Raw genomic sequence first — 56,128 nt, forward strand, 5'->3', positions numbered from 1 at the left:
GATCGCCTGCACCTTGGCGTCGCCCTTGACGATGGCCTCGGCCGGGATCTTCAGCACCGGCCTCGGTCGCCCTCGGCGGCCCCGCGCGGCCGCGCGCCGCGGCGCCTGCAAGGCCGCAGCCCGCTGCGGCGTCCGCGGCGGTCGCCGTGCCGGTCGGCCCCCGCCTCAAGCCCGCACCGAGCCTGCTGTGGCGGTACCGGCTGATCCAGGGCGAGGAGAGCGGCGCGGCGCGTCTGCACTGGCAGGCCGAGACCGCGCAATACCAGGCGCGGCTGGAGCGCGAACTGCCCGGCCGCGCCCTGCCAGCGTGGCTCAGCCGCGGCGGCCTGGACGCGCAGGGCCTCGCGCCCGAGCGCTTCGCCGAGCAGCGCCGCGGCCGCGACCACCGCGCCACCAACTTCCGCCGCGAGCAGGGCCTGATCAGCTTCTCGGCCAGCGCCGGGCAGATCGCCCTGCCGCCCGGCGCGCAGGACCGGCTCAGCTGGATGCTGCAATTGGCCGCGCTGCTGGACGCCGACCCGGCGCTGCGCCAACCGGGTGCGCAGATCGTCCTGCCGGTGGCCGGTCTGCGCGGGGAGCTGAACGACTGGCGCTTCGAGGTGCTGGCACGCGAGGATCTGCTGCTGCCGGTCGGGCCGGTGAATGCCACGCTGCATCTGCGGCGCGCGGCGCTGGGGCCTTATGACGCGCGCACCGAGGTCTGGCTCGATCCGGCGCGCCACCACCTGCCGGTGCGGCTGCGCCAGAGCCAGGGCGATGCGCAGCGCTGGGAACTGGAGTTGCAGGAAGAGATCTTGCAACCGTGACCTTGTGACGCTTCCACCACATTGCCTGCACGGCAGATCCCCCGAGTCGCGGGGCTTTCTGCCAGTATTTGTGCACGGCCAGGCTTGAAAGCACGTAGCCTGACCACAGCTACAGGGCACAGGAGTCATTCATGCACATGCTTTACAACTCCCCGAGCTTCATCGTCGTGCAGTTTGACGTGCCGGTGCCCGGCCTGCAGGCTGTTGACCAGGTCGAGCCCGAGTTCCAGCTCAGCCGCGGCGGTTTCGAGATCGTCGACAAGTTCGCGCGCCGCGAGATCTTCATCGAGGGCGCGCTGGCCGAGCAGTTCCAGCAGGGCGTCGAAACCCTGATGGGCCAGGACCCCTCGGAAGAGGATCTGGACGACTTCATCGAACAATATGCCAACCTCGGCCAGCAGCCGGTGGTGATGCACTGAGCAACGGCCCTCCCCCTAAGGCCTGCGGCCCTGGCAGCCCGTAGGAGCGGCAACACCGGATCCACGGCCCTCGCAGGGCCGGCGCGGCGGCGCCCGGCGCGCGGCAAATAATCCTCATCCTAGGCCCCGCCATAGGCCGTCCGGGCCTTGACAGCGCGCGTTGCTGAGCCAAGATGGGCTCAAGCCCGTCCCCGCGACGGGTCCGCGAGGAGTCCCCCATGGTCAAGCGTCTGGCTGACACGCGCGTGCTGGCATCCCCCGGCCTCTCCAAGGCACCGGTGCTGGATCGCATGTGTTCGCACTTCGTGCTGACCTTGACGGTCAAGCATGCCGGCCGCTTCAATCTGCGCCGCGACTTCAACGGCCTGCTCTCCTTCACCGGCCGCCATCTGGTGTGGCCGCTGCGCGTGCTGAGCCGGCTGCGCGCCTACCTCGCGCAGCGCTGCCAGGGCAACGAACTCTGGAGCGGCCACGAGGCCTTGAGCGACGAAGCCTTTCTCGAGCGCCACGGCGTCTGGCACGGCCCCTTCGCCGAGGCCACGCTGTTCTTCTACCTGGACGAGTACATCAAGGACGCGCCCAAGGACATGCTGGCCCTGCTGGCCACCACCTGCGAGTTCCTCGACCGCCAGCTCAAGCGCGAGTCCACCCTGGTCGAGAAGAATATCGCGGCGCTGGGCCATCTGCTGCAGCTGAATCCGGCCGAGCGCGCCATCCTGCTCTACGGCACGCTGGCACGCTACCAGCGCGAACTGCGCGGCGCCCTGGTCGAGTTCAAGGTCAACACCGCGCAGGAGGCCTTCGCCGCCATCGCCGCGGTGGCCGATGTCAATGCGCAGGAAGTGGCCGAGGCGCTGCGCGCGGGCTCGCGCCTGGAGCGCATCGGCATGGTGGAGAACCTGATCTCCGAACACAACATCACCGACCTGGCCGACCTGATGAAGGTCAGCGAGCAGCTGCCGCCGGTGTTGATGCGCGAATACCCGGGTCCGGGCGACCTGATGGCGGTGTTCACCCGCCCCGCCAGCAAGAGCGAACTGAAACCCGAGGATTTCCAGTTCGTCGCCGAGGACCTGTCGCTGCTGGGCGGCTTGCTGCGCAATGCGGTGACGCGCCAGCTGCCCGGGATCAATGTGCTGCTCTATGGCCCGCCCGGCACCGGCAAGACCGAGCTGGCCAAGGTGGCGGCCCAGGCCGCCAGCCTGGATCTCTACGAGGTCGAATACGCCGACCGCGACGGCAACTCCCTGTCGGGCCGCGACCGCTACCGCTCGCTGCAGATCAGCCAGCAGTTCCTCAAGGCCAGCCCCGACGTGGCCCTGCTGTTCGACGAGGTGGAGGACGTGTTCCCGCCGCTGTCCACCGACACGGTGCAACTGATGGCGCGGCTCGATGCCGCGCTCGATGCGCCGGCCTCCGGCTCGGTCAGCGGCAAGGCCTGGGTCAACCAGATCCTCGAGACCAATCCGGTGCCGGTGATCTGGATCACCAACCGCATCGAGCAGATCGACCCGGCCTTCCGGCGCCGCTTCCAGTACCACCTGGAGCTGAAGTCGCCGCCGCCCGGCGCCCGCCTGGGCCTGGTGCAGCGTGCCCTGGGCGAGGTGCAGGTCGGCGCCGCATTCGCCGAGCGTCTGGCCGAACGCCGCGGCCTGACGCCGGCGCAGATACGCACGGCGGTGCGCTTTGCGCAGCTGGCCGGGGGGCGCGACACGCACGAGGCCTTGATCGAGCGCCAGCTGGCCAATGCCGACAAGGCCCTGGGCCATGCGGCCCACGAGCATGGTCGGCGGCCGGTGGTGACGCAGTACGCGCTGGAGCTGCTGAACGTCGAGTCGCGCTTCGAGATCCCCCGCATCATCGAGGCGCTGCGCCGCCGCCAGCCCGACAGCCCGGGCGGCCATCTGTGCTTCTACGGCCCGCCCGGCAGCGGCAAGACCGCCCTGGCCGAGCATATCGCCCAGGCCCTCGGCCGGCCGCTGATGATCCGCCTGGCCAGCGACCTGGCCAGCAAGTTCGTCGGCGAGACCGAGCAGAACATGGCCCGCATGTTCGACGCGGCCCAGACCGAGGGTGCGGTGCTGCTGCTTGACGAGGCCGACAGCTTCCTGCGCAGCCGACGCATGGCCGAACGGCACTACGAGGTCAGCGAGGTCAACGAGATGCTGGCCGGCATGGAGCGCTTTGCCGGCGTCTTCATCTGCACCACCAATCTGTTCGAAGACCTGGACGAGGCGGCGCTGCGCCGCTTCGCCTTCAAGATCCATTTCAAGGCCCTGACCCGCGAGCAGCGCGAGCTGATGTTCCGGCGCGAGGCCGCGGTCGAGCGGCTCGACGCGATGCAGGGCGACCGCCTGGCCGCGCTGGACCAGCTGACCCCGGGAGACTTCGCCGCGGTGCGCCAGCAGATCGAGATCCTCGGCGAGCCCTTCACGCCGGACGAATTCCTGACCCAGCTCGAGGCCGAGCACCGGGTCAAGCCCGAGGTGCGGCAGCGCCGCGGCATCGGCTTTCGCGCGAACTGAAGCTCAGTGTGCGTAGATCGCTTCCTCCGAGGCGAAGCCCTTGACCTCGATCGGATTGCCGAAGGGGTCCTCGAAGAACATCGTCCACTGCTCGCCCGGCTGGCCCGGGAAACGCTGCTGGGGCCTGAGCACGAAGTCCATCCCCGCGGCCTCCAGCCGTGCCGCCAGGGCCTGCCAGTCCGGCAGCAGCAGGATCAGGCCGAAGTGCGGCATCGGCACCAGATGCTCGCCGACCTTGCCGGTGCGGCTGGTCGCGAAGGGCTCGCCCAGATGCAGCGAGATCTGGTGGCCAAAAAAATCGAAGTCGACCCAGGTCTCGGTACTGCGGCCCTCGGTGCAGCCCAGCAGGCCGCCGTAGAAGGCACGCGCCCGCTCCAGGTCACGCACATGGAAGGCCAGATGGAAAACGCTGCGCATTGCCGGTCTCGATAAGTCGATGGGATTCCATGGCATCGTAGCGGCATGCACAAGGAAATGCCGCACAGCCTCAAGCTCGTCACCATCTGGCTGCTGGTCACCCTGGCGGTGTTCCTGGGCTTCAAGGCCTGGGAGCATCACCAGGCCCAAAGCCAGGTCGAGCTGCACAAGGGTCGCATCCTGCTGCAGCGCGGCCCGGACGGCCATTTCCACTGGCGCGGCCAGATCAACGGCGTGACCGCGGATTTCCTGGTCGACACCGGCGCCAGCTCCACCGCCCTGCCGCAAAGCCTGGCCGAGCGCGCCGGACTCAAGCCCGAGGGCGAGATCCGCTCGCACACCGCCGGCGGCGTGACCCGCGGCTACCTGGCGCGCGCCGACATCGTGCTGCAGGGCGGCCTGCGCGCCGAGCGCCTGCAGGTCGCCGTGCTGCCCGATCTGGGGGCGCCCCTGCTGGGCATGGATCTGCTGTCCAAGCTGCGCTTCAGCCAGGGCGATGGCGTGCTCACGATCGAGGCGCCCTGAACCGGCTGACGGCGGTGCGCCGCTGGGCTTACCATCGAGTCACAACGAGGAGACCCCATGGCCGACAACAGCTTCACCAAGTTCGTCCCCGGCTTCGACTTCCTGCAGGGCCTGGTCAAGAACGCCGGCGCCGCGCTGCCGGGCATCGGCCAGTGGGTCGCGCCCACGCTGAATCCCGAGGAGCTGGAAAAGCGCATCGAGGAGCTGCGCACCGTGCAGTTCTGGCTGGAGCAGAACGCCCGCATGCTGGGCGCGACGATCCAGGCGCTGGAAGTGCAGCGCATGACCCTGTCGACCCTGAAGTCGATGAACGTGCCGCTGGCCGAGCTGAGCAACACGCTGAAGCTGCCCACGTCGCCCATCGCCGCGCCGGCCCCCGAACCCGCGCCGGCCGAGCCGCGCGCCAAAGCGGACAAGGCTGACAAGGCGCCCGCAAGCCCGGCCGCGCTGCCGGTGGATCCGATGCAGTGGTGGTCGGCGCTAAGCCAGCAGTTCACCCAGCTGGCCGCCAATGCGATGAAGGACACGGCCACCGATGCCGCGAAGAACCTGGCCGGCGCCATCGTCAAGCAGAGCTTCGATGCCGCGGGCGAGACCCTGAAGAAGGCGGCCGCCATGCCCGGCGCGGCGGTCAAGAAGGCCGCGTCCGCCCGCAGCGCCTCCGCCGGCGGTTCGCCCGCCGCCGCCAAGTCCCGCCCGAGGCCGGCCGCGCGCACCCGCAAGACCCCCTGAGCCCATGAGCAGTACCAAGCCCTTCGTCCACGCCCACGCCACCCATCCCGACGCCCATATGGCGCTGGCGCTGGCGGCAGCGCAGATCGAGGCGCAGCGCCAGGCGCTGGGCCTGCGGCCGACGCTGGGCTGGATCTACCTGTGCGAGCCCTACGCGGCCCGGGCCGAGGCCCTGCTGGACGAGGCGCGCCAGCGCTGGCCCGGCGTGGCCTGGGTGGGCGCGTCGGGGCCGGGCATCTGCGCCAGCGGCGTCGAGTATTTCGACGAGCCGGCGCTGGCCCTGATGCTGGCCGAGCTGCCGCCCGCGCAGTTCCGGGTCTTCTCGGGCCGCCGGCCGCTGGGCGACTGGAGGCCCGAGCTGGCCCTGGTGCATGCCGATGCCGCCACGCCCGATCTGCAGGAGCTGCTGCGGGAGCTGGCCGACGAGACCCATGGCGGCTATCTGTTCGGCGGGCTGGCGGTGGGGCGCGAGGATGCGCTGCAGATCGCCGACGGCGTCTGGCGCGGCGGACTCTCGGGCGTGGGCTTCGGGCCGGAGGTGAAGCTGCTGTCCCGCGTCAGCCAGGGCTGCCAAGCGCTGGGGCCGGAACGCCGCATCACGGCCTGCGAGAGCCATCTGCTGCTGGAGCTGGACGGCCAGCCGGCGCTGGACTGCCTGCTGCAAGACCTGACCCTGCCGGTGACCGCCGGCCCGGCCGAGCTGCGCGAGGCCCTGCCGCGCCTGCGCCGCACGCTGGTGGGCCTGTCCGCCGCCGGCCAGCGCCGCGACCGGCGCGAGTACGGCCCCGAGGTGCTGGTGCGCCATCTGGTCGGCCTGGATCCGGCGCGGCGCGGCCTGGCGATCGCCGAGAAGCTGGTGACGGGCCAAAGCCTGAGCTTCTGCGAACGCCACCCGGAGGCCGCGCGGCGCGACCTGCTGCGCATCTGCACCGAGCTGCGCGCCGAGATCGAGGAGGCCGGGCAGACCATGGCCGGCGCGCTCTACATCAGCTGCAACGGCCGCGGCGGCCCGCATTTCGGCGCGCCCTCGGCCGAGCTGCAATGGGTGCGCCACGGCCTGGGCGAGCTGCCGCTGGTGGGCTTCTTCGCCGGCGGCGAGATCGCGCACCGCGGCAATCTCTATGGCTACACCGGCGTGCTGACGGTCTTCCTGAACCCATGAGGCGCCGCGCGCTCCTGCTGGCTGCGGCGCTGGGAAGGCCGGCGCTGGCGCAGGAGCCCGACTGGGTGGGCTACCCGCGCCACCTGCCGCAGCAGGACGCCCAGGTCAATTATTTCGTCGAACTGATGCGCCTGGCACTGGCGCGCAGCGGCCGGCGCTACGAGCTGCGCCCCACGCCCAGCACCATGGTGCAGGGCCGCGCGCTGATCGAGCTGGCCAAGCCCGGTTCGGCGATCGACGTGTTCTGGACCATGAGCAATGCCCAGCGCGAGCAGCAGCTGCTGCCGGTGCGCGTGCCGCTGGAGCGCGGCCTGATCGGCTGGCGCCTGGCCCTGGTGCGCCGCAGCGACCGCGAGCGCTGGAAGGATCTGCGCCGCCTCGACGAGCTGGCGCGCTACAGTGCCGGCCAGATGCCCGACTGGCCCGACACCGACATCCTGCGCGCCAACGGCCTGCCGGTGGTGACCAGCAGCCATTACCAGGGCCTGTTCCAGATGCTGGCGGCCGGCCGTTTCGACTATTTCCCGCGCTCGATCTTCGAGATCGACGCCGAACTGGAGGCCTACCGCCATCTGGAACTGGAGATCGAGCCCCACCTGCTGCTGCATTACCCCGCCGCGCTCTACCTCTTCGTCAACCCGCAGCGCCCCCGGCTGGCCGCCGAGCTGCGCCGCGGCATGGAGGCGCTGGTGGCCGACGGCACGTTCGAGCGCCTGGCCCAGCAGCAGTTCGGCGCGCTGCTGAGCCACCACCGGGTCCAGCAACGCCGCGTGCTGCATCTCGCCAATCCGCTGCTGAGCCCCGAGACGCCGCTGCAGCGCAAGGCCCTGTGGTTTCAGCCGCCCGGCTGAGGCCCGTGGCGCGTCGGCCGCTCCGGGCAAGCGCCCGGCCCCGCAGACGCGGGATTCGGTATGCCGCGGTGCCGACTGCTGCCCGCTCCGCGTTGCAGCTGCGCTGCCGCCAAGGGGGTACAGTCATGCCGCTGCTGGAGCCCGCCCCACGTGAACGCCATCCCTGCCCTGGCCGCCGATCCGGCGCCATCCGCCCTTGCCGAACGCCGCCAGGCCCAGGCCCGCGTGATCGACGCGCTGGGCCGCCATCTGCCGGCCCACGCCCTGCTGTGGCAGGCCGAGGACACCACGCCCTACGAGTGCGACGGCCTCTCCGCCTACCGCGAGCGCCCGCTGGCCGTGGCGCTGCCCGAGACCGAGGCCCAGGTGGCCGCGGTGCTGAAGGTCTGCCATGCGCTGCGGGTGCCGGTGGTGGCGCGCGGCGCCGGCACCGGTCTGTCGGGCGGCGCCCTGCCGCATGCGCAGGGCGTGACCCTGGCCCTCGCCAAGTTCAACCGCATCCTCGATCTGAGCCCCATCGCGCGCACCGCACGCGTGCAATGCGGGGTGCGCAATCTGGCGATCTCCGAGGCGGCGGCGCCGCATGGTCTCTATTACGCCCCCGACCCCAGCAGCCAGATCGCCTGCACGATCGGCGGCAACGTGGCCGAGAACTCGGGCGGCGTGCACTGCCTGAAATATGGCCTGACCCTGCACAACGTGCTGCGCGTGCGCGGCTTCACGGTGGAGGGGGAGGCGGTGGAGTTCGGCTCGGAGGCGCTGGACGCGGCCGGGCTGGACCTGCTGTCGCTCATCGTCGGCAGCGAGGGCATGCTGGCCGTGATCACCGAAGTGACGGTCAAGCTGGTGCCCAAGCCCAGGCTGGCGCGCTGCATCATGGCCAGCTTCGACGATCTCGGGAAGGCCGGCGACGCGGTGGCCAGCATCATCGCCGCCGGCATCATCCCGGCCGGCCTGGAGATGATGGACAAGCCGATGACCGCCGCGGTGGAGGACTTCGTGCATGCCGGCTACGACCTGAGCGCCGCGGCCATCCTGCTGTGCGAGAGCGACGGCACGCCGGACGAGGTCGAGGAGGAGGTGGCGCGCATGGCGGCGGTGCTGCAGGCCAGCGGCGCGACGCGCTGCGAGGTCAGTGCCGACGAGGCCCAGCGCCTGAAGTTCTGGAGCGGGCGCAAGAATGCCTTCCCCGCCTCGGGCCGCATCAGCCCCGACTACATGTGCATGGACTCAACCATCCCGCGCAAGAAGCTGGCCGCCATCCTGGAGGCCATTCAGCAGATGGAGAAGAAGTACGGCCTGCGCTGCGCCAATGTCTTCCATGCCGGCGACGGCAATCTGCACCCCCTGATCCTGTTCGATGCCAACGACCCCGACCAGCTGCATCGCTGCGAGCAGTTCGGCGCCGAGATCCTGGAGACCAGCGTGGCCCTGGGCGGCACGGTCACCGGCGAGCATGGCGTGGGCATCGAAAAGCTGAACTCCATGTGCGTGCAGTTCTCGGCCGAGGAACGCGAGCAGATGCTCGCGCTGAAGCGCGCCTTCGACCCCCTGGGCCTGCTGAACCCCGGCAAGGTGATCCCGACCCTGCAGCGCTGCGCCGAGTACGGCCGCATGCATGTCCGGAAGGGCCTGCTGGCCTTCCCCGAGCTGGAAAGGTTCTGAGGACGCGATGCTGCTAGAACAACTTCAGGAACAGATCAGGGATGCCGCCGCGCGCGGCGCCGGGCTGGACATCCGCGGCCAGGGCAGCAAGGCCTTCTACGGACAGCCGCCCGCGGGCGAGCCGCTGGAGATGGCGGGCTTCGCCGGCATCACGAGTTACGAGCCCAGCGAGCTGGTCGTCACCGTCAGGGCCGGCACGCCGATTGCCGAGCTGGAGGCCGTGCTGGCCGAACAGGGCCAGCACCTGGCCTTCGAGCCGCCGCGCTTCGGTGGCCAGGGCAAGGCGGGGAACGGTGCCGCGGGCGGCACCGTCGGTGGCATGGTCGCGGCCGGCCTGTCGGGCCCGGCACGTGCGGCGGCCGGCTCGGTACGCGACCATCTGCTCGGGCTGACGATGCTGAACGGCCGCGCCGAGGCCCTGAGCTTCGGCGGCACGGTGATGAAGAATGTGGCCGGCTATGACGTCTCGCGCCTGATGGCCGGGTCCATGGGCGTGCTGGGCCCGATCCTGGAGGTGTCGCTGAAGGTGCTGCCGCGCCCGGTGGCCAGCAGCACGCTGCGCTTCGAGATGGACCAGGCTGCGGCCTTGCGCGCCCTGAATCAATGGGGCGGCCAGCCCCTGCCGATCCAGGCCAGCGCCTGGTGGGAAGGGGCCCTGGTGCTGCGCCTGGCCGGCGCCCAGGCCGCGGTGGCCGCGGCGCTGCAGACCCTGGGCGGCGAGGCCATCCCGCCCGACCTGGCCCGGCCCTTCTGGGACGACCTGCGCGATCAGGCCGACGAGTTCTTCCAGGGCGCCGAGCGCGCGGTACAGGGCGGCGCAAGGCTGTGGCGCCTCTCGGTGCCGCAGACCGCGCCCGAACTGAATCTGCAGGGCGAGCAGCTGGTCGAATGGGGCGGCGCCCAGCGTTGGCTCACCACCGCCCAGCCCGACGCCCAGGTGCGCGAGGCCGCCGCCGCGGTGGGCGGCCATGCCACGCTGTTCCGCGCCAAGGACAAAAGCATCGGCGCCTTTGCGCCGCTCTCGGCGCCGCTCATGCGCATCCACCGCGAACTGAAGAAATCCTTCGACCCGCAGGGCCTCTTCAACCCCGGCCGCCTCTACGCTGAACTCTGACATGCACAGCCCCTACGCTCACTCCGTTCACTGCCCCCCAAGGGGGCGCTCAGCGCCCTTCGGGCGGCCGGGCGGGCGCTGAGATGCAGACCCATCTCGCTCCCGAATTCCAGGGCACGCCGGAGGGCCGGAAGGCCGAGGAGATCCTGCGTCGCTGCGTGCATTGCGGCTTCTGCACCGCCACCTGCCCGACCTACCAGCTGCTGGGCGACGAGCTCGACGGACCGCGCGGCCGCATCTATCTGATCAAGCAGGTGCTGGAGGGCGCCACGCCGACCGCCGCGACGCAGTTGCACCTGGATCGCTGCCTGACCTGCCGCAACTGCGAGAGCACCTGTCCGTCCGGCGTGCAATACGGCCAGTTGGTCGAGATCGGCCGCCACATCATCGAGGCCAAGGTCGAACGCCCGCGCCCGGAGCGCGCCGTGCGCTGGCTGCTCAAGGAGGGGCTGACCTCACCGCTGTTCAAGCCGGCCATGCGGCTGGGCCAGGCGCTGCGCCCGCTGGTACCGGCCGCCCTGAAGGACAAGGTGCCGGCCAAGGCCCCGCCGCGGGCCCACCAATGGCCGACCCGCAGCCATCCGCGCAAGGTGCTGATGCTCTTGGGCTGCGTGCAGCCGGCGATGATGCCCAATATCAACTCGGCCACCGCCCGGGTGCTGGACGCCGCCGGCATCCAGACCCTGGTGGCCGAGGAAGCGGGCTGCTGCGGTGCGATCCGCAGCCATCTGAACGACCATGAGGGCGGCCTCGCCGACATGCGCCGCAATATCGACGCCTGGTGGCCCCTGGTCGAAGGCCTGACCGAGGCCGGCCGGGTCGAGGCCCTGGTGATGAATGCGTCGGGCTGCGGCGTCACGGTCAAGGAATATGGCCAGGCCCTGGCCCACGACCCCGACTACCGCGACAAGGCTGCGCGCATCGGCGCCCTGACCCGCGACCTCAGCGAGCTGCTGCCGGACCTGCTGCCGGACCTGAAGAGCCGGCTGGCGCAGCAGGCGGCCCGCCCCCGGCTGGCCTACCACCCGCCCTGCACCCTGCAGCATGGCCAGCGCTTGAGTGGCGGGGTCGAGGGCGTGATGCGCGAGCTGGGCTTCGAGATCGCGCTGGCGCCCTGCGACAGCCATCTGTGCTGCGGCTCGGCCGGCACCTACTCGGTGCTGCAGCCCGAGCTCTCCAAGCAGTTGCGCGACCGCAAGCTGCAGGCCCTCGCCCCGCTGCAGGCCGAGACCATCGTCTCCGCCAACATCGGCTGCATCCAGCAGCTGCAGTCCGGCACCACCCAAGCGGTGCGGCACTGGATCGAGGTGCTGGACGAGGCCCTGGCGTGAAATAGTGCCGCCCAATTGGTGCGGCAATCGCCCACCAAGGGCAAATCAGTAGCAAAGTCGCAAACGTTTTTTTACAGAATGGCGCGGCACGGAACCTGAGGAGGGGAAGGGCATCGCGGCCCGACGCCGGCCGGCGCGCAGCACATGCGCGCCAGCCGGCCACCCCAGGGCCGCCACAGCAAGAGCAGAGAAGCCGGTTCTCCCCACGGAGGCCGGCTTTTCTATTTATTGCTGCCGGCTCGCGGGCCTGCGGCACACCGCGCCAGCGGCATCGCGCTCGTAGAGCTGGTTGAGCCGCTCGAAGCGTGCCAGGCGCTCGGCCTCGATGAAATCGCGCAGGGTTTGCAGCTGCGCCGGGCGCAGTTCGGCATCATGGTGCAGCACGATTTCGGCCTGCAGGCCCCAGTCGAGCTCCAACTCGGTCAACCACAAGGGCGCCGCCGCGGGCAGCAGGGTCAGCAGCCGCTCGGCCACCGCCCCGTCTTCCAATTCCCGCAGCAGCAGTTGCTGGGGCCAGCGCGACAGCAGGGGCTGATCCAGCCCCTGCGGCGGCCACAGGGCCAGCAGCCATTGCGGCGCATGGCTCTCCAGCAGCGGCCCGCCCGGGCCCTGGATCAGCTCGGTACTGGCTCCGGTGACGCGCCGGCAGGCGCCGATCCAGGCCCCCGGCTGCCATTGCTTCAAGAGGCGCGGATCGGCCATGCGGCGCGACGGCGGCGGCAGCACCAGCTCGGGCAGGGTCGGCTCCAGCACGGTGTCGCCGCCCAGTCGAGCCGCGGCGCGCAGCGCCTCGTCCAGGTCCGCCGCGTCGACCGGTGCGGCCGGCGCCGGCGGCGGCAGCTGGATCTCGGGCGGCTCGATGTCCTCGACATCCCGCATCTCATAGCCGCGCTCGCGCAGGCGCCGGATCCGCTCGGCCTCGGGAGGCCGCCGGCCCGGCGGCAATAGCGCGTCCAGGTTCAGGTCGGGCAGGCCCTCGGGGGCTCGCGGCGACGCCGCGCGCCAGCCGTCCAGCAGGCGGGTTGGATCGAAGTCGTCGTCCATGCCGCGCATTGTGCGGCTGGCGGGCGCCGGAAGCACTCCCGCGAGGTCACGCCCCGCCCGCTCCCCCGCAACGCCGTTTGCGCGCTTAAGCTCCGAGCTCGCCCACCACAACAGCGTTCTCACCATGATCGGAACCACCGTTTCGCGCCGCCGCCTGTTGCTGCTGAGCAGCCTGGCCGCCGCCATGCTGGCCGGCTGCGCCAGCGGCCCGCCCTCCGCCACCGGCGCCGCCGCCGTCAAACCCAAGCTGATCGTCTTCCTGGTGGTCGACGGCCTGCCGATGCGCCAGGTGACGGGCTATCGCGACCAGCTGGCACCCGACGGCTTCAAGCGCTTCCTGGACCGCGGCGCCTGGTTCGCCGACGCGCACTACGCCCATGGACACACGGTGACGGCCGCCGGCCATGCGGTGATGCTGTCGGGCGCCTACCCGCAGCGCAGCGGCATCATCGGCAACGAATGGCGCGACCGCGAGACGGGCGAGACCATCTACTGCACCCAGGACAGCGCCCACCGGTACATCGGCAACCAGACCGCGCCGCTGGCCGGCACCAGCCCGAAGAACTACAAGGTCGAGACCGTCGGCGACGTGCTGCGCACGCTGCAGCCCGCGTCCAAGGTAATCGCCGTCTCGGGCAAGGACCGCGGCGCCATCCTGCCGGCCGGCCGCTTGGGGCAGGCCTACATGTACATGAGCGAGAGCGGCCAGTTCGCCTCCAGCACCTACTACATGAAGGAGCATCCGGCCTGGGTCGATGCCTTCAATGCGGCGAGGCCGGCCGACGCCTTCTTCAAGAAGAGCTGGACGCCACTGCTTCCGGAGGCCGCGTATGCACGCTCGTCCCCGGACGGCCAGCCCTGGCAGAGCAGCGGCGGCAACGGCAACCAGCTGCCGGCCGTCGTCGGCGACCAGATGGACAGGCCGGGCCCGCTGTTCTACGGCAATATCCTGCCCTCGCCCTTCGGCGACGAGCTGACCTTGGCTTTCGCGCGCGCCGCGATCGAGGGCGAGCGGCTGGGCACGGACGAGCTGACCGACATCCTTTCGGTCAGCCTGTCCAGCCATGACTATGTGAACCACGCCTTCGGCCCCGAGTCGCGCCTGTCGCACGACCATTTCCTGCACCTGGACCGCTATCTGCAGGGCTTCTTCCGGTACCTGGACGCCAGGGTGGGCGCCGGCAACTATGTGGCGCTGCTGACCGCCGACCATGGCTTCGCCGACACGCCGGAATACGCTGCCAGCCGCGGCCTGAACGCCGAGCGCATCAACCCCGGACTGACCCTGGCCTGGCTCAACACCGAGCTGTCCAAGCGCTTCGGCGAGGGCAAATTGGCACGCGGCTACTCGGCCGCCGGCATCCTGTTCGACGAGAAGCTGATCGCGGCCAAGGGCCTGAGGTCGGCCGCGGTCTACGCCGCTGCCAAGCAGCTGCTGCTGCAGGTGGACGGCATCGCCGATGTGTTCACGCTCGAGCAGATGCAGGGCAAGGACACCAAGACGCCCTACTTGGAGGCGATGCGCAAGTCCTGGCATCCGGACGTGGCCGCGCCGCTGCAGATCGTCGTCAAGCCCAACTGGCTCTACAGTTCGCGCGCAATCGGCAGCTCGCACGGCACGCCCTACCGCTACGACACCCATGTGCCGATCCTGGCCTGGGGCCCGGCCTGGGTGGGCCAGGGCGAGGTGCCGCAGCCGGTCGAGGTGGCCGACATCGCGCCCACCTTGGCGCAGATCCTCCAGGTGCGCGCGCCGGCGCAGGCACAGGGCAGGCCGCTGCCGCTGCCGCGCTGAGGCGGCCGCCGCCCGGTTCGGGCAAGGCCGCGCCCAGCCAGGCCATCATGGCCATGTAGCGGCCCAGGGCGGAGCGGCACCGGCCGGCGCGGATGTCACGCACGCAGGCCTGCACGATCCCGAAGATGGCATCCAGGACATCCGCGCGCCGCGCGCTGGCCTGGATGCGCCGCACCAGCGCAGGCGCGGTGGCGTAGTAGCGGCGGATCAGCGCCGCGCCGCCGGGCTGCCGTGCCAGGTAATGGTCGCGGAACCGGCGCAGCGTCCGGAGCTGATCGCAGTCGTCGGGCAGACCCATCCACTCGCAGCAGGCGCTTGTGAGGAAGCAGCCGCAGCAGTTGCCCCCGCCACCACCACCGCCGCCACCGCCGCCGCCCATCCCGTGCCCCGGCAGCACCGGCGGAAGGATGGGCGCATTGATCAGCCGGACGAGATCGAAGACCGCCAGCGCGACCGGCGTCAGCTGGGCCGGCAGCACATCATTACCAAGCTTGCGCAACTCCATCACGGCACCATTGCGCGCCGGCTCGTTGTCGGACGGACCGATATCGCTCGCATGCGCCATGCCCAGACCGCCCGGCGCGAGCGCGTACTCCCCATAGCCGACGATATGTTCGATGTCCTGGATGTCCTGGCCCTGCCCCAGGGCCGTCAGGATGGCCTGGATCGTCGGCGGATTCAGGCCCACCCCCTCGGCCTGCACCGGCAGGAACTCCGTGGCCAGCACGAGCGGGTCCATATGCCCCAGCACCGCGATATCCGCGCCATTGAGGCTGCCGTAATGCGGCAGCAGGCCCAGCCGGAGCATGAAGGGCATGAAGTACTTCGCATAGCCGTTGTCAATGGGGACGATGCCTTGCGTCGTGACCTCGGCGAAGCCGTACAGGATCGAGGCGAAGCCGATCGCGCTCTCCGAGGCGCCATGCGGGCCTAGATCGGCCCGGGCCCGGGCCAGCCCGTTGGCCCAGGCCTGCCGGAACGGCTGCTGATCGAGCTTGCCGCTCCAGCCGAAGACCTGGGCATGCCCCTCCTTGGCGTCGGCGGGCGGGCCGAGGGGGCCGTTGACGGGATTTCCGCCGGTGAGCTCGGGCGCGCGCGTGGCGTAGTCGATCAGTTCGGCGATCCGCTCGAACTTCACCCCCACGGTGGACTGCGGGTGGAAGTGGACATGACCGTTCACGTGGAAGTCGAAGCCGGCGATGTTGGCGTTCCAGGCCACGCCGCCTGCCGCCAGGGCATTGACCGGCTGACCGTGCACGATGCCAGCGGCCAGGGCCTGCACGTCCGCCATCTGGTTGACCAGCGTCGCGCGCCCTCCCGCCGTCTCGTCCACGGCTACGGTCACGATCTCCATCTCGTTGTTGGTCAGTCCGTGGTCCTCCTCGACATCGAACATCCCCGCATTCGAGCCCACCACCGGCCCGCCGGCGATGGGCGTGATGTGGACACCGCCGGTTCGATAGGTCACGCTGTCAAAGGCCTGGAACTCGAACCCCACCATGCGCTGCACCGGGGCGCCGGCGGGGTCGGGCCGACGCTGCGCCGGCGCTGCCGCCTCGCTGCCGGGGGCGAGCGAGGCGCCGAGGCGCAGGGCCTGCGAACCCATGAGGTCAGCCTCCGCTTCCAGGCCGGGATCGTCATTCAGCGCCGCCCCGGCCAGTTGCCGGGTGGCGGCCACGCGCCCCTGGCGCTGCTGCACGACATGCCAGGCCTCGTGCGGCAGGTGCCTGGCCTGCCCCGGCCCGAGGTGGATGTCGCGGCCCTGGGCAAAGGCCTGGGCCTGGAGCTGGGCGGGCCGGTCCGAATCGGCGTGCACCCGAACATCCGACAGATCCACACCCGACAATGCCTCGATGCCCGTCCGCAGCGCCGCAGGCAGGCCGCCGTCCGCGGGCCGCTCGCCCGGGGGCCGCTGTGGTGCCCCTTCCTGCAGCGACTGCATCCTCTGTCGCTGGGCCACCATGCGCGGGCTGTCGCTCAAGCGTTCGCTCGCCAGACCGCCAAGCCCCGCGTCCGTGACGGACCGGCTGTCCGTGGCCGGCGTGACGCTCTTGTGCACCGGCACGGTGACTGGCTGCTGCTGCCCCATCGAACAAGGCCCTCGTGCATGAAGCCTGGACGATAGTCGGCCGCACCCGGGCCGCCTATCGGCAAATTGCTGATTTGCCGCTCCCCGGCCGTCGGACCGAATGCCATCCGGACCGGCCGGCACCCGCAAACCCCGGCTCGCACCGGGCCTGGCCCCGCGCCGCCATTCATACGGCCCATCCCCCCATTCGCCGCTTGCTGCCATCCCTTGGCAGCAGCGCTGCGCTACGCTTTGCGGCCGATCCCTTTCCGCAGGTGCGCCCTTGTTCAGCTGGTTCGAAAAACTCGTCGCTCCCTATCCCGACACGCCGCCGCCGCAGCCGCCGGCCGGGCTGCTGCGCTTCATCTGGGCCGCCACGGCCGGCATGCGGCCGCTGATCCTGGGCCTGACCCTGCTGACCGCCGGCATCGGCGCCTTCGAGGCCCTGCTGTTCTCGATGCTGGGCACGGTGGTGGACTGGCTCTCGGCCGTGCCGGCCGAGCAGCTGTGGGCCAAGGAGAAGGGCAATCTGGCCCTGCTGGTCGGCATCCTGGTGGCCAGCCCGCTGCTGATCGCGCTGCAGGCGATGAGCAAGTACCAGGGCCTGTCCAGCAACTTCCCGATGCGGCTGCGCTGGAACTTCCACCGCCACCTGCTCGGCCAGAGCATGAGCTTCTATTCGGACGAGTTCGCCGGCCGCGTCTCGGCCAAGCTGATGCAGACCGCGCTGGCGGTGCGCGACTGCGTGCTGATCGTCACCGACATCCTGGTCTTCGTGACCATCTACTTCGTCACGATGCTGGGCGTGGTGGGTGGCTTCGACCTGAGCCTGCTGCTGCCCTTCCTGGGCTGGCTGGCCTGTTACATCGCGGCGCTGTGCTTCTTCGTGCCGCGGCTGGGCAAGGCGGCGGCGGCCCAGGCCGACGCGCGCAGCCTGATGACCGGCCGCGTCACCGACGCCTACACCAATATCAGCACGGTCAAGCTGTTCTCGCACAGCCAGCGCGAGGCCCAGTTCGCGCGCGGTGCGATGCAGGAATTCCTAGCCACCGCCTACCGCCAGATGCGCCTGATCAGCGGCTTCGAGGTGATCAACCACCTGCTGTCGGTGGGCCTGATCGCCTGCACCGCCGGCGTCACCCTGTGGCTGTGGACCCAGGGCCAGGTGGGCATCGGCGCGGTTGCCGCGGCCACCGCGATGGCGCTGCGCCTGAACGGCATCTCGCACTGGATCATGTGGGAGATGGCCAGCCTGTTCGAGAACATCGGCACCGTGCAGGACGGCATCAACACCCTGTCCAAGGCGGTCGCCGTGAAGGACGCGCCGGACGCCCAGGCGCTCAGGGTGACGCGCGGCGAAATCCGCTTCGAGGGCGTGGGCTTCTCGTATGGTGAGGGCGGCAGCGGCAGGAAGCCGGTGCTGAAGGCCCTGGACCTGCGCATCCGCCCCGGCGAGAAGATCGGCCTGGTGGGCCGCTCGGGCGCCGGCAAGTCCACGCTGGTGAACCTGCTGCTGCGCTTCTACGACATCGAGCAGGGCCGCATCCTGATCGACGGCCAGGACATCGCCCGCGTCACCCAGGACAGCCTGCGCGCCCAGGTCGGCATGGTGACCCAGGACACCAGCCTGCTGCACCGCTCGGTGCGCGACAACCTGCTGTATGGCCGCCCCGACGCGACGGACGCGCAGATGAGCGCCGCCGCCGAGCGTGCCGAGGCGCAGGAGTTCATCCAGGGCCTGACCGACCCGAAGGGCCGCAAGGGTTTCGAGGCCCATGTCGGCGAGCGCGGCGTCAAGCTCAGCGGCGGCCAGCGCCAGCGCATCGCGATCGCCCGCGTGATGCTGAAGGATGCGCCGATCCTGCTGCTGGACGAGGCCACCAGCGCGCTCGACTCCGAGGTCGAGGCCGCGATCCAGCGCAGCCTCTACCGCCTGATGGAGGGCAAGACCGTGGTGGCGATCGCCCACCGCCTGTCCACCATCGCGGCGATGGACCGCCTGATCGTGATGGACGGCGGCGAGATCGTCGAGGAGGGCAGCCATGCCGAGCTGCTGGCACGCGGCGGCCTGTACGCACGGCTGTGGGCGCACCAGAGCGGCGGCTTCCTGGGCGAAGAGCTCGAAGAGCCCGCGGCGGCCTGAAACAAGCGGGCCGCTCCGCTAGGATATCGGCATGCAACGCGATGCCGGCAGTCCGATTCGCAACATCGAAACCTATGCCCATGGCTCATTCCGCCCGCATGGCCGGATCGAGTTCTGGACCGAGGGCTCGGTGCTGCGCATCGTGGCCGAAGGGCCCTTCAACCGCGAGGCGGTGCAGGCGGTGGGCCTGGCGATGCGTGATCTGTTTGCCGGCATGCCGGCGGTCGGCCGCTTTGCCGACATCCTGGACATGCGCGGCAGCCTGCTGGCCTCGCCCGATGCGCTGGAAGCGTTTGGCGACTTTCTCCAGGCCATGAGCGCGGCGCAGACCGCGCCGGCGGCCGTGGCCTGGGTCGTGGCCCAAGAGGTCGAGGGCCGCGACCTGATGCTGCCCATCTATGGCCAGCTCTATGCCCGCCACGGGCGCCAGTTCGCGGCCTTTGAAGGCATGGCCGAGGCCGAGGCCTGGGTGCGCGAACGCCTGAGCGGCTGAGAACGGCCCGCTCTTCCCTAGTCGTCCAGCTCTAGCCGGTCGCGCCCCGCTGCCTTGGCGCGGTGCAGCGCCGCGTCGGCACGCTGCAACAAATCCTCCACCGATTCCCCCCAGCGCGCCTCGGCCAGCCCGGCCGAGCAGGTGTAGCCGCGCTGCGGCCGGGTTTTCAGCGGCCGCGCCTGCCGCACCCTGGCCAACAGACGTTCGATGATGGCACGGGCCTGGCCCCGCCCGGCGGTGGGCAGGATCAGCAGGAACTCCTCGCCGCCCAGGCGGCCGCAGCCGTCCTCGCGCCGGATGCTGGCCTGCAGCTGTCCCGCGAAGTCGCCCAGCACCCGGTCGCCGGCCGCATGGCCCAGCTCGTCGTTGATGCGCTTGAAGTCGTCCAGGTCCAGCAGCACCACGCACAGCGGCCAGGCTGCGTCATTGGCCAGGGCCTGCTGCAGCTGCTGCAGCGCGTGGCGTCGGTTGCTGAACCCCGTCAGCGCATCGGTCTGCGCGGCCCGCAAGGCCTTGACATGGGCCTGGCGCGGCGCGCGGCCGTCCTGGCGCAGGGCCGTGATGTCGTTGCCCAGCAGCAGCAGCCAGCCGTCGGCACGCACGGTCTCGCTGATCCAGATCCAGCGGCCATCCCACAGATCCACCTCGAAGGCGCGGTGCGATCGCTTGCCGCGGCGCGTCATCGCGGCGGCCAGCCAGGCCTCGATGTCGTCGGCCTCGATCACCGCGCCATGAGCACAGCGGTGGTTGTCGCGCATGATGTCGGCCCAGCTAGGCCGGGCGTCCGACGCCACCCGATAGGCCGCCCTGAAGGCCATATTGGCGTAACGCAGCAGGTCCTGCGGATCGAACAGCGCCACCAGTTGCCGGCCATCGTCCAGCAGCTGGCGCAGCAGGGCGTTCAGATCGTCCGGTGGTTCGGGCCCGGTCATCGTGTTCCTTGGGGTGGGCTGGCGCACACCGTAACATCGGCAGCCAAGCGGTCAAACCTGAGGAGCAACACCATGAAATGGGACGGCCAACGCGAAAGCGACAACGTCGAAGACATGCGCGATGCCGCACCGCGGCGCGGCGGCGGTCTCGGCGGCGGCCGCGGCATCGGACTGGGCGGCATCGTCATCGCCCTGCTGGCCTCCTGGGCCTTCGGCATCAATCCCATGACCGTGCTGGGGCTGCTGGGCGGCGAGGGCGGTGTGCCGGCGCCGCAGCCGCGCGAGGCCGCCCCCGGCCCCAAGCCCCAGGACCCGGCCGCACGCTTCGTCTCCACCGTGCTGGCGGACACCGAGGATGTCTGGGGCAGCTATTTCAGCCAGCGCCAGCAGCAGTACGCCGCCCCCAAGCTGGTGCTGTTCCGCGGCAGCTACCCCACCGCCTGCGGCCAGGGCGAGGCCGCGATGGGCCCGTTCTACTGCCCGGCCGACCGCAGGGTCTACATCGACCTGGCCTTCTACGACACCCTGCGCGAACGCCTGGGCGCCCCCGGCGACTTCGCCCAGGCCTATGTGATCGCCCACGAAGTGGGTCATCACCTGCAGAATCTGCTGGGCATCAGCGAGCGTCTGGATCGGGCGCGCGGCCGGGTGTCCGAGCGCGAATACAACGCGCTGAGCGTGCGCCTGGAACTGCAGGCCGACTGCCTGTCCGGTGTCTGGGCCCATCATTCGCAGCGCGGCAAGGGCTGGCTGGAAGCCGGCGACATCGAGGAGGCGCTGAACGCCGCCGCCAAGATTGGCGATGACACCCTGCAGCGCCAGTCGCAGGGTCGGGTGGTGCCGGAGAGCTTCACCCATGGCAGCAGCGCCCAGCGGGTGCGCTGGTTCAAGCGCGGCCTGGACCAGGGCGAGTTGGCCAGTTGCGACACCTTCAAGGCGGCCCAGCTATGAGCCCCATCCGCATGAGTGAAGGGCCGCGCCCGGGCTTTTCGGTCCGTCCCCAGGGCTGTCGGATTTTCTTACGCCCCCCGACTTGAGGGCTGTGCTTAGCCCCGGGCTTGCATGAAACTTCGTTTAAAGCCAAGGGTTTAGCGCAACTAGAGAAAAGTGGCACAAATCCTGCGTCCTTCAATGCTTGAAGCTGTCGTATGCCGGCAGGCATACTTCGAGCGGACCGATTAGAGGCAAATACGTGGACAACTCCAACGACAGGACACAAGCGCCGCTGGTGTCGCCCGAGCCACAGGGCGGGCTTGACGCTTCCCGTGCGGGCCGCCGTCGCCTGTTGCGTGGAGGTCTGCTGGGCGCACCCGTCCTGCTGGCATTGAAGAGTTCACCGGTGCTGGCCGCCAATTGCAAGCTGCCCTCCGGCTTCACGGTGTCGGGCAATCTGAGTCGTACCGGCAGCAACAACTGCGGGACCCAGGCCGCCCGCCTGCCCTCCGCCTGGTATCTGAATACCGGCAGCACCTACCCGAACACCACGGTCAGCAAGAACACCTGGTTCAGCAGCGTGTTCACGCTGGGCAGCTACACCGACAAGAAGTTCAATGAGGCGCTGGCGCTCGGCAACACGAACGAGCAGGCCCTGATCGTCGCCATCTACCTCGAGGCGGCCGCTGCCGGCGGTGGCGGTGTCGGTATTCCGAACCTCCAGATGGTCAAGGACATGTGGAACCTCGGGATCGCCTCCTCCACCGGCTACAAGCCCCTGTCTTCGATGCCTACCCTGATCTGGCATAAGCCGGAAGTGATCAAGTACCTGCTGTACCTGACCAATCAGGCGCCTGCCGTTTGACGGACGGCGCACCAACAGTGCTCCCCGCGGGCCCGCGGCTATGGGCCGGCAAACCTCCCGGTGACGGATGGATCGGCAAGACCGTCGATGATGGTTGGCTGGTCTACATCGTCGAGAGCGGCGAAACCCAGCTGCTGTCCCATCTGAGCCGCTTCATCGTCGAATGGCTCAACGAAGCCGGCACGCCGCTCAGCGGTGCAGCGATCGCGCAGGCCCTGCAGGCCGAAATTCCCGAAGCCTCGCCCCTAGAATGCGAAAAGGCCGCCGAGACAAGCTTGTGTGCGCTTCTGGATGCCGGCCTCGTCATCGCTTCGCCCCTTGCTAGTTAGCCAGCTTTCACCCGCGAGCATCCGATCCGCCTTGGCCGGCCCTGGTTTGCGCCTTGCCACCGGACCGTTCCATTGCAGCCTGCGCACCGACATCCGGAGGCTGGACGACGAGTTGGTCCGGCTCTACGCGCATCACCGGCTGCTGGAGCCTTCGGATTTCATAGATTTCCACGTCAGCGTGAGCGCTGGCCGGGGCCTGCGCCGCTGGATCCGGCCGCAGGCCTGGTTCTCGGTCGACGAGGTGACGCCCTTCACCCCTCTGCCGCAAAGCCAGGCCCTGCCGATGATCGAATGGGGGCTCAACTGGTGCATCACGGCCTATAGCCACCATGTGCTGGTGCTGCATGCGGCCTCGGTGGCCAAGAACGGCCGGGCGCTGATCCTGCCGGCCCCCCCGGGGTCGGGCAAGAGCACGCTCTGCGCCGCCCTGGTCAACCGCGGCTGGCGCTTGCTATCCGATGAGCTGACCATCATCCGGCTCGACAACGGCGCCATCAGCGCGCTCGCGCGCCCCGTCAACCTGAAGAACGCCTCCATCGACGTCATCCGCCGCTTCGCCCCCGACGCCATCCTCTCCCGCCCCGTGCACGACACCAGCAAGGGAACGGTGTCCCTGATGGCCCCCCCTGCCCCGAGCGTCGAGCAGGCCGCCGCCCCCGCCACGCCGTGCTGGACGGTGCTGCCCCGTTACCGCGCCGATGCGGACACCCTGCTGAGCCCGCTGGCTCCGGGCGCCGCCTTCATGCAGCTCGCCGCCAACGCGATGAATTACCACATCCTGGGCGCGGCCGGCTTCCGGGCCGTCGGCGCGCTGGTCGACCGCTGCCAGCACTTCAACTTCGAGTACAGCCGGCTGGACGAAGCGATCGCCGTCTTCGACCGGATGGCCGAGCACGCCGCCCCGCCATGAGCCTGCTGACCGAACTGCTGCGCCAGCCGGAGCGCGCACGCACGCTCGACGCGGCGGGCTGGGACCTGCTCATTCGCCAGGCCCGGCATGCCAATCTGCTGGGGCGCCTGTGCCTGATCCTGGCCCAGCACCGGCTGCTGGACGGCGCGCTGGAGCAGGCGCGGCATCACATGCGCTCGGCGGCCACCATGGCCGAGCGCCAGCACCAGTCGGTCCGCCACGAGACCCGGCTGCTGCGCGACACCCTGGCCGGCCTGGGCCTGCCGCTGATCCTGCTGAAGGGCGCGGCCTATGTCGTGGCGGACCTGCCCGCGGCCCGCGGCCGCGTGTTCGCGGACCTCGACATCCTGGTGCCCGGCGAACGCCTGCAGGCGGTGGAATCCGAGCTGATGCTCAGCGGCTGGGTCGGCAGCAGCCTCGACGCCTACGACCAGCGCTACTACCGCCGCTGGATGCATGAGTTGCCGGCCATGCAGCATATGCGGCGCGGCACGGCCCTGGATGTGCATCACACCATCCTGCCGCCGACCTCGCGGCTGCACCCCGATCCCGCCGCCCTGATCGAAGCCAGCATCGAGGTGCCGGGCTGGCCCGGCGTGCGCACGCTGTCGCCCTGCGACATGGTGTTGCACAGCGCCGCCCATTTGTTCCACGAGGGCGAGTCCGACAACCTGCTGCGCGACCTCAGCGACCTGGACCTGCTGCTGCGCCATTTCGCCATCACGCCCGGCTTCTGGCCGGCGCTGATCGCGCGAGCGGCCGCGCAGGGGCTGACGCGGCCGCTGCGCCTGGCCCTGCGCTATACGAGCATGCTGCTGGCCACGCCGGTGCCCGCCGAGGCGCTGGATGCCACCGGCGCCGGGCACAGCCGCGGCCCGGCCCAGCAGGGGCTGGACTTTCTCTACCGGCGCGTGCTGCAGCCCAAGCATTCCAGCGCGGCGGACTGGGCCACGCCGCTGTGCCGGCGCCTGCTCTACCTGCGCGCCCATTGGCTGCGCATGCCGCCGCATCTGCTGGCCTACCATTTGCTGCACAAGGCCCTGTGGCCGCCGCGCCAGCCGCCCGCCGACACGGCCGACGCGCGCTGAGCCCTTATGCTTGGGCCATGAACCGACCCAAGCCCTTCTCGATGATCCGCGAGTTCCACCTCGCCGACTGGTTCACGCTGGCCAACGCCTTCTGCGGCGTGGGAGCGCTGTTCTCGGTCATGACCTATCTGCAGACGCGCGAGGTGATGCACCTGTTCTACGCCTGCGCGCTGATCCCGGCCGCCCTGGTGTTCGACGTGCTGGACGGCCGCATCGCGCGCTGGCGCCAGCAGAGTTCGGCGATGGGCCGCGAGCTGGACTCGCTGGCCGACGTGATCTCCTTCGGCGTGGCACCCGCGGCCATCGCCTACGGCTGCGGCATGCAGGGCCTGTACGACCGCATCGTGCTGGTGTTCTTCGTCGCCTGCGGTGTCTCGCGCCTGGCGCGCTTCAACATCACGGCCGAAGAGCTCAGCGAGGGTTCGGGCAAGGTCAAGTACTTCGAGGGCACGCCGATCCCCACCTCGCTGGTGCTGGTGATCGTGCTGTGGGTGGCCGCGACCCAGGGCGCGCTGGGCGAGCGGCTGTGGTGGGGCCGCCTGGAGCTCGGCGGCTTCTACTTCCACCCGCTGGTGCTGCTGTTCGCCGTCTCCGGCTCGCTGATGGTCAGCCGGATCCGCATCCCCAAGCTCTGAGCGGCGGCCCGCCCTTCGCTCAGCGGGGCCGCAGGATGCGGTTCTCGCGCGTCGCCGGCTTCGCCAGCCGCATCGCCGGCCCGCTGCCGTTCGTCTCGGGGCCGGCCTGGGCCCGCGCCTGCGTGGCGGCCGGGCATTGGCCGCTGATGCGGTGCTCCAGCGCCGCGGCCAGCATGGCCTCGTTGCGGTCGCCGAGCTCGCGGCCGAGGTCGTCGGCCACCTGGCAACCCCGGACCCCGGTGGCACCGCTGCCGCCGGGCACGAAGCCGTCGGCATAGTCGCCGAAGCCCTTGGCATTGACGCCGACGAATTCGATCGGGAAATAGGAGATGCCGCAGTTGTCCCGGGCCGTGAAGCCGTAGGGCTTGCCGCAGGTGGTGCCGCCGATCAGCACCACCTCGACATCGATGCCGCGCAGGCCGTTGATGATGGCCTCGCTGGCCGAGCAGGTGCCGGACTGGGCCAGCACATAGACGCGCTGCAGGTCCAGGGTCGGCAGCGGCTTGTCCTCGGTGCAGCCGTTCGCCCCCAGGATGCAGGAGTTGCCGTAGAAGGGCGTGCGGGCGCTGGCGCTGTCGGTCTCGGCGCGGCGGCGCTCGTTGAAGCTCAGCTGCTCGAACACCTTGCCCTGGCTGCGCGCCGCGCCGGCCACCATATAGGCCAGCTCGCTGGCGATATAGAGGTAGCCGCCGCCGTTGTAGCGCAGGTCCAGCACCAGATCGGCGATGCCCTGCTGGGCGAAGTCGCGCACCGCCGCGATCAGCTGCGCCTCGGCCGGTGCGATGTGGTCGTTGAACACCAGATGGCCGACCTTGCGGCCATCGCGGCCGCTGAGCACCTGGCTCAGCAGCACCGGACTGGCGCCGCGGGTCTCGCTGCGCAGGTCCACGCGGCGCTGCTGGCTGCCGTCGGCGCTGCTCAGCACGAAGCCGTGCAGCTCGCCCGCGGCCGCGGGGTACAGCGCCGCATTGAGCCGATCCACGCCCGCGGCGTCGGCGGCATCGGCACTGGTGCCATCCACGCTGACCAGCAGGTCGCCGCGGCGCAGGCCGGCGCGCGCGGCCGGCCCCTGCGCATCCAGGTAGGCGATGCGGATGCGCCGCGGCGGCCGCGCCGACTCCATCACCCATTCCAGGCCATAGCCGGTGGCCACGCCGGCCTGGCTGAGCTGCTGCCACTCGGCCGTCGGATAGATGAAGCTGAACTCGTCGCGGCGCTTGCCCGAGGCCGTCAGCCGCGGCGTCTTCAGCGCCTCGAAATAGGCCTCCAGCGCCGGGTAGACCGCGGGCCCGCCGTAGGCCGCGGCCTCCGCATCGACCTGCGGCACCTCGCTGCGCCACAGATAGGCTTCGTCGAAGTAGGCGCGCAGCCACTGTTTCTCGCGGCTCAGGCTGGCATTGCGCTGGCCCGGCGCGGCCAGCGCGTTGCCCGGCGCGCATTGCTGGGCCACGCCGGCGCTGGGCACGATGGCCGGCGGCGTCACCGTGCCGGCGCCGGCATTCCCCGAGCCGCCCGAGCCATTCAGCGGCGTGGCCGCCGCTGTGCCGGTCGCCCTGGGGTTCATCTGTACCGCCCGCAAGCGCCGCCCACCATACAGAATAGGGTCATGGACGATCCGCTGTACCTGCAAATCGCCGCCCATCTGGCCCAGTCCATCCGCGCCGGCACCCTGAAGCGCGGCGAACGCATGCCCTCGGTGCGCGCGCTGGCGGCCGGCCGGGCGGTCTCGCCCAGCACCGCCGTGCAGGCCCTGCGCTGGCTGGAGGACGCACGCCTGATCGAGGCCCGGCCGCGCTCCGGCTACTTCGTCTCCGCCCGGCCGCCGCAGCTGCCCGAGCCCGAGACCTCGCGGCCGGACAGCCAGTCGCGCATGGTGCAGCTGGACCAGCTGGGCCGCCAGGTGATCCAGCTGTCCGAGGCCCCGGACATGCTGTCCTTCGGCGCCGCCTGCCCCGGGCCGGCGCTGTTCGACCAGGAGCGCGTGCGCCGCGCGCTGACGCGCGTCGTGCAGCGCCATCGCGACCTGCTGTGCCGCTACCCGCTGGGCGCCGGCATGGAGGAGGCGCGCCGCGCCGTGGCCCGCTACGCCCTCGGCCTGGGCTGCGCCCTGCATGCCGACGACATCGTGATGACCAATGGCTGCATGGAAGCCATCAGCCTGTGCCTGAAGAGCGTGACCAAGCCCGGCGACGTGGTGGCGCTGGAGTCGCCCTGCTACTTCGGCTTCCTGGAGGTGCTGCAGAGCCTGCACCTGCGCGCGCTGGAGATTCCCACCCATCCGCGCCACGGCATCTCGCTGGACGCGCTGCAGCTGGCGCTGGAAACCCAGCCGGTCAGGGCCGTGCTGGTGGTGCCCACCCTGTCCAACCCGCTGGGCGCCAGCATGCCGGTGCCGGAGCGGCGCCGCCTGGCCCAGTTGGTGGCCCGGCACGACGTGGCCCTGATCGAGGACGTGCTCTACAACGACCTGGCCGAGCAGGAGGAGCGCCGCCGTGCGGTCAAGTCCTTCGACACCAGCGGCCATGTGATGATCTGCGGCTCCTTCTCCAAGACCGTGGCGCCGGGCCTGCGCGTCGGCTGGGTGGAAGCCGGCCGCTGGGGTCAGGCCTTGCGCAAGCTCAAGGCCGTGCAGTCGGGCGCGCAGACCGGCGTGGTCGAGCTGGCCCTGGCGGAGCTGCTGAACCAGGCCGGCCATGGCGCGGCGCTGCGCCAGATGCGCGCCACCGTGGCGGCCCGGGTCGACGCGGCGCGCGGCCTGATCGCCGAGAGCTTCCCGAAGGGCACGCGGGTCAGCGACCCGGCCGGCGGCTTCATCCTCTGGGTCGAACTGCCCGGCGCCGTGGACACGGTCGCGCTCTACGAATCCTGCCTGGCCGAGAACATCTGCATCGCGCCGGGCCTGATGTTCAGCGCCGGCCCGCGCTTCCGCCATTGCATCCGCCTGGGCGTGGGCGGGCATTGGGGCCCGCAGCATCCGCGCGCGCTGCGCCGCGTCGGCGCGCTGGCGGGCGAGCTGCTGGCGCTCACTGCGCCCGCCGCCGCGGCTTGACGCGCAGGGCCCAGACCACGCCGCCCGCCAGCAGCGCGATGCCGGCCAGGGTCAGCGCCTGCGGTGCCCGGCCACGCAGCACGAAGGCATAGGCCAGAGCCGACAGGGTCTCGAACACGATCAGCTGCCCGACCAGGCTGGTCGGCAGACGCTGGCTGGCCTCGTTCCAGCACAGCGTGCCCAGCCAGGACGCGCACAGGCCCACCGCCAGCATCAGCCCGACATAGGCCCAGGGCCGCGGGCCCAGCGGCAGGTCGAAACCGGCATCCAGCAGGCCCATCATCTGCAGCGCCGGCAGCAGCGCCAAGCCGAGCAGTGCCAGCGGCAGGGTCATCAAGCCCTGCGCCGTGGCCCAGGCGCGCGGACTGCGGTCGCCGTGTGCACGCAGCCAGTCGGCATTGCGGATCGGATACCAGGTCCAGCAGGCCACGGCCGCCACCGCCAGCACCGCACCCTCGGCATAGCGGCGCAGCTCGGCGCCGGTCTGGCCGGCCAGCGCGGCCAGCTCCACCTGGTTGACGCAGGCGATGCCGGCGGCGATCAGGGCCAGCGAGGGCGCCAGCTGGGCCCAGGGCAGGTAGCCGTCGCGCTCATGGTCGCGCAGGTTCGAGCAGATCGCGATCACCACCGGCAGGGTGCCGATGATCACCGTCGGCAGGGGCCCGCCGGCGCGCTGGATCGCGGCCGACAGGCACAGGTAATAGAGGAAGTTGCCGATCGCGCTGAGCTTGAGCGCCTCGATCCAGTCGCCGCGCCGCAGCTCGCGCAGGCCGCGCCAGTCGATCGCCGCGAGCGGCAGCGCAATCAGGCCGAAGGCCAGGTAGCGGCCCACGGTCAGCAGGGCCGCCGGGTAGTCCGGCAGCAGCAGCGGCGCGACGAAGACCAGGCCCCACATCAGGCCGGCCGCGAGGGCGAACAGGGTTCCAGCAAACATGGCGCCACTATGGCGCAGCGGCACGGCGGCGGTCTTGTACCCGATTGCGGTGGGCGGCGCGGCCGGCGCTCAGGCCCGGGCGACGGACAGCCGCGGCGTGCCCAGCATGTCGGCGCCACGCTCGGCATTCTCGGCCGCATCGACCAGTTCGCGCCCGGTCATGCCGGCCTCGCGATAGACGGCCGCGCCGATGCGCAGCTGCAGGTGGAGCCGCTGCTCGCCCACGCCGTAGGGCCCGCACAACACCTGGTGCAGGCGCGCGCGCACGACGTCGGCCTCGACCCGGCCCGCGTCCATCAGCACCAGTCCGAAACGCTGCGCGCCGATCTGCACCGCCAGGTCGCTGTTGCGCACCCGCCCCTGCAGCCTGGCGCCGACGGCCAGCAGCAGGGCCTGGCGGGTCTCGGCCGGCAAGGGCGCGCCCTCGCCAGCGGGGAGCTCCACGGTCAGCAGCAGCACCGTGGCCCGCGCGCCGTAGCGCCGGCAATGCCCCAGCTGGCGGTCCAGCACCGCGGCGAACTGCGGCAGGTCGGCCAGCATCTGCGGCGTCGGACGCTGGTTGGGTCGTGCGGAGCCGGAGGCGACGTCGGATTCCATCTGGGCGAGGCTGGGGTGGTTCATCGGCGTGTCGGGCTGGGCCTCACGGGCCCCGTGGGTGAGGGACATGGTGTCTGCGTGACCGCTGCCTCCCTGACCGCGGCCCGCTCCGCCATGCCCCTCACCGTTAGAAACGCAATCCCGGCGGCGCTCCCGACATGAAGCCGGAAAAAGTTACAAATCCGCTGATAGAGTCCGCGCCAGCATGAGCAGTAAAGAGATCACCACCCTGTTGCGCGCCGCCGGCCAGGGCGACCGCCTGGCGGCCGACCGGGTGGTCGCCCTGCTCTATGCCGATCTGCAGCGCCTGGCACGCCAGCGCCTGTATCTGGCCGGCCAGCCCACCGCCTTGGACGCCACCGCCCTGGTGCACGAATCCTGGCTGCGCCTGCAGCAGGCCGAGGGCCTGGACTTCGCCGACCGCGGCCATTTCATGGCCTATGCCGCGCGCGTGATGCGCAGCATCGTGATCGACCTGATCCGCACCCGCCAGGCGCAGCGCCGCGGCGGCGAGCTGGAGCAGGTGACGCTGAACACCGCCATCGCCGAGCTGCCGCCGCAGCGCGACGACGAGGTCCTGCGCGTGCACGAGGCCCTGGCCGAGCTGGCCGAGATGGACGCGCGCCTGGCCCAGGTGGTGGAGATGCGCTATTTCGGCGGCCTGCTGGAGACCGAGATCGCCGAGGCCCTGGGCATCACCGAACGCACCGTGCAGCGGGACTGGCAGAAGGCGCGCCTGTTCCTGTCCATGGCGCTGAAATGACCGAGCCCCTGCGCCCCATCGACAAGGCCCGCTGGCAGCGGCTGAACCCGCTGCTGGACGAACTGCTGGACATGGAAGCCGGCCCGCGCGCCGCACGGCTGGCCGCGCTGCGCGCGCTGGAGCCCGAACTGGCCGCCGAGCTGGAGGCCCTGCTGGCGCGCGATGCCGAACTGGCCAGCAATGACTTCCTGGCCGGCTCGGCCCTGGCGGCCCTGGACGGCCCCCAGTTGGCGCCCGGCCAGAGCGTCGGCGCCTACACCCTGGAGCGCGAGATCGGCCGCGGCGGCATGGGCAGCGTCTGGCTGGCGCGGCGCACCGACGGGCGCTACGAAGGCCAGGTGGCGATCAAGTTCCTCAGCACCGGCCTGCTGGGCCATGGCGACGCCGGCCGCTTCGCGCGCGAAGGCCAGATCCTGGCCCGGCTGGCGCACCCCCATATCGCGCGCCTGATCGACGCCGGGGTGGCCCAGGAGGGCAGCGTCTCGCAGCCCTATCTGGTGCTGGAATACGTGGACGGCCAGCCGATCGACCGCTACTGCGAGCAGCAGCGGCTCGACACCACGCAGCGCGTGCAGCTGTTCCTGGACGTGCTGGCCGCCGTGGCCCATGCGCACAACCGGCTGATCCTGCATCGCGACCTGAAGCCCTCCAACATCCTGGTCGACCAGGCCGGCCAGGTGAAACTGCTGGACTTCGGCATCGCCAAGCTGCTGGGCGATGCCACCCAGCCGGCCGCCGCCACCGAGCTGACCCAGCGCGCCGGCCGCGCCTTCACGCCGCAGTTCGCCGCGCCCGAGCAGCTGCAGGGCGGCGACGTGACCACGGCCACCGACGTCTATGCCCTGGGCGTACTGCTCTACCTGCTGCTCAGCGGCGGCAAGCACCCGACCACTGGCGCCCCCCTGCCGGGTGCGGCGCTGGAGCGCATGCGGGCGGTGATCGAGGAAGAGCCCAGGCGGCTGTCGGACCAGCTGCGCGTCGGCGACCCCAAGGGCGCCCGCGCGCTGCGCGGCGATCTGGACACCATCGTCGCCAAGGCGCTGAAGAAGGCGCCGGCCGAGCGTTATGCCAATGCGGCGGCGCTGGCCGACGACCTGCGCCGCTGGCTCGCGCATGAGCCGATTGCCGCCCGCCCCGACAGCCGGGCCTACCGCCTGGCCAAGTTCCTGCGCCGCCACCGCCTGGGCGTCGCGGCCGGCGGCGTGGCGACGCTGAGCCTGAGCGTCGGCATCGGCCTGGCGCTGTGGAAGGCGCAGGAGGCCCAGGCGCAGCGCGTCCAGGCCGAGGGCCTGATCGAGTTCATGCTGGGCGACCTGCGCAAGAAACTGGAGCCGGTGGGGCGGCTGGACGTGCTGGACGCGGTGGGCGGCAAGGCGATGGACTACTACGCCCGGCAGCACCTGGGCTCGCTCGATGCCGATGCGCTGGGACGGCGCTCGCAGGCCCTGCACCTGATGGGCGAAATCAACGAAAAGCGCGGCAAGCTCGACGAGGCGGACCGCATGTTCCGCGAGGCCGCCGCCAGCACGGGCGAGCTGCTCGCGCGCGCGCCCCGCAGCGGCCAGCGGGTCTTCGACCACGCGCAGAGCGTCTACTGGGAGGGCTTCGTCGCCTGGCGGCGCGGCCAGCCCGAGCAGGCCCATCGGCATTTCCAGCGCTACCTGAATCTGGCCGACCAGCTGGCGCTGCTGGACCCGAGCAATCTGGACTGGCGCATGGAGAAGCCCTTCGCGCTGCAGAACCTCGGCGTGCTCAAGCTCGAACAGGGCCAGCACCGGGCCGCGCTCGCGGACTTCCTGCAGACCCAGGCCATCTGGAACAGCCTGCTGCGCCAGCGCCCGCAAGCGCGGCTCGAGCTGGCCAATGCACTGGGCTGGCAGGCCCAGGCGCAAATGGGCATGGGCCGCTACGCCGAGGCGCTGCTGGCCGAGCAGGAAAAGGTGCGCGTGCTGAAGGAGGGCCTGCTCAGCGACAACAATCGCGAGGCCCAGATGCTGACCGCCACCGGCTACCACCAGGTCAGCCGCATGCATTTCCTGCTGGGCCAGTCCGAGGAGGCCCTGCTGGCCTCGGGGCTGGCCCTGGAACTCGCGCAGGCGCTCGTGGCCCTGGACGATGCCAACCTCGACTGGCTGGCCCAGCGCAGCACCATGCAGCTGGGCCAGGCCGAGGTGCTGCTGAGCCTGGACCGGCGCGCCGCCTTGCAGCGGCTGCTCCCGCAGCTGGGCCGCGATGTCGAACGCCTGCTCAAGGGCGGCCCCGACAAGCTCGACTGGCAATGCAGCCTGCGCGGCCGCCTGCTGGTGCTGCGCGCGGCCCTCGGCGGCGAGGACCTGAGCGCCGCGCTGCGCGCCTATCTGAGCGACATGGAACAGGCCGCCGCGCGCGGCACGCGCCTCAGCGCCGAACAGAACCGCGTGGTGGCGGATGCCGAATTGCGCCTGGGCAAGCTGCTGTCCGAGGCGGACGGGCGCGACCCGCGCGCGCGCGCCGTCTGGCGGGCCGCCGCCACGCGCCTGCAACCCGCGAACGACGCCCCTTCGTTGACTTTGCACGCAATGGCGCTCTTTTATCTTGGCCTGATTGAAGAAGCCCGTGCAATGGCCGACAGAGTCACTGCAACAACATACCGTCATCCCGGTCATGTTGAATTGCAACGTCTGCTCAACTCACCCAGGGACACACCATGACCACACCCGTCGACAAGCCCGTCTACAGCTTCACCGTCACCGCCAGCGATGTCACCGACCCGCCCACCGCGACCTGCACGCCCGACCTGGTGACCGTCGACATCAGCAATGCCCTGATCGAGTTCATCCTGGTGACCCCGGGCTTCAGCTTCGATCCCGAGGCGCCCATCACCTTCAACGAGAGCACGACCGACTTCCCGGACCTGTGGGCCATCAGCGCCACGCAAGTCTCGGTCCGCGACCGCTGCACCACCGCCGGCGACTACGCCTTCACCGTCCATCTGGTGCAAGACGAGAGCGGCCAGCGCCTGAAGGTCGACCCGACCATCCGCAACCAGCCGACCTGACCCCCGGACCGAAGGGGCTCGCCGCGCGGTGCGCCGCGCGGCGGCGGCGATACTCGCGAGCGCAAAAAAACGAGGCCTTGAGGAGCCCCTGCCATGAAGTCCATCGCCATCCTGAGCCTGGCAGCCGCCAGTGCATTGAGCCACGCCACCGTGCTGCACGACAACGGGGCCGCGGTCAACGCGAACGGCCTGTCGATCGATTCCCGCAACACGCCGAGAACCTTCTACGGTTTCGGCATGCAGCAGCGCCCCACGCTGCCGAATGCGGTGGCCGACGACTTCAGCGTCAGCGCCGCCGGCGGCTGGACCCTGCAGAGCATCGACTTCTTCGCGTTCCAGAACAACGCCACGGCCTTCACCTTCCAGTCGGTCACCTGGAGCATCATGGCCGGCGACGTCAACAACGGTACGCTGGTGGCCCAGGGCACGACCGCACTGGGCAACGGCGGCCTAGTCGGCTACCGCGTCGCCCCCAATGCCCAAACCAGCGTGGTGCGACCGATCTACCGCGCCAGCGCCGACATCACCGATCTGCAGCTGGCGCCGGGCCAGTACTGGCTGCGCTGGAGCATGGCGGGATCGCTGAGCTCGGGCCCCTTTCAGCCGCCCGTGGCGGACGCCGGCGTGATCGGCAATGCGATGCAGTCGAGCGATCGCGCGCCCTTTGCCGATGCGCTGCTGGCCGACGGTAGCCTGGCCTTGAAGGAGCTGCCCTTCGTGCTGAACGGCACCGTCAATGCCGTGCCCGAGCCCGCCAGCTACGCGATGCTGGTCGCCGGCCTCGGCGCGCTGGGCCTCGTCGCGCGGCGCCGTCGCCCCAAGGTCTGACGCCGCCTCAGGCCCGGCGCAGGCCCAGCTGCCGCTGGTAGGCGCCCGGCGTCACGCCATAGCGCCCGACGAAGGCCCGGTTCAGGTGCGCCTGGTCCGTCAGCCCCACGGCCGCCGCCACGGCGGCCGGCGCCTCCCCCGTGGCCAGCTGCTGCTTGGCCTCGAACAGGCGCAGCGCCATCAGCTGCTGCTGCGGCGTCGCGCCGGTCTGTGCCTTGAAGCTGCGCAAAAAGTGGAAGGGGCTCAGGCCCGCCACCGCCGCCAGCTGCTCCAGGCCGAGCTTCTCGCCCAGCTGGGCACGCATGAAGTCCAGCACCGGCGCGAAACGCATCTTTTTCGCCTCGGCGCGCGCCGGACTGCCCACGCGGGCATGGCGCCGCAGCGCCTGCACCAGCGCCAGCAGCGCGCTGTCGAAGGCCAGCGCGTCGTCCTGCTGGCCGGCGCGCCAGAGACCGGCGATCAGGCCGGCCGCCTCGGTGGCGCTGGCCGCGTCATGCGCCACCGCCGCATCGAACCACCAGTCGGGCTCGCCGCTCAGCTCGGCCAGCAGCTCGCGCTCCAGATACACCATGCGATAGCCCCAGGCCTGGTCGTCCAGCTCGGCCCGGCCGGTATGGATGTCCTCGGGATTCATCAGCATCAGGGTCGCGCGCGGCGCCAGATGCTCGGCACCGCGCCAGTGGAAGCGCCCGACCCCGGCGGTGATCGCGCCCAGGCCATAGGCCTCATGGGTGTGCGGCTCGAAGCGGTGGCGCAGGATCGAGGCGTGGTACAGCTCCACCCCGGCGCGGTGCGCGGGGCGGCGGTACTGGGCCCGGTCGGCGGCATGTTCGAACTGCATGATCCCGGCATCATGGCATGGGCGGACTTGACCCTGGCGCCGGCCGGGCGCTCAATGGCGTTTCGGAGCCCCCGCACGCCATGGTCCCGCCCCGCCTGCACCCGCTCGTCCAGGCCCATCTGCTGGGCGGGCTGCTGTTCGGCCTGATGGCCGGACTGCTGGCCCTGGTGGTGGCCGGCGCGATGCTGTTCGCCGGTGCGCTCTGAGCGCCCGCTTTTTCCCGTCACGCTTTTGTCATGCTGGACCGCCAAGCTCGGTGGTTTTGCCCCCCGACGAGGTAGCCCATGCCCAAAGACTTCGCCCAGATGGAAGACAGCAACCGCTCGGCCAATCCGAGCATCCATGAAGTCTCCGACCCCGCGCGGCGGCGCCTGCTGGGCGGCGGCCTGGGCCTCGGGCTAGGAGCAAGTCTCGGGGCCCTGCTGGCGCCGCTGGCCGGCTGCTCCACCACGGGCAGCGCCATCGGCGGCCCGCTGCTGGGCTTCAAGAGCGTGCCGGTTTCCACCGCCGACAAGGTGCTGGTGCCCGAGGGCTACCAGGTGCAGGTGATCGCGCCCTGGGGCGAACCGGTGGGCCTGTCGGGCGAGAACCCGGCCTTCAAGTTCGACGGCTCGAACAGCGCCGCCGAGCAGGAGGCGCAGCTGGGCATGCACCACGACGGCATCCATTTCTTCGCGCAGAACGGCTCCGCCAGCGGCCTGCTGGTGATGAACCACGAATACAGCGACGACGGCCTGCTGCATCCCGACGGCATGGCGACCTGGAACGCCGCCAAGGTGAAGAAGGCCCAGGCCGCGCATGGCGTCTCGGTGATCGAGGTCGAGCAGAAGAGCAACGGGCAGTGGGACCTGGTGCGCCCCTCGCCCTGGGCGCGCCGCATCACCGCCGGCACGCCGATGGGCGTCGGCGGCCCGGCCGCCGGCCATGCGCTGCTGAAGACCGCGGCCGACCCGGCCGGCCGCCGGGTGCTGGGCACCTTCAACAACTGCGCCAGCGGCATCACGCCCTGGGGCACTTATCTGACCTGCGAAGAGAACTTCATCAACTACTTCAAGGGCCCGGACCAGCCCGACGCCCACCAGGCCCGCTGGGGCCTGAAGAAGGGCGAGCCGGCCGGCTACCGCTGGGCCGAGCATGACGAGCGTTTCGACGCCGCCAAGCACCCGAACGAGCCGAACCGCCACGGCTGGGTGGTCGAGATCGACCCCTTCAACCCCAGCGCTCCCCCGGTCAAGCGCACGGCCCTGGGCCGCGCCGCGCATGAGGGCGCGACCGTCGCGGTGACCAAGGACGGCCGCGCCGTGGTCTATATGGGCGAGGACTCGCGCTTCGAATACATCTACAAGTTCGTCAGCCGCGACCAGATCCGCCCCGGCGGCTTCGCGGCCAATGCCGAGCTGCTGGATCATGGCAGCCTGTATGTCGCGCGCTTCGACGCCGACGGCCGCGGCCGCTGGCTGCCGCTGAGCCATGGCCAGGGCCCGCTCACCGCCGCCAACGGCTTTGCCGACCAGGGCGAGCTGGTGGTCAAGACCCGCCAGGCCAGCGACCTGCTGGGCGCGACCAAGATGGACCGGCCCGAGTGGATCGCGGTGGACAAGCAGGGATTCGTCTACTGCACCTTGACCAACAACAGCAACCGCGGATCCGACAGGCAAGCAGGCCCCGACGCCGCCAACCCGCGCGCCAACAACCAGATGGGCCACATCATCCGCTGGAAGGAGGACGGCGACTTCGACGGCCAGGGCTTCGCCTGGACCCATTTCCTGCTGGCCGGCGATCCGGCCAACGAACGCGCCGAGGCCAAGGGCAATGTCAAGGGCGACGCGCTGGGCTGCCCGGACGGCCTGTGGGTGGACGGCCGCGGCATCCTGTGGATCCAGACCGACATGAGCACCTCGGCGATGGGCAGGGGCGAGCTGAAGAACCTGGGCAATAACGCGATGCTGGCGGCCGACCCGGCCAGCGGCGAAGTTCGGCGCTTCCTGGTCGGCCCGGCCGGCTGCGAGATCACCGGCGCCACCGGCACGCCCGACGGCCGCACCATGTTCATCAACATCCAGCACCCGGGCGAAAGCCCCAGCGAGCGCAGTGACCCCAAAGAGCCCCGCAAGATCTCGAACTGGCCCGACTTCCGCTCGGATGGCCGGCCGCGCTCGGCCACCCTCGTCATCCGCAAAACGGATGGCGGGCCGATCGGAAGCTAACGGCCCAGCGGCGCCCGAGGATCCGGCTCCGCCGGGCCTGCGGGCGCGCTCCCTGAGGGGGCCGGCGCAGCCGGCAGGGGGTCAACCCAATAGCCAGCCGCTGATCCGGTAGGTCAGGAAGGCGGCCCCATAGGCCAGCGCGAACAGATAGGCCAGCATCAGGGCCGGGATTCTGTAGCCGCCGGTCTCGCGCCTGACCGCCGCCAGGGTCGACAGGCATTGGGGCGCGAACACGAACCAGGCCAGCAGCGAAAGGGCCGTCGGCAGCCCCCAGCCGGCGGCGATCAGCGGGGTCAGGGCTTGCGTCGCGTCCTCGGCACCTGCCGACAGCGCGTAGACCGTGCCCAGCGCGCTGATCGCGATCTCCCGCGCCGCCATGCCCGGCACCAGGGCCAGGCTGATCTGCCAGTTGAAGCCGATCGGCTCGAACAGCCAGGCCAGGCCGCGGCCGATCCAGCCCGCCACGCTGTAGTAGATCGGCGGCTGCGTCGCGCCCTCGGGCGCGCCCGGGAAGCTGGACAGCAACCACAGCAGCAGGGTCAGGGTCAGGATCACGCCGCCGACTCGGCGAAGGAAAATCTGCGCGCGCTGCCACAGGCCCAGCGCCACCGCGCGCGGACTCGGCCAGTGGTAGGCGGGCAGCTCCATCATCAGCGAGCGCACCTGGCGGCCGCTGCGGGTGAAGCGTTTCAGCAGCCAGGCCACGGCCAGGGCCCCGAGGATGCCGGCCCCGTACAGCACGAACAGCACCAGGCCCTGCAACTCGATCCAGCCGTGCGCCAGCTCGCGTTTGGGCACGAAGGCGCCGATCAGGAGCGCATAGACCGGCAGCCGGGCCGAACAGGTCATCATCGGCGCGATCAGGATCGTGACCAGGCGGTCGCGCGGATTCGCGATCGAACGCGTTGCCATGATGCCGGGGATCGCGCAGGCGAAGCTGGACAGCAGCGGGATGAAGCTGCGCCCCGACAGGCCGACGCTGCCCATCAGCCGGTCCAGCAGAAAGGCCGCGCGCGGCAGGTAGCCGGACTCCTCCAGGATCAGGATGAAGAAGAACAGGATCAGGATCTGCGGCAGGAACACCAGCACGCCGCCAACGCCGGCGATCAGCCCGTCGACCACCAGGCTGCGCAGCCAGCCATCAAACGGAAAACCCTGCAGCCAGGTGCCGGCTTGCGCGCCCAACCAGGCGGTGGCCGTGTCGATCTGGCTCATCGGCCATTCGGCCCAGGAGAACACCGCCTGGAACAGCAGGAACAGCAGCACGGCCAGCAGGATGGGGCCCAGCACCGGATGCAGCACGAAGCGGTCGAAGCGGTCGCTGGGCAGTTCGGGCGTCTGCTGGTCCAGGCCCAGCCCTCGCAGGATGGCGTTCACGCGCGCCTGGTCCTGCGCGGCCGCGCCGTCGGCCGCGGCCGATGCCCCGGGCGCCCAGGCCTCGGGCCGGTCCAGCAGAGCGCGCAGCTCGTCCAGGCCCTGCCCCTGGGTGGCGATGGTGCGTACCACCGGCAGGCCCAGGGCCCGCGACAGCGCCTCGGCGTCGATCGCCAGGCCGCGCCGGGCCGCCAGGTCGGCCATGTTCAGCGCCACCACCACCGGCAGTCCCAGGCGTTGCACGGCCAGCACCAGGCGCAGGTTGCGGCGCAGATTGGTGGCGTCCAGCACGCAGACCACCAGGTCCGGGCGCTTCTCGCCGCGGGCATGGCCGGCCAGCACCTCGCAGGTGACGCGCTCGTCCGGCGAGCGCGGATAGAGGCTGTAGGTGCCGGGCAGGTCCAGCAGGCGCAGCAGCCTGCCGGCCGTGGTCTTCAGCCGGCCCTCCTTGCGCTCGACGGTGACGCCGGCGTAATTGGCCACCTTCTGGCGGCTGCCGGTCAGGCGGTTGAACAGCGCGGTCTTGCCGCAGTTCGGGTTGCCCACCAGGGCCAGCAGCGGGCCGGCCGGGTGGACATGGATCGGGGATTCGACGCTCATTCGGGCTGGCGCAGCTGGATGCAGTCCGCCTCGGCGCGGCGCAGCGCAAAGGTGGACTGGCCGATGCGCACCACCAGCGGGTCGCCGCCGGGCAGCGCGCGGGTCAGCACGCTGACATGCTCACCGGCCACGAAGCCGATCTGCTCCAGCCAGGGGCCCCACTCGGGCGCATGGCCGGGCGGCTGTAGCGCCTCCACCCGGTGTGCCGCGCCGATCTGGGCGTGGGCAAGCGTGAAAGCGGCGATGGCGGTCATGGCTCGGGATCTCGGACAGGGCTGGCACCGGCGGCCAGATCGATACATCAAATGAGAATATTTCTCGATTGTCTCATCAGCCGGCGTCCGGGGCCGCGCGCGCGGGCCGGGCAGGAAGTCACGGATTCGGGGATCCCTCGCTTCACACATTCAGACACAAGCTCATACTGTCGCCTTCCCGTTGCGAGACAAGCGCCCAAACGCGGGCGGCGCGGCATAACAGGGAGCGCGATGAATTCAAGCAAGCAGCCGGTAGACCGTCCACGCGGGCGTCGCCTCAGCTACGCCATGGTGTTGACGCCGCTGCTGATCGGCAATGCCGTGATGCTGACGCTGAGCCTGCTGGGCTTTCACCTGCTGTCGGCCACCCGTGCCTATGTGGGCGGCGAGAGCCAATGGTCCAAGGCACGCGCCCAGGCGGTCCGGCACCTGCGCAGCTACGCCGACAGCGCCAACCCGCGCGATCTGCAGCGCTTCGAGACCGCGCTGCAGGTACCGATGGGCGATCATGACGCGCGAATTGCGATGGACCAGCCCCGGCTCGACCGGGAGCGGACCACCGCGGCGCTGCTGCGCGGCAGCAATGCCGCCGACGACATTCCCGGCATGATCCGGCTCTACCGCTGGTTCAGCCACAGCCCGCTGCTGGCGGAGCCGATCGAGGTCTGGCGCCGTGCCGACGCGCTGATCGAGAAGCTGCGCCAGCTGGCCGAGCAGCTGCGGCCCCGGCCCGACCAGACCGAGGCCGAGCGCGCTCCCCGGGTCGCGATGCTGCTGATGGCCGTCAACGAGCTGGACAACGAACTGCTGGGACTGGAGCGCCAGTTCAGCCAAAGCCTGGGCGAGGCCTCGCGCCAGGCCTTCCTGGTGCTGGCCGCCATCGTCGGTCTGACCGCCCTGCTGCTGACCCTGACGGCCTACCAGCTGGCCCGCCTGGGCCTGCGGCGCCAGATCCGCTACGAGATCGCGCTGGAAGACGCCAACCGGCGCTGGTCGCTGGCGGCCGAGAGCGACGGCCTGGGCCTGTTCGAATGGTGGCACGCCGACGACCGGGTGCTCCTGGACGCGCGCGCCTGTGCCGCCTACGGGCTGGACAGCGGCCCGGACGGCCTGACCCTGCAGCGCGCCCGGCTGCGCGAGCAGGTCGAGATGGAGGACCGCGCCGCCTTGCAGGTCCAGCTGGAGCGGGCGCTGAGCAGCGGCGCCACCTTCCACCAGCGCTACCGCATCCGCCGCGCCGGCGAGACGGCACCGCGCCATCTGGAGGTGACCGGCCTGATGCGCGGCAGCCTGGCGGCCGGCGACCGCCGCATGGTGGGCGTGGTCAAGGACGTCAGCGCCGAGGTGCGGCAGGCCCAGCTGGCGCTGGACAAGGCCGCCGCCGAGCGCAGCGCCGCCGCGCGCATGGAATTCCTGTCGCGCCTCAGCCATGAGCTGCGCACGCCGCTGAACGCCGTGCTGGGCTTCTCCGACCTGCTGCTGCTGAACAGCGCCGAGCCGCTGGTCGCGCGCCAGCGCCGCAACATCGAGATGATCCAGGGCGCCGGCAAGCACCTGCTGCGCCTGGTGGACGATGTGCTGGACATCAGCAGCATCGACTCCGGCCAGTTCAGCGTGCTGCGCGAGCCCACGCCGCTCGCGCCGGTGCTGCAGGAGGCACTGGACCTGAGCGCGGCCGAGGCCCAGGAGTTCGACGTGCGCCTGCTGGCCGAGCCGCTGCCGCCGGACCTGGCGGTGCTGGGCGATGCGCACCGCCTGAGCCAGGTGCTGGCCAACCTGATCAGCAACGCCTGCAAGTACAACCGCCGCGGCGGCGAGGCGCGGGTGCGCACGCGCCTGGAGGCGCAGCGCCTGCTGATCGAGGTGGAGGACCAGGGCGAGGGTCTCAGCGAGATCGAGATGGCGGCGCTGTTCCAGCCCTTCAAGCGCCTGCCGGCCACCGCCCACCTGCGCGGCACGGGCCTGGGCCTGTCCATCGTCAAGCTGCTGGTCGAGCAGATGGGCGGCGTGGTCGAGGTGCGCAGCACGCCGGGCCGCGGCTCGGTGTTCGGCGTGCGGCTGCAGCGCGCCTAGGCCTGAGCGGCCGCCGCGATCGCTAGACTTGCCCCGCCATGGAACAAGACAACCCCGCCAAGACCAGCCTGAGCGACGCCATCATCACCCTGCCGGTCTGGGCCGTGGTGGCGCTGTCGCTGATCAGCGCGGTCTCGCTGGTCACCGCGCTGTGGGTCGCGGCCACCAGCAGCAACGACGACATCAAGTCCGCGGCGCTGCAGCTGCTGCTGGTGCTGGTGCCGCTGGCCTCGGCCGTGGTGGCGGCCATCGCGGTGCGGCGCACCTCGACGGCCCAGATCGACCGCCTGATCACCGGCTTCCTGGAGAGGACCATGCTGGAGCGCTTCCAGAAATGGTGCGCCGCGCCGGCTCAGGTCTCCACCCAGCCCTACCCCTTCTCCAGCGTGCGCCTGCGCGAGCCCAGCGATGGCCGCTCCTATGCCTATTTCGAGTTCGGCTGGCGCGACGCCCCGGCCAATGCCGCGCGGCCCCAGGTGGGCATCAAGACCAATGTGTTCAATTTCGAGGTCTTCACCAGCCTGGAGCTGCGCGCCGACAGCGCCCCGCAGGGCGCGTTGTCCGACCAGGTGATCGGCGCCGCCAACCTGAACCAGGTGGCCGCCCATCCCCTGCTCAAGCATTTCCTCGGCACCATCCAGGGCTCGGTCAGCGAGGGCTACGAGGTGAAGGTCGAGTTCCTGGAGCAGCCCGCGCGGCGGGCGCTGCTGATGCACATCTCGCTGCGCCAGAAGGTGCGCGAGAACTTCCTGGCCTCGCCCTTTCTGAAGCGCTACTTCGCCGAGGACGCCGCCATCGTCGTCGGCGTGATCTACAACGAGTACCGCAGCAGCGGTCTGCAGGCCGCTGCGGCCTGAACCTCCCCCACCGTCAGGCCCGGCAAGCGTCGCCGCGCCGCAGGCAACTCAGGGCGCGGGCATCTGCTGCAGCGTCTGGCGCGCCATCTCCTCGCCCAGCGCCTGCGGACGCAGGCGCTCGAGCACGCGCGGCTGCAGGTCGAATTCGCGCTGGTTGGTGAAGATCGGCTGGCCCACCGTCGGCAGGACCCGGGCCGCGCGCGGCCCCAGGCTGCCCAGCAGCGGGTACAGGCGCAGCCGGGCCACCAGGGTGTTGGCCGCGAAATCGGCGAACAGGGTGGTCTCCAGCACCTGGCTGCAGCCGCGCGCGACGGCCTCGTCCAGCAACAGCTCCAGATTGCGCGCCAGATCGGTGGCCGCCACCGGCAGCACCAGGGCCACGGTGCGCCGGCCCGCCTGCTCCAGCGGCGCGCGCACCGCCGCATTGAAGGCGGCGTTCAGCAGGTCCCATTGCCGGTTCTGCTCGGGCAGCTCGGCCTGGTGGTTGCGGCCATGGCCGAACACCAGCAGGCAGGGCGGCTCGGCGGCCCGCGCCGCGCCGGCCGTCAGCGCGACGGCCAGCATGGCAGCGCCCAGCGCGCCGCGCATCGGCATGCCTACAGCAGACCCAGCCCGCGCGCCGCCTCGCGCAGCCCGGCGCGGAAGTCGGGATGGGCGATCGAGATCATCTCCAGCGCGCGCTGCCTGGCCGACTTGCCGCGCAGCTGGGCCACGCCATGCTCGCTGACCACGTAGTTGATGTCGTTCTTGCCGGTGGTCAGGTGGGTGCCGGGCGTCAAGGTCGGCACGATGCGCGAGATCGTATCGTCCTTGGCGGTCGACGGCAGCACGATGAAGGCCTTGCCGCCGCGCGAGCGATTCGCGGCGCGCACGAAGTCCACCTGGCCGCCGGTGCCCGAATACGGCAGGTGCGCCAGGCTTTCCGAGCCGCATTGGCCCAGCAGGTCGATCTGCAGCGTGGCGTTGATCGCCACCAGCTTGTCGTTCCGGCCGGCCAGATAGGGGTCGTTGGTGAAGTCCACCGGGTGCATCTCCAGGCCCGGGTTGCGGTCCATGAAGCGATAGAGCTTCTGCGAGCCCAGCGCGAAGGTCGCGACCATCTTGCCGGGCAGGTAGTTCTTGCGGCGGTTGGTGACGGCGCCGCTCTCGATCAGGGTCAGGATGCCGTCGCCGATCATCTCGGTGTGGATGCCCAGGTCGCGCTTGGCCGTCAGCTGCATCACCACCGCGTCGGGAATGCCGCCGTAGCCGATCTGCAGGGTGGAGCCGTCCTCGATCATCTCGGCCACATGCTTGCCGATGGCCTGCTGCACCGGCCCGATCTTGGGCAGGCCCACCTCCAGCACCGGCTCCTCGCTTTCCACCAGGGCCGCCACCTGCGAGATATGCACATGGCAGGCGCCGAAGGCGAAGGGCACATGGGGGTTGACCTCGAGCACCACCGCGCGCGCCCTGGCAACGGCGGCCATCGTGTAGTCGGCTCCCAGGCTGAGCGAGAAATAGCCATGCGCATCCATCGGCGAGGCCAGCGCGAACACCACGTCCGCGGGGATCTGGCCGCGCGCGATCAGCTCGGGCATCTCGGAGAAATAGCTGGGGATGAAATCGATCCAGCCGGCCTGGCCGCCGGCGCGCGAGGCGGCGCCGAAGAAGAAGGACACATGGCGCACATGCTCGACCGTCTCGGGATCGAAGTAGCCGAACTTGCGCAGCGCCAGGATCTGGCCGACCTTGACGTCGCGAAAGCGACGGCGCTGTTCCGAGAGGGCCGTCAGCAGGGCCGGCGGCTCGCCGACGCCGGTGGGCACGACGATGAAATCGCCATCGCACAGCTGGTCGAGCGCCGCATCGGCGCTGCAGAGTTTCTGGCGGTACTGGCCTTGGACGGACATGCGGTACTCCGGGACGGCAGGAACCCGCAGTGTGCCTGCGCCGGCTGACCGCAGCTTGACCGCCGCCGGCAGGGTCGGCCGGCTTGCGGAATAATCGATGTCCACTCCTTTGCAAGGAGGCTGCGATGCCGTCCCGATCGATTCCTGTCCTGGGCCTGGCGCTGGCCCTGCTTGCCGGCTGCGCCGACCTCGGGCGCGACCGCTCGCTGGTGGTGGGCAGCAGCACCGCCGATGCCGTCTACGCCAGCCATGGCCAGCCGGTGCGCCGCTGGACCAACCCCGACGGCGGTCAGACGCTGGAATATTCCTCCCAACCCTTCGGCCGGACCTGCTACATGGTCACGCTGGACCGCGAGGGCAGGCTCGTGAGCATCGAGGACACGTTGCGCGAGGCCAGCCGCTTCGCGATCGCGGCCGGCATGACGCAGGAGCAAGTCAGCCGGCGGCTCGGCCGGGAGCGCAGCCGGGTGTTCTTCAAGTTCAGCGGCGAGGACGTGTGGGACTGGAATGTCGACCCCGACCACAGCGGCTATCTGCTGCGCTTCAACGTCCACTTCAAGGACGGCGTGGTGCTGCGCACCACGCAGAGCATGGTGTTCCCGGGCCGCTTCCCCTTCGATCGCTGAGCGGACGCCCGACCGGCGCGCCCGCCCGGGCGCCGTTTGGTCATATTCCGTGAAAAACTGTGGGCCCGCCGCGCTCGCGAGGGCCGGGCTGCCGCTAGAGTGGGCGCCAACCCAGGGAGCACCGAGTGGCCTCAACCACCGCCAGTAACGCGGCCGATCACACCGCATTGACCGTCGCCGACGCCGATTCATCCGCCATGGCGGCGCGCGGCGGCACGCCACGGGCACCGCGCCGCCCTCGCCCGCCGCCGGCCCGCCCCGCAGGCCTGTGGCCGCGGGCCTGGGCGCTGCTGATCGACGGCCTGCTGCTGCTGGCGCTCAGCGCCCCGCTGATGTGGCTGATCTACCGCGAGCCGGTGGCGCGGCTGAGCGACACGCGCCCGGCCAGCCTGGCCATCAACTGGGGCCTGCCGGCGCTGCTGGCCATCCTGTTCTGGACCTGGCAGGGCGCCACGCCCGGCAAGCTGCTGGTGGGCGTGCGCGTGATCGACGCGCGCAGCGGCGGCCGCCCCGACCTGCTGCAGAGCACGGTGCGCTGGCTGGCCTACTTCGCCTCGGCCCTGCCGCTCGGCCTGGGCTTCGCCTGGGCGGCCTTGGACGAGGAGCGCCGCGGCTGGCACGACCGGCTCGCGGGCACGCGCGTCGTGCGGCGCCAGCGCCGCGACGGCAGCAGCGCCGAGGAGGGCCAGGGCTATGCCGCGCGGCACTGGCGCGGCGAGCAGAGCCTGGTGCAGAGCTTCTGGGTCAACAACGTGCTGCTGACGGTGCCGTTGGCGATGGCGCTGACCGGGCTGATGACCTGGATCAGCCTGAAGGGCGAGGCGCTGCAGGCCGGCAGCATCGCGATGCTGGTCGGCTGGCCGCTGATGATCGCGATCGATGTCTGGTGCATCGTCGGCGCCTGGCGCGCCGCCGGCCATTACCTGCGCAACGGCGGTTCGGGCCTGTGGGGCTGGCTGACGCGGCTGAGCCTGATCGGTTCGGCCGCGCAGCTGCTGCTGTCGGCCCTGCTGGGTTTCGCCCCGCAGATGGACGAGTACTGGCAGCTGGCGCGCGGCATCGATCCGATCGGCCAGGCCGCATTCAAGCTCTCGGCCGACGGCCGCACCCTGCGGCTCAGCGGACCGATCGGCATGGGCGATGCGACGCGCCTGCAGGCCCTGCTGGCCGGCACGCCGCAGCCGGTGCGCCTGTTCGAACTGGATTCGCCGGGCGGGCGCATCTATGAGGCCGAGCGCATGGTGGAACTCGTGCGCAAGGCCGGTGCCGGCACGCGCGCCGTGGGCGGCTGCGAGAGCGCCTGCACCCTGGTGTTCCTGGCCGGCGCGCAGCGCCAGCTGATGCCCGGCGCCCAGCTGGGCTTCCACCGCGCCTCCAGCGGCACCTACAACCCGGTGTTCGACGAGATGGCCAATCTCGAGCTCGCGGCCACCTACCGGCGCATGGGCCTGCCCGAGCACTTCATCGAACGCACCGCGCGCACCCCGGCCCATAGCATGTGGTACCCGAAGAGCGAGGAGCTGGTCTCGCATGCGCTGATCGCGGCGGCCCCGCGGACGCTGGACGTGGCGCTGCCGCGCGGCGACGAGGCCTCCCGGCCGGACAGCCTCGCCGATGCGCTGCGCGGCAACCCGGCCTGGTACCAGCTCGACATCCGCTTCCCCGGCCTGGCGGACGAGGCGGCCCAGCGCATGCTCGCCGCACGCGCCACGGCGAGCGGCGACGATGCCGACGGCATGGTGCAGCTGGCCGCGCTGCGGGTGCTGGCCACCCGGATGCCCGAACTGATCGTCGGCGCCCCGCCCGAGCTGCGGCGGCGCTATCTGGGCCTGCTGCGGGCCCAGTTGCGGGCGCTGCCGGACGCGGGCCAATGCCAGGCCCTGCTGGGTGGCGAGCTGAGCCTGCAGCGCCGGCTGCCGCTGGAACTGCAGGCCCAGCAGACCGCCTGGCTGGGCGCCGCGGCCGAGGCCGGCCTGCCGCGCTGGCTGGCGCGGCCGCCCAGCGCGCTGGAGCTGGAGGTGGTGCGCCGCACCCTGGGCGCCCAGGCGCCGGGCTTGCTGAGCGGCCTGTGGTCGGAGGGCCGGACCAGCCCGCCGGGGCGTGACGGCCAGGCCTCCTGCGAGCAGGTCATCCGCCTGATCGACGCCGCCGCGCGCCTGCCGGTGGCGCAGCGGGAGCTGGCCGAGCGGCTGATGTTCCAGGGGCGCGCCGGCTGAGGCGCGGCCGGGCGGCGGCCGGGTCTGCAATTCCACCTATGGAAAACCCTGATCCGGCGGCCAACAATAGCGGGTCTCGCCGTCTGGAGTGCCCATGTCCGCCCGTCCGCTCTACAAATCCCTGTATGCCCAGGTCATCACCGCCATCGTCATCGGCGTGCTGCTGGGTCATTTCTATCCCGACAGCGGCGCCGCGATGAAGCCGCTGGGCGATGGCTTCATCAAGCTGATCAAGATGATCATCGCGCCCATCATCTTCTGCACCGTGGTGGTGGGCATCGCCGGCATGGAAGACATGAAGAAGGTCGGCAAGACCGGTGGCCTGGCCCTGCTGTACTTCGAGATCGTTTCCAGCATCGCGCTGGTGATCGGGCTGGTGGTGGTGAACCTGCTGCAGCCGGGCGCCGGCATGCATGTCGACCCGCACACGCTGGACACCAAGGCGCTGTCGGCCTACACCGGCCCCGGCAAGATGCAGACGACCACCGAGTTCCTGCTGGCCATCATCCCGAACACCGTGGTCGATGCCTTCGCCAAGGGCGAGATGCTGCAGGTGCTGCTGATCGCGGTGATGTTCGGCTTCGCGCTGCACCGCTTCGGCGGCCGCGGCACCCTGGTGTTCGACCTGATCGAGAAGAGCTCGCATGTGCTGTTCGTGATCGTCGGCTACATCATGAAGCTGGCCCCGATCGGCGCCTTCGGTGCGATGTCGTTCACGATCGGCAAGTACGGCGTCGGTTCCCTGGTTCAGCTGGGCAAGCTGATGGGCAGCTTCTACCTGACCTGCCTGCTGTTCATCCTCTGCGTGCTGGGCGGCATCGCGCGTGCGCATGGCTTCTCGATCCTGAAGTTCATCAAGTACATCAAGGAAGAGTTGCTGATCGTGCTGGGCACCTCGTCCTCCGAATCGGTGCTGCCCCGCATGATGGCCAAGATGGAGAACCTGGGTGCACGCAAGTCCACCGTCGGCCTGGTGATCCCGACCGGCTACTCCTTCAATCTCGACGGCACCGCCATCTACCTGACCATGGCCGCCGTCTTCATCGCCCAGGCCACCGACACGCCGATGAGCCTGACCCAGCAGCTGACCCTGCTGGCCGTGCTGCTGCTGACCTCCAAGGGCGCGGCCGGCGTCACCGGCAGCGGCTTCATCGTGCTGGCAGCCACGCTCAGCGCGGTAGGTGGCGTGCCGGTGGCGGGCCTGGCGCTGATCCTCGGGATCGACCGCTTCATGAGCGAGGCGCGCGCGCTGACGAATCTGATTGGCAACGGCGTCGCCACCCTGGTCGTGGCCAAATGGACCGGCGATCTGGACAGCGCGCGTCTGCAGCGCCAGCTCGACGGCGAGACCGACATCGATGCCGAGGCGCCCGAGCAGGTGCTCGATGCGGTGGACCAGCATATGGCGCCCGGCTCCAGGCGCTGAGCGCGGCGGCCGAAGGGAAACGCCCGGCGCGGGCCAGGCCCGCGCGCCCTAGCAGGCTGTTGAAAAACGTCGCGAGGACGGCCAGCTGCTAGGCGCCCGGAGCGCAGGAACCGGAACGTACTTCCTGTACGTGAGGATTCCGAGCACCGCGCAACGCCGCAGATGGTCGCCGCAGTAGTTTTTCAACAGCCTGCTAGCCGCGGCCGAGCTGGAAGGAGGCCGCCACCTCGTTCAGCTCCAGCGCATGGCCGTTCAGGCTGACGGCCGCATCGGCGGACCGGGCCGCCAGGGCCGTGTTGCCCTGGACCATCTCGTCCAGCCGGGTCACCGCGGCATTGATGCGGGCGAAGCCCTGGTGCTGCGCGTCGGCGGCCTGGGCGATCTCGACGATCAGCGCCGAGACGCGCTGCACCGATTCAACCAGCTCGGCCATCGTGCCGCCCGCATCCTGCACCAGGCCGCTGCCTGCATCGACCTTCTCCAGCGAGGCGCCGATCAGGGCCTTGATCTCGCGCGCCGCGGCGGCCGAGCGCTGGGCCAGCGCGCGCACCTCGGAGGCCACGACGGCGAAGCCGCGGCCCTGTTCGCCGGCCCGCGCCGCCTCGACGGCGGCATTCAGCGCCAGGATATTGGTCTGGAAGGCCAGCGCATCGATGACGCCGATGATGTCGCCGATCTTGCGCGAGGCGGCGTGGATCTCGTCCATCGTGCTGACCACACGGCCCATCATGTCGCCGCCGCGCTGCGCCACGCCGGCGGCGCCGTTGGCCAGCCGGGTGGCCTGCGAGGCCGATTCGGCGGTCAAGCGCACCGTGTCGCTCAGGCGCTGCACCGAGCTGGCGGTGTCCTGCAGGCTGCTCGCGGCCTGCTCGGTGCGGGCCGACAGGTCGCGGTTGCCGCTGTTGATCTCGGCCGAGGCGCCGTCGACGCTGCGCGCGGCCTGCTGCACCCGCGCCAGCGCCGCGGCCAGGCGGCTCAGCGCCAGCTTGATGCGCTTGCCGGCCGGCGTGCTGGCATGCACATGCCCCACGTCCAGGCTCATGCGCGCGCCGTCCTGGCCCAGCACGCGCAGCAGGTCGTGCAGTTCCAGGCCTTCCTTGGTGCGCATGCGCATCAGCCGCGCCATCGGGATCTGCACCGCGGTCTGCGCCACCACATAGCCGGCGTGCAGCAGGATGCGCGGGAAGTCGGGCTCGCTCAGGCAGTAGGCCGACACGCCGGCCGCCAGCAGGCGGTCGAACACGATGTGCTGGACCGCGAAGGCCGCGGCCGCGAACAGCAGCACGCGCCAGTCGCGGTACATCAGCAGCACGGCCAGCGTGACGAAGACCCCGAAATGGAACTCCACCCGCCCCATGGCCAGATGGATGTGCAGGGCCACCATGCCGACCTGGGCCAGCGCGATCAGCATCCGCGACGCGGTGCTGCCCGCCGCCAGCGCATAGGCCGCCAGCGCCAGGCCCATCAACAGCGTGCAGCACAGGACGGCGAGACCGGTCTGGCCGTAGTAAACGCCCAGGCCGAGCGCGAGCAAGCCGCTCAGGGCCAGGATGCCCAGCATGGTGCGGTCGCACGCGATATAGAGTTTCTTGAACCCCTGCGGACGCAGTTCCTCCAGCATCGTGATCCTCCCCGATCGTTGACGGCCCGGTGCGGTCTTCGCCTTGATATGTATCAAGAAGCATCTTGCCCGAGCAGCGCACGGACGTTCATGACGGCGCCGATGCGCTCGCGCGTATCGGGACATATTTCACGCTTCGTCCGCCGCCCGTGGCGGCCTTGCGAACGCCGTGAGTCAGTCGCGCGCCTCGGCCTGCGCCCGCAGCCTGGCGTTCACATAGGCGCCTTGCGGCACATGCAGCAGGTCGGCGATGCGCCACAGCACATGGCGCTCATGCGCGCTCAAATGCCCGTCGGCATAGGCGACGCGCCACATATGCTCGATCATGCGCAGCTTCTGCGGCATCTCGAAGCGTTCGTTGATGCGCGAGGTGAAGGCGAACAGGTCGGTGGACTGCTGCGCCACGGCCTCGGCCAGCTCGGCCAGGCGCGCCGCCTCGTCCTCGCCGAGCGCGAACTTGTCGCGCAGCGCGGCCAGCACGGCTTCGCGCTCGCCGGCGTGGAAACTCGGATCGGCGCGCATCACCTCGACCAGCATCACCGCGGTGGCCAGCTGCAAGCCATGCTCCTGGACGGCGGCGGTCGCGCCGGGCAACGGGGGGAGCAGGCCGTCGAACAGGTCCTTGAGCGTCTTCATCAGCATGGCCCAATGATGGCACGAGCGGGGGCGCGCAATCCCTCGCTTGAACGGTGCGAATCGGGCCGACCTCTATCGACAAGCCCGATGCCCGGCACTAGTCTGGGACAACCTGCCTCCCAGGAGTCGACATCATGACGAAGTCCCGCCCCCATCACGCCGGCGCATGTCTGAACCTGATCGCGGCCGCCGCGCTGGCCGCCCTGACGCTGGGCCAGGCGCAGGCCGCGCCGCGCAGCGACGGCAGCAGCAGCAGCACGCGCGCCACCCAGGACCCCGGCTACGCCCTGGTCCAGCTCAACGGCGAACCGCTGGCCACCTACGCCAAGACCAAGCCGCCCAGCGGCAAGAAGATCGACTTCGACCAGAGCAGCACCAAGGCCTACCGCGCCCAGCTCTCGGCCCTGCGCAACGACTTCAAGGCCTGGCTGCGCGCCAACGTGCCGCAGGCCAGCGTCAGCGGCGAGTTCGACATCGCCCTCAACGCCGTGGCGGTCAAGCTGGGCGGCGCCACGCTGGCCCAGGTGGCGGCCGCGCCGATGGTCCGGATGGCGCAGTACCAAGGCCTCTACTACCCCAACGGGGCCGACCCCGACCTGGCCATCATCCGCGCCACCGATGCCTGGGCCCAGGCCGGCGGCGCCGCGAACGCCGGCGCCGGCGTGCGGGTCGCCATCGTCGACTCCGGCATCGACACCGGCCACCCCTGCTTCGGCGATGCCGGCTATCCCGCCCAGACCCAGCTCGGCGACCGCAGCTTCACCAACAACAAGGTCGTGGCGGCCAAGGTCTTCAACAACAAGACCCCGACGCAGCGCTACACGCCGGAGGCCATCGACTCGCATGGCACCCATGTGGCCGGCACCGTGGCCTGCAATCACGAGACCCCCACCGTGGTCGACGGCGTGACCCTGCCCTACAAGATGTCCGGCGTCGCGCCGCGCGCCATGCTGGGCAACTACAACGTGTTCCCGGGTGCGGTCGGCAATGCGCGCTCCGAGGACATCCTGAACGCGCTGGAAGCCGCCTATGCCGACGGTTTCGACATCGCCAATATGAGCCTGGGCGGCGGGGCCCATGGCATCCAGGATCTGCTGACGGTAGCGGTCGACAACCTCGACCGCGCCAATATGGTGGTCGCGATCGCCAACGGCAACGAAGGGCCGGGCTACCGCACGGTCGGCTCGCCCGGCTCGGCGGCGCGCGGCCTCAGCGCAGGCGCCAGCTCGGTCGGCCACGAGATCTTCCATCTGCTGAGCGTCGCTGGCAGCGGCTACCGCGCCGTCAAGGGCGAGTTCGGCAGCGGCCCGGTCAGCGCGCCGCTGCGCGTGCTCGCCGATGCCAGCAGCCCCTTCAACGGCCTGTCGCTGGCCTGCGAGCCTTTCACCGCCGGCAGCCTGCAGGCCCGCATCGCGCTGATCTCGCGCGGCGTCTGCGACTTCAGCGTCAAGCTGCGCCATGTGCAGGCGGCCGGCGGCGTCGGCGCCATCGTCGTCAACCGCGAGCCGGGCACCTTCGTGATGGGCGGCGACGGCCTGCCGAGCCAGCCCAGCATTCCCGGCTTCATGGTCGATCCCGCGGACGGCCCCGCGCTGAAGGCCGCCGACGGCGCGGGCGCGACGCTGCCGCAGTTCGGTACCTACGAAGCGGTGGCCGCCAACAACGATGTCATCGCCGACTTCACGTCCTGGGGTCCCACCGATGTCGACTTCCGCATCAAGCCGGATGTGACGGCCCCCGGCGTCAACATCGTCTCGTCGATCCCGCGCAGCTACTGCGGCGGTGCGCCCTGCTTCGCCTTCTTCAACGGCACCTCGATGGCCTCGCCCCATCTGGCCGGCAGCGCCGCCATCGTGCGCCAGCAGCACCCCGGCTGGAGCGCCGCCACGGTGCGCTCGGCCATCGTCAACACCGCCGACCGCAAGGTGATCAAGACCCTCGACAAGAGCGGCATCGTCAGCGATGCCAATCAGGTCGGCAGCGGGCGCGAGAACCTGCCGGCCGCGCTGCAGGCCCAGGTGGCGCTGGACCCGGTCAGCCTGAGCTTCGGCGCCGTGCCCTCGGGCAGCGGCATGAGCCTGCAGGCCAGCGTGCAGCTGAGCAATATCAGCGGCGCCGCCCAGAGCTACAGCCTGCAGGTGGTCGAGCCGGCGGGCGCCGGCCTGACGTTCTCGGTGGCCGGCGGCGCGCTGACGCTCGCCCCCGGTGCCAGCGCCTCGGTGCCCGTCACGATGAGCCTGAGCAAGGGCGCCGGCGGCGGCCACAAGCAGGCCGTGCTGCAGGTGCTGGCCGGCGGCAAGGTGGTGGCCCAGGCCATGCTGTACGCGCTGGTCAAGTAGCGGCGGTGGCCGCGGCGTGACCTAAGCCACGCCGCGGCCGGTCCCGCACGCCCGCGCCGGCATCGGCCGGCAGCTCTGGTCTGGGTCTTGCTTGACCCTGTGCATCGATCGATTCGAATGCATCAGGCACAGGAACCCGTCCATGGCAGCCCCTCCCCTTCCCGCGCGTCCGAACGAGATGTCCCTGGTCAATCTGGCCGCGCGCCAACGCATGCTGTCGCAGCGCATGGTGCTGCAGACCGTGCTGGCCGCCCGCGGCAGCGAGCCGCAGCTGATGGCGGCCCGGGCCTCGCTGACCCTCTTCGCCGACAGCCAGCGGCGCCTGACCCAGCAGGCGCCGCAGCAGATGGAGGCCGTCGACGCCGAGCGCATACGCCATGTCTACCAGGGCCCCCAGGGCGTGGGCCCGGTCATCGAGGCCTTCACCCGCCTGGTCGGCAGCACCCTGGAGCTGGCCGAGCGTCAAAGCCCGCGCGTCGAGGAATCGCTGGCCCGGCTGGTGGACGGCACCGATGCCGCCCTGGAGGCGCTGAACACCGCCACCACCGCCTATGACCAGCTCGGCAAGGCCAAGTCCGACGCGATGATGAAGGAGCTGTCCGGCATCGTCGCCTCGATCCAGACCGTGGCCCGCCAGGCCAAGATCGTCAGCTTCAACGCCCAGGTGATGGCGGCCCGCGCCGGTCAGCAGGGCCGCGAGTTCGCGGTGGTGGCCCATGTGCTGTCGGGCATCACCCACGAGATCGACGGGCTGTCGCACAAGGCGGTGGCACTGGCGGGGCGGGGGCATGCTTAGTCGACACCCTGCTGGCACGCAAGCGCAGTGGCAGACACCCCCATCCCCCTTCAAGACCAGGGGCGGAGCCTCTCCACACCGCCGTCTTGACGAAGCGGCCACCATGCGTCTGCCGGAGTACTCGCCCCATGCGGTGGCCGAGCACGCGGTGCCGCTCCCGTCCGCCGACCGAAAGAGAGCCCAAGAAAAACGCCGCCCGGGTGGGCGGCGTTGCGAAGCAGGGTGGGCGCGGTCCGGTTTCAGCGCACGCGCCCTTCCTTCCAGGCGTTCAGCAGCTTGTCGTAGGCGATGGTCTCGCCCTTGGGCTTCTCGTTGGCCAGTTTGGCCCAGGGCGCGCCCTTGTCGGACAGCCACTTGGCAGCGGTTTCCTTCTTGTTCAGCTTGGGCGCGCACTTGGCCATGCCGGCGCGCTCCAGGCGGCCCAGCACCTGGTCCATTTCATCCGCGAGGCTGTCCATCGCGGCCTGTGGGCTCTTCTCGCCGGTCACCGCCTGGGCCACGTTCTTCCACCACAGCTGGGCGAGCTTGGGGTAGTCGGGCACATTGGTGCCGGTAGGCGTCCAGGCCACGCGCGCGGGGCTGCGGTAGAACTCCACCAGGCCACCCAGCTTGGGCGCCAGATCGGTCATGGCCTTGGAGCGGATGTCGCTCTCGCGGATCGGGGTCAGGCCGACGATGGTCTTCTTCAGGCTGGTGGTCTTGGCGGTCACGAACTGCGCATACAGCCAGGCGGCCGCGGTGCGGTTGGCGTCATGGTTGGCAAAGAAGGTCCAGCTGCCCACGTCCTGGTAGCCGTTCTGCATGCCCTGCTTCCAGTAGGGGCCGTTGGGGCCGGGCGCCATGCGCCATTTCGGCGTGCCGTCGGCATTCACGACCGGCAGGCCGGGCTTGGTCATGTCGGCCGTGAAGGCGGTGTACCAGAAGATCTGCTGCGCGATCTGGCCCTGGGCCGGCACGGGGCCGGCCTCGCCGAAGGTCATGCCGGTGGCCTCCTTGGGCGCGTATTTCTTCATCCAGTCGACATACTTGCTCAGCGCGTAGACGGCGGCCGGCGAGTTGGTGGCGCCGCCGCGCGCCACCGAGGCCCCGACCGGCGTGCATTTGTCGTCGGCGACGCGGATGCCCCATTCGTCGACCGGCATGCCGTTGGGGATGCCCTTGTCGGCCGTGCCGGCCATCGACAGCCAGGCATCGGTGAAGCGCCAGCCCAAGGACGGGTCCTTCTTGCCGTAGTCCATATGGCCGTAGATGGGCTTGCCGTCGATAGTCTTGACGTCTTCGCTGAAGAAGGCGGCGATGTCCTCGTAGGCGCTCCAGTTCAGCGGCACGCCCAGCTCGTAGCCGTATTTGGCCTTGAACTTGTCCTTCAGGTCCTTGCGCTCGAACAGGTCGGCGCGGAACCAGTAGAGATTGGCAAACTGCTGGTCGGGCAGTTGGTAGAGCTTGCCATCGGGCGCCGTGGTGAAGCTGGTGCCGATGAAGTCCTTGATGTCGATGCCGGGGTTGGTGAACTCCTTGCCTGCGCCGCTCATGTAGTCGCTCAGGTTCATGACCTTGCCGTAGCGGTAATGGGTACCGATCAGGTCGGAATCGGAGATCCAGCCGTCGTAGATGCTCTTTCCCGACTGCATCGAGGTCTGCAGCTTCTCGACCACGTCGCCTTCCTGGATCAGGTCGTGCTTGACCGTGATGCCGGTGATCTCGGCGAAGGCCTTGGCCAGGGTCTTGCTCTCGTACTCATGGGTCGTGATGGTCTCGGACACCACCGAGATCTCCTTGACGCCCTTGGCCTGCAGCTTCTTCGCGGCCTCGATGAACCACTTCAGCTCGGCCAGCTGCTGCTCCTTGCTCAAGGTGCTGGGCTGGAACTCGGCGTCGATCCATTTCTTGGCCTCGGCCTCGCCGGCCCAGGCACCGCCTTGCGCGCCCAGGGCCAGCAGGGCCGCCGCGGCGAGCACGGTGTACTTGATCTTTTGCTGTAGCACTCTTGTCTCCTCTGTCATCGAACGTCCCCCTGCACGAGGATGGCGGCGGCCCCGGGGGAGTGAGGGGGCCGGATCCTGATAGAAACCGCTATTCAGCCCTTGCGCATGATCAGCGCCAGCACGGCCATCGAGATCAGCAGGCTGATCCACACGCTGGGCTCGCTGTCCAGCGCGAACCATTCGGCCATGCGGCCGGACAGGCCCACGAAGGCCAGGTTGATGTAGGCGGCCGTCAGCAGGCCGATGAAGAGCCGGTCGCCGCGCGTGGTCTGCAGCGGCAGGAAACCCCTGCGCAGGGTCGTGGGCGATCTGAGCTCCCAGATCGTCATGCCGATCAGCATCAGCACGATGCAGCCGAAGAACACCGCCACCGGGGTCGTCCAATACATCCACTC

Annotated in this window: 48 protein-coding genes and 1 pseudogene (1 of these 49 cut by a window edge); 33 read left to right on the forward strand and 16 right to left on the reverse strand. The window is 70.4% G+C overall.

Features of this window, described 5'->3' with window-relative positions; translation table 11 throughout:
• Nucleotides 1-146: 146 nt before the first annotated feature.
• The 3 genes from AC07OQ_RS16670 (at nucleotide 147) to AC07OQ_RS16680 (ending at nucleotide 3,750) form a co-directional block, all read left to right on the forward strand.
• Nucleotides 147-806 carry a DUF3108 domain-containing protein gene (locus tag AC07OQ_RS16670; protein WP_495054250.1) on the forward strand — a complete coding sequence of 220 codons (660 nt, stop codon included), beginning with the start codon at nucleotides 147-149 and terminating at the stop codon, nucleotides 804-806.
• Between the two features lie 131 nt (nucleotides 807-937).
• A complete protein-coding gene (locus AC07OQ_RS16675) occupies nucleotides 938-1,225 on the forward strand; it encodes a BTH_I0359 family protein (protein ID WP_495054251.1) in 288 nt (95 codons plus the stop codon).
• A gap of 218 nt (nucleotides 1,226-1,443) precedes the next feature.
• A complete protein-coding gene (locus AC07OQ_RS16680; protein ID WP_495054252.1) occupies nucleotides 1,444-3,750 on the forward strand; it encodes an ATP-binding protein in 2,307 nt (768 codons plus the stop codon).
• A gap of 3 nt (nucleotides 3,751-3,753) precedes the next feature.
• Here AC07OQ_RS16680 and AC07OQ_RS16685 read toward each other — a convergent pair whose 3' ends face one another.
• Nucleotides 3,754-4,167, reverse strand: a complete 414-nt coding sequence (locus AC07OQ_RS16685; protein WP_495054253.1) for a VOC family protein — start codon at nucleotides 4,165-4,167, stop codon at nucleotides 3,754-3,756.
• A 45-nt stretch (nucleotides 4,168-4,212) separates the two neighbouring features.
• On the opposite strand from AC07OQ_RS16685, the gene AC07OQ_RS16690 reads away from it, so the two are divergent.
• From AC07OQ_RS16690 to glcF, 7 genes are all read left to right on the forward strand, one after another.
• Nucleotides 4,213-4,692 carry a retropepsin-like aspartic protease family protein gene (locus AC07OQ_RS16690; RefSeq protein ID WP_495054254.1) on the forward strand — a complete coding sequence of 160 codons (480 nt, stop codon included), beginning with the start codon at nucleotides 4,213-4,215 and terminating at the stop codon, nucleotides 4,690-4,692.
• Between the two features lie 57 nt (nucleotides 4,693-4,749).
• On the forward strand, nucleotides 4,750-5,424 hold the full coding sequence (locus tag AC07OQ_RS16695; protein WP_495054255.1) for a PhaM family polyhydroxyalkanoate granule multifunctional regulatory protein: 675 nt from the start codon (nucleotides 4,750-4,752) through the stop codon (nucleotides 5,422-5,424).
• A gap of 4 nt (nucleotides 5,425-5,428) precedes the next feature.
• On the forward strand, nucleotides 5,429-6,586 hold the full coding sequence (locus tag AC07OQ_RS16700; protein ID WP_495054256.1) for an FIST signal transduction protein: 1,158 nt from the start codon (nucleotides 5,429-5,431) through the stop codon (nucleotides 6,584-6,586).
• Nucleotides 6,583-7,437, forward strand: a complete 855-nt coding sequence (locus AC07OQ_RS16705) for a substrate-binding periplasmic protein (protein WP_495054257.1) — start codon at nucleotides 6,583-6,585, stop codon at nucleotides 7,435-7,437. The genes AC07OQ_RS16700 and AC07OQ_RS16705 overlap by 4 nt, the downstream gene beginning before the upstream one ends.
• A gap of 168 nt (nucleotides 7,438-7,605) precedes the next feature.
• Complete coding sequence (locus tag AC07OQ_RS16710; protein ID WP_495054331.1) at nucleotides 7,606-9,102, forward strand: FAD-linked oxidase C-terminal domain-containing protein; 1,497 nt, start codon at nucleotides 7,606-7,608, stop codon at nucleotides 9,100-9,102.
• 7 nt (nucleotides 9,103-9,109) lie between these two features.
• Nucleotides 9,110-10,216 (forward strand): glycolate oxidase subunit GlcE, encoded by a 1,107-nt coding sequence (gene glcE, locus AC07OQ_RS16715; RefSeq protein ID WP_495054258.1) that lies wholly within the window; start codon nucleotides 9,110-9,112, stop codon nucleotides 10,214-10,216.
• A gap of 83 nt (nucleotides 10,217-10,299) precedes the next feature.
• Complete coding sequence (glcF, locus tag AC07OQ_RS16720; RefSeq protein ID WP_495054259.1) at nucleotides 10,300-11,547, forward strand: glycolate oxidase subunit GlcF; 1,248 nt, start codon at nucleotides 10,300-10,302, stop codon at nucleotides 11,545-11,547.
• A 225-nt stretch (nucleotides 11,548-11,772) separates the two neighbouring features.
• On the opposite strand, the gene AC07OQ_RS16725 is transcribed toward glcF, so the two are convergent.
• A complete protein-coding gene (locus AC07OQ_RS16725; RefSeq protein WP_495054260.1) occupies nucleotides 11,773-12,591 on the reverse strand; it encodes a hypothetical protein in 819 nt (272 codons plus the stop codon).
• Between the two features lie 124 nt (nucleotides 12,592-12,715).
• Here AC07OQ_RS16725 and AC07OQ_RS16730 point away from each other — a divergent pair, with 124 nt between their 5' ends.
• A complete protein-coding gene (locus AC07OQ_RS16730; RefSeq protein WP_495054261.1) occupies nucleotides 12,716-14,386 on the forward strand; it encodes an alkaline phosphatase family protein in 1,671 nt (556 codons plus the stop codon).
• A 148-nt stretch (nucleotides 14,387-14,534) separates the two neighbouring features.
• On the opposite strand, the pseudogene AC07OQ_RS16735 reads toward AC07OQ_RS16730, so the two are convergent.
• A pseudogene (locus tag AC07OQ_RS16735) lies at nucleotides 14,535-16,679 on the reverse strand (eCIS core domain-containing protein); the annotation flags it as partial.
• 58 nt (nucleotides 16,680-16,737) lie between these two features.
• Between AC07OQ_RS16735 and AC07OQ_RS16740 the strand changes: the two are divergent.
• Together AC07OQ_RS16740 and AC07OQ_RS16745 are read left to right on the forward strand one after the other, a co-directional pair.
• Complete coding sequence (locus AC07OQ_RS16740) at nucleotides 16,738-18,597, forward strand: ABC transporter ATP-binding protein (protein ID WP_495054262.1); 1,860 nt, start codon at nucleotides 16,738-16,740, stop codon at nucleotides 18,595-18,597.
• Nucleotides 18,598-18,628: 31 nt separating this feature from the next.
• Nucleotides 18,629-19,090: a hypothetical protein gene (locus AC07OQ_RS16745; protein WP_495054263.1), complete on the forward strand. Its 462-nt coding sequence runs from the start codon at nucleotides 18,629-18,631 to the stop codon at nucleotides 19,088-19,090.
• Nucleotides 19,091-19,107: 17 nt separating this feature from the next.
• Here the strand turns inward: AC07OQ_RS16745 and AC07OQ_RS16750 are convergent, their stop codons facing one another.
• Nucleotides 19,108-20,022 (reverse strand): sensor domain-containing diguanylate cyclase, encoded by a 915-nt coding sequence (locus AC07OQ_RS16750; RefSeq protein WP_495054264.1) that lies wholly within the window; start codon nucleotides 20,020-20,022, stop codon nucleotides 19,108-19,110.
• Between the two features lie 72 nt (nucleotides 20,023-20,094).
• Between AC07OQ_RS16750 and ypfJ the strand changes: the two genes are divergently transcribed.
• The 6 genes from ypfJ to pssA all read left to right on the forward strand — a co-directional run bounded on the left by ypfJ (nucleotide 20,095) and on the right by pssA (nucleotide 24,782).
• On the forward strand, nucleotides 20,095-20,973 hold the full coding sequence (gene ypfJ / locus AC07OQ_RS16755) for a KPN_02809 family neutral zinc metallopeptidase (RefSeq protein ID WP_495054265.1): 879 nt from the start codon (nucleotides 20,095-20,097) through the stop codon (nucleotides 20,971-20,973).
• Nucleotides 20,974-21,214: 241 nt separating this feature from the next.
• On the forward strand, nucleotides 21,215-21,820 hold the full coding sequence (locus AC07OQ_RS16760) for a hypothetical protein (RefSeq protein WP_495054266.1): 606 nt from the start codon (nucleotides 21,215-21,217) through the stop codon (nucleotides 21,818-21,820).
• A complete protein-coding gene (locus AC07OQ_RS16765) occupies nucleotides 21,817-22,149 on the forward strand; it encodes a hypothetical protein (RefSeq protein ID WP_495054267.1) in 333 nt (110 codons plus the stop codon). Before AC07OQ_RS16760 ends, AC07OQ_RS16765 begins: the two co-directional genes overlap by 4 nt.
• A gap of 46 nt (nucleotides 22,150-22,195) precedes the next feature.
• A complete protein-coding gene (locus AC07OQ_RS16770; protein ID WP_495054268.1) occupies nucleotides 22,196-23,059 on the forward strand; it encodes an HprK-related kinase A in 864 nt (287 codons plus the stop codon).
• Nucleotides 23,056-24,147: a nucleotidyltransferase domain-containing protein gene (locus AC07OQ_RS16775; protein WP_495054269.1), complete on the forward strand. Its 1,092-nt coding sequence runs from the start codon at nucleotides 23,056-23,058 to the stop codon at nucleotides 24,145-24,147. Before AC07OQ_RS16770 ends, AC07OQ_RS16775 begins: the two co-directional genes overlap by 4 nt.
• Before the next feature lie 17 nt (nucleotides 24,148-24,164).
• Nucleotides 24,165-24,782: a CDP-diacylglycerol--serine O-phosphatidyltransferase gene (gene pssA / locus AC07OQ_RS16780; protein WP_495054270.1), complete on the forward strand. Its 618-nt coding sequence runs from the start codon at nucleotides 24,165-24,167 to the stop codon at nucleotides 24,780-24,782.
• Nucleotides 24,783-24,801: 19 nt separating this feature from the next.
• On the opposite strand, the gene AC07OQ_RS16785 is transcribed toward pssA, so the two are convergent.
• On the reverse strand, nucleotides 24,802-26,346 hold the full coding sequence (locus tag AC07OQ_RS16785; protein ID WP_495054271.1) for a S41 family peptidase: 1,545 nt from the start codon (nucleotides 26,344-26,346) through the stop codon (nucleotides 24,802-24,804).
• 42 nt (nucleotides 26,347-26,388) lie between these two features.
• On the opposite strand from AC07OQ_RS16785, the gene AC07OQ_RS16790 reads away from it, so the two are divergent.
• Nucleotides 26,389-27,831 (forward strand): aminotransferase-like domain-containing protein, encoded by a 1,443-nt coding sequence (locus tag AC07OQ_RS16790; protein WP_495054272.1) that lies wholly within the window; start codon nucleotides 26,389-26,391, stop codon nucleotides 27,829-27,831.
• Here AC07OQ_RS16790 and AC07OQ_RS16795 read toward each other — a convergent pair.
• Both AC07OQ_RS16795 and AC07OQ_RS16800 read right to left on the reverse strand, forming a co-directional pair.
• A complete protein-coding gene (locus tag AC07OQ_RS16795; RefSeq protein WP_495054273.1) occupies nucleotides 27,806-28,765 on the reverse strand; it encodes a DMT family transporter in 960 nt (319 codons plus the stop codon). The two genes, AC07OQ_RS16790 and AC07OQ_RS16795, sit on opposite strands and share 26 nt — an antisense overlap.
• 69 nt (nucleotides 28,766-28,834) lie before the next feature.
• The gene (locus tag AC07OQ_RS16800) at nucleotides 28,835-29,431 is read right to left on the reverse strand and encodes a GGDEF domain-containing protein (RefSeq protein ID WP_495054274.1); all 597 of its coding nucleotides are present in this window, start codon (nucleotides 29,429-29,431) and stop codon (nucleotides 28,835-28,837) included.
• A 136-nt stretch (nucleotides 29,432-29,567) separates the two neighbouring features.
• Between AC07OQ_RS16800 and AC07OQ_RS16805 the strand changes: the two genes are divergently transcribed.
• From AC07OQ_RS16805 to AC07OQ_RS16820, 4 genes are all read left to right on the forward strand, one after another.
• Nucleotides 29,568-30,125 (forward strand): ECF-type sigma factor, encoded by a 558-nt coding sequence (locus AC07OQ_RS16805; protein ID WP_495054275.1) that lies wholly within the window; start codon nucleotides 29,568-29,570, stop codon nucleotides 30,123-30,125.
• Entirely contained in the window at nucleotides 30,122-32,815 is a 2,694-nt protein-coding gene (locus tag AC07OQ_RS16810; RefSeq protein ID WP_495054276.1) for a protein kinase domain-containing protein, read from the forward strand. The genes AC07OQ_RS16805 and AC07OQ_RS16810 overlap by 4 nt, the downstream gene beginning before the upstream one ends.
• A complete protein-coding gene (locus tag AC07OQ_RS16815) occupies nucleotides 32,812-33,162 on the forward strand; it encodes a hypothetical protein (RefSeq protein WP_495054277.1) in 351 nt (116 codons plus the stop codon). The genes AC07OQ_RS16810 and AC07OQ_RS16815 overlap by 4 nt, the downstream gene beginning before the upstream one ends.
• 93 nt (nucleotides 33,163-33,255) lie before the next feature.
• Nucleotides 33,256-33,990 carry a PEP-CTERM sorting domain-containing protein gene (locus tag AC07OQ_RS16820; RefSeq protein ID WP_495054278.1) on the forward strand — a complete coding sequence of 245 codons (735 nt, stop codon included), beginning with the start codon at nucleotides 33,256-33,258 and terminating at the stop codon, nucleotides 33,988-33,990.
• 7 nt (nucleotides 33,991-33,997) lie between these two features.
• Here the strand turns inward: AC07OQ_RS16820 and AC07OQ_RS16825 are convergent, their stop codons facing one another.
• Nucleotides 33,998-34,831, reverse strand: coding sequence for an AraC family ligand binding domain-containing protein (locus AC07OQ_RS16825; RefSeq protein WP_495054279.1), 834 nt, complete (start codon nucleotides 34,829-34,831; stop codon nucleotides 33,998-34,000).
• A gap of 80 nt (nucleotides 34,832-34,911) precedes the next feature.
• Between AC07OQ_RS16825 and AC07OQ_RS16830 the strand changes: the two genes are divergently transcribed.
• Together AC07OQ_RS16830 and AC07OQ_RS16835 are read left to right on the forward strand one after the other, a co-directional pair.
• Nucleotides 34,912-35,037 (forward strand): hypothetical protein, encoded by a 126-nt coding sequence (locus AC07OQ_RS16830; RefSeq protein ID WP_495054280.1) that lies wholly within the window; start codon nucleotides 34,912-34,914, stop codon nucleotides 35,035-35,037.
• A gap of 78 nt (nucleotides 35,038-35,115) precedes the next feature.
• A complete protein-coding gene (locus tag AC07OQ_RS16835; protein WP_495054281.1) occupies nucleotides 35,116-37,038 on the forward strand; it encodes a PhoX family protein in 1,923 nt (640 codons plus the stop codon).
• 81 nt (nucleotides 37,039-37,119) lie between these two features.
• On the opposite strand, the gene feoB is transcribed toward AC07OQ_RS16835, so the two are convergent.
• Nucleotides 37,120-39,012: a ferrous iron transporter B gene (gene feoB / locus AC07OQ_RS16840; RefSeq protein ID WP_495054282.1), complete on the reverse strand. Its 1,893-nt coding sequence runs from the start codon at nucleotides 39,010-39,012 to the stop codon at nucleotides 37,120-37,122.
• On the reverse strand, nucleotides 39,009-39,266 hold the full coding sequence (locus AC07OQ_RS16845; RefSeq protein WP_495054283.1) for a FeoA family protein: 258 nt from the start codon (nucleotides 39,264-39,266) through the stop codon (nucleotides 39,009-39,011). The genes feoB and AC07OQ_RS16845 overlap by 4 nt, the downstream gene beginning before the upstream one ends.
• 231 nt (nucleotides 39,267-39,497) lie before the next feature.
• Here AC07OQ_RS16845 and AC07OQ_RS16850 point away from each other — a divergent pair, with 231 nt between their 5' ends.
• Entirely contained in the window at nucleotides 39,498-41,339 is a 1,842-nt protein-coding gene (locus AC07OQ_RS16850; protein WP_495054284.1) for a sensor histidine kinase, read from the forward strand.
• Between the two features lie 38 nt (nucleotides 41,340-41,377).
• On the forward strand, nucleotides 41,378-42,196 hold the full coding sequence (locus AC07OQ_RS16855; protein ID WP_495054285.1) for a hypothetical protein: 819 nt from the start codon (nucleotides 41,378-41,380) through the stop codon (nucleotides 42,194-42,196).
• Nucleotides 42,197-42,244: 48 nt separating this feature from the next.
• Here AC07OQ_RS16855 and AC07OQ_RS16860 read toward each other — a convergent pair whose 3' ends face one another.
• Nucleotides 42,245-42,790, reverse strand: a complete 546-nt coding sequence (locus AC07OQ_RS16860; protein WP_495054286.1) for a hypothetical protein — start codon at nucleotides 42,788-42,790, stop codon at nucleotides 42,245-42,247.
• A 2-nt stretch (nucleotides 42,791-42,792) separates the two neighbouring features.
• Nucleotides 42,793-44,088: an acetyl-CoA hydrolase/transferase family protein gene (locus AC07OQ_RS16865; RefSeq protein WP_495054287.1), complete on the reverse strand. Its 1,296-nt coding sequence runs from the start codon at nucleotides 44,086-44,088 to the stop codon at nucleotides 42,793-42,795.
• A gap of 125 nt (nucleotides 44,089-44,213) precedes the next feature.
• Between AC07OQ_RS16865 and AC07OQ_RS16870 the strand changes: the two genes are divergently transcribed.
• The 3 genes from AC07OQ_RS16870 (at nucleotide 44,214) to AC07OQ_RS16880 (ending at nucleotide 48,356) form a co-directional block, all read left to right on the forward strand.
• Nucleotides 44,214-44,714 carry an outer membrane protein assembly factor BamE gene (locus AC07OQ_RS16870; protein WP_495054288.1) on the forward strand — a complete coding sequence of 167 codons (501 nt, stop codon included), beginning with the start codon at nucleotides 44,214-44,216 and terminating at the stop codon, nucleotides 44,712-44,714.
• A 125-nt stretch (nucleotides 44,715-44,839) separates the two neighbouring features.
• Complete coding sequence (locus AC07OQ_RS16875) at nucleotides 44,840-46,930, forward strand: RDD family protein (protein ID WP_495054289.1); 2,091 nt, start codon at nucleotides 44,840-44,842, stop codon at nucleotides 46,928-46,930.
• Nucleotides 46,931-47,024: 94 nt separating this feature from the next.
• The gene (locus AC07OQ_RS16880; protein WP_495054290.1) at nucleotides 47,025-48,356 is read left to right on the forward strand and encodes a dicarboxylate/amino acid:cation symporter; all 1,332 of its coding nucleotides are present in this window, start codon (nucleotides 47,025-47,027) and stop codon (nucleotides 48,354-48,356) included.
• Nucleotides 48,357-48,549: 193 nt separating this feature from the next.
• Here AC07OQ_RS16880 and AC07OQ_RS16885 read toward each other — a convergent pair whose 3' ends face one another.
• Both AC07OQ_RS16885 and AC07OQ_RS16890 read right to left on the reverse strand, forming a co-directional pair.
• Nucleotides 48,550-49,977 (reverse strand): methyl-accepting chemotaxis protein, encoded by a 1,428-nt coding sequence (locus AC07OQ_RS16885; protein ID WP_495054291.1) that lies wholly within the window; start codon nucleotides 49,975-49,977, stop codon nucleotides 48,550-48,552.
• Nucleotides 49,978-50,151: 174 nt separating this feature from the next.
• On the reverse strand, nucleotides 50,152-50,619 hold the full coding sequence (locus tag AC07OQ_RS16890) for a tellurite resistance TerB family protein (RefSeq protein ID WP_495054292.1): 468 nt from the start codon (nucleotides 50,617-50,619) through the stop codon (nucleotides 50,152-50,154).
• Nucleotides 50,620-50,747: 128 nt separating this feature from the next.
• Here AC07OQ_RS16890 and AC07OQ_RS16895 point away from each other — a divergent pair, with 128 nt between their 5' ends.
• Together AC07OQ_RS16895 and AC07OQ_RS16900 are read left to right on the forward strand one after the other, a co-directional pair.
• Nucleotides 50,748-52,952, forward strand: coding sequence for a S8 family serine peptidase (locus AC07OQ_RS16895; RefSeq protein WP_495054293.1), 2,205 nt, complete (start codon nucleotides 50,748-50,750; stop codon nucleotides 52,950-52,952).
• A gap of 142 nt (nucleotides 52,953-53,094) precedes the next feature.
• Nucleotides 53,095-53,748: a methyl-accepting chemotaxis protein gene (locus AC07OQ_RS16900; protein ID WP_495054294.1), complete on the forward strand. Its 654-nt coding sequence runs from the start codon at nucleotides 53,095-53,097 to the stop codon at nucleotides 53,746-53,748.
• Nucleotides 53,749-53,987: 239 nt separating this feature from the next.
• Here the strand turns inward: AC07OQ_RS16900 and AC07OQ_RS16905 are convergent, their stop codons facing one another.
• Nucleotides 53,988-55,733: an ABC transporter substrate-binding protein gene (locus AC07OQ_RS16905; RefSeq protein ID WP_495054295.1), complete on the reverse strand. Its 1,746-nt coding sequence runs from the start codon at nucleotides 55,731-55,733 to the stop codon at nucleotides 53,988-53,990.
• Nucleotides 55,734-55,825: 92 nt separating this feature from the next.
• Nucleotides 55,826-56,128: the 3' portion of a DUF2160 domain-containing protein gene (locus AC07OQ_RS16910; protein ID WP_495054296.1), read on the reverse strand. The gene runs 6 nt beyond the window's last position; the window shows 303 of its 309 coding nt (coding positions 7-309); its start codon lies beyond the right edge, outside the window; it ends in the stop codon at nucleotides 55,826-55,828.

Source organism: Roseateles sp. GW821-FHT09B06, from assembly GCF_059418245.1.

Bases quoted from the DNA above. Each gene is read 5' to 3' on its own strand.
- AC07OQ_RS16830 (WP_495054280.1), top strand. From the start codon at position 34,912: ATGGTCCCGCCCCGCCTGCACCCGCTCGTCCAGGCCCATCTGCTGGGC.
- AC07OQ_RS16790 (WP_495054272.1), top strand. From the start codon at position 26,389: ATGGACGATCCGCTGTACCTGCAAATCGCCGCCCATCTGGCCCAGTCC.
- AC07OQ_RS16895 (WP_495054293.1), top strand. From the start codon at position 50,748: ATGACGAAGTCCCGCCCCCATCACGCCGGCGCATGTCTGAACCTGATC.
- pssA (WP_495054270.1), top strand. From the start codon at position 24,165: ATGAACCGACCCAAGCCCTTCTCGATGATCCGCGAGTTCCACCTCGCC.
- AC07OQ_RS16900 (WP_495054294.1), top strand. From the start codon at position 53,095: ATGGCAGCCCCTCCCCTTCCCGCGCGTCCGAACGAGATGTCCCTGGTC.
- AC07OQ_RS16795 (WP_495054273.1), bottom strand. From the start codon at position 28,765: ATGTTTGCTGGAACCCTGTTCGCCCTCGCGGCCGGCCTGATGTGGGGC.
- AC07OQ_RS16695 (WP_495054255.1), top strand. From the start codon at position 4,750: ATGGCCGACAACAGCTTCACCAAGTTCGTCCCCGGCTTCGACTTCCTG.
- AC07OQ_RS16820 (WP_495054278.1), top strand. From the start codon at position 33,256: ATGAAGTCCATCGCCATCCTGAGCCTGGCAGCCGCCAGTGCATTGAGC.
- AC07OQ_RS16800 (WP_495054274.1), bottom strand. From the start codon at position 29,431: ATGTCCCTCACCCACGGGGCCCGTGAGGCCCAGCCCGACACGCCGATG.
- AC07OQ_RS16835 (WP_495054281.1), top strand. From the start codon at position 35,116: ATGCCCAAAGACTTCGCCCAGATGGAAGACAGCAACCGCTCGGCCAAT.
- ypfJ (WP_495054265.1), top strand. From the start codon at position 20,095: ATGAAATGGGACGGCCAACGCGAAAGCGACAACGTCGAAGACATGCGC.
- AC07OQ_RS16775 (WP_495054269.1), top strand. From the start codon at position 23,056: ATGAGCCTGCTGACCGAACTGCTGCGCCAGCCGGAGCGCGCACGCACG.
- glcF (WP_495054259.1), top strand. From the start codon at position 10,300: ATGCAGACCCATCTCGCTCCCGAATTCCAGGGCACGCCGGAGGGCCGG.
- AC07OQ_RS16810 (WP_495054276.1), top strand. From the start codon at position 30,122: ATGACCGAGCCCCTGCGCCCCATCGACAAGGCCCGCTGGCAGCGGCTG.
- AC07OQ_RS16880 (WP_495054290.1), top strand. From the start codon at position 47,025: ATGTCCGCCCGTCCGCTCTACAAATCCCTGTATGCCCAGGTCATCACC.
- AC07OQ_RS16785 (WP_495054271.1), bottom strand. From the start codon at position 26,346: ATGAACCCCAGGGCGACCGGCACAGCGGCGGCCACGCCGCTGAATGGC.
- AC07OQ_RS16850 (WP_495054284.1), top strand. From the start codon at position 39,498: ATGAATTCAAGCAAGCAGCCGGTAGACCGTCCACGCGGGCGTCGCCTC.
- feoB (WP_495054282.1), bottom strand. From the start codon at position 39,012: ATGAGCGTCGAATCCCCGATCCATGTCCACCCGGCCGGCCCGCTGCTG.
- AC07OQ_RS16860 (WP_495054286.1), bottom strand. From the start codon at position 42,790: ATGCCGATGCGCGGCGCGCTGGGCGCTGCCATGCTGGCCGTCGCGCTG.
- AC07OQ_RS16870 (WP_495054288.1), top strand. From the start codon at position 44,214: ATGCCGTCCCGATCGATTCCTGTCCTGGGCCTGGCGCTGGCCCTGCTT.
- AC07OQ_RS16750 (WP_495054264.1), bottom strand. From the start codon at position 20,022: ATGACCGGGCCCGAACCACCGGACGATCTGAACGCCCTGCTGCGCCAG.
- AC07OQ_RS16805 (WP_495054275.1), top strand. From the start codon at position 29,568: ATGAGCAGTAAAGAGATCACCACCCTGTTGCGCGCCGCCGGCCAGGGC.
- AC07OQ_RS16725 (WP_495054260.1), bottom strand. From the start codon at position 12,591: ATGGACGACGACTTCGATCCAACCCGCCTGCTGGACGGCTGGCGCGCG.
- AC07OQ_RS16730 (WP_495054261.1), top strand. From the start codon at position 12,716: ATGATCGGAACCACCGTTTCGCGCCGCCGCCTGTTGCTGCTGAGCAGC.
- AC07OQ_RS16885 (WP_495054291.1), bottom strand. From the start codon at position 49,977: ATGCTGGAGGAACTGCGTCCGCAGGGGTTCAAGAAACTCTATATCGCG.
- AC07OQ_RS16825 (WP_495054279.1), bottom strand. From the start codon at position 34,831: ATGCAGTTCGAACATGCCGCCGACCGGGCCCAGTACCGCCGCCCCGCG.
- AC07OQ_RS16690 (WP_495054254.1), top strand. From the start codon at position 4,213: ATGCACAAGGAAATGCCGCACAGCCTCAAGCTCGTCACCATCTGGCTG.
- AC07OQ_RS16685 (WP_495054253.1), bottom strand. From the start codon at position 4,167: ATGCGCAGCGTTTTCCATCTGGCCTTCCATGTGCGTGACCTGGAGCGG.
- AC07OQ_RS16700 (WP_495054256.1), top strand. From the start codon at position 5,429: ATGAGCAGTACCAAGCCCTTCGTCCACGCCCACGCCACCCATCCCGAC.
- AC07OQ_RS16680 (WP_495054252.1), top strand. From the start codon at position 1,444: ATGGTCAAGCGTCTGGCTGACACGCGCGTGCTGGCATCCCCCGGCCTC.
- AC07OQ_RS16845 (WP_495054283.1), bottom strand. From the start codon at position 39,266: ATGACCGCCATCGCCGCTTTCACGCTTGCCCACGCCCAGATCGGCGCG.
- AC07OQ_RS16855 (WP_495054285.1), top strand. From the start codon at position 41,378: ATGGAACAAGACAACCCCGCCAAGACCAGCCTGAGCGACGCCATCATC.
- AC07OQ_RS16705 (WP_495054257.1), top strand. From the start codon at position 6,583: ATGAGGCGCCGCGCGCTCCTGCTGGCTGCGGCGCTGGGAAGGCCGGCG.
- AC07OQ_RS16890 (WP_495054292.1), bottom strand. From the start codon at position 50,619: ATGCTGATGAAGACGCTCAAGGACCTGTTCGACGGCCTGCTCCCCCCG.
- AC07OQ_RS16745 (WP_495054263.1), top strand. From the start codon at position 18,629: ATGCAACGCGATGCCGGCAGTCCGATTCGCAACATCGAAACCTATGCC.
- AC07OQ_RS16675 (WP_495054251.1), top strand. From the start codon at position 938: ATGCACATGCTTTACAACTCCCCGAGCTTCATCGTCGTGCAGTTTGAC.
- AC07OQ_RS16815 (WP_495054277.1), top strand. From the start codon at position 32,812: ATGACCACACCCGTCGACAAGCCCGTCTACAGCTTCACCGTCACCGCC.
- glcE (WP_495054258.1), top strand. From the start codon at position 9,110: ATGCTGCTAGAACAACTTCAGGAACAGATCAGGGATGCCGCCGCGCGC.
- AC07OQ_RS16865 (WP_495054287.1), bottom strand. From the start codon at position 44,088: ATGTCCGTCCAAGGCCAGTACCGCCAGAAACTCTGCAGCGCCGATGCG.